This window comes from Streptomyces sp. TSRI0281 (assembly GCF_001905125.1).
GTDB lineage: Bacteria > Actinomycetota > Actinomycetes > Streptomycetales > Streptomycetaceae > Streptomyces.
Genome location: NZ_LWLE01000014.1, coordinates 57,672 through 115,104, shown reverse-complemented (window position 1 = coordinate 115,104; position 57,433 = coordinate 57,672). Strand labels below are relative to the sequence as shown.

General features: G+C 69.6%; 50 protein-coding genes, 8 tRNA genes and 1 other RNA gene (1 of these 59 running past the window's edge). 31 read left to right on the top strand and 28 right to left on the bottom strand.

The features are described from left to right. Positions 1–36 precede the first annotated feature (36 nt). From fxlM to A6A29_RS21795, 3 genes are all read right to left on the bottom strand, one after another. Positions 37–1,272, bottom strand: coding sequence for a methyltransferase, FxLD system (gene fxlM, locus A6A29_RS21805; protein WP_073722133.1), 1,236 nt, complete (start codon positions 1,270–1,272; stop codon positions 37–39). Between the two features lie 217 nt (positions 1,273–1,489). Further along, positions 1,490–1,909: a DUF6415 family natural product biosynthesis protein gene (locus A6A29_RS21800; protein WP_073722132.1), complete on the bottom strand. Its 420-nt coding sequence runs from the start codon at positions 1,907–1,909 to the stop codon at positions 1,490–1,492. Continuing rightward, entirely contained in the window at positions 1,906–2,331 is a 426-nt protein-coding gene (locus tag A6A29_RS21795) for an ATP-binding protein (RefSeq protein WP_073722157.1), read from the bottom strand. The genes A6A29_RS21800 and A6A29_RS21795 overlap by 4 nt, the downstream gene beginning before the upstream one ends. 619 nt (positions 2,332–2,950) lie before the next feature. On the opposite strand from A6A29_RS21795, the gene A6A29_RS21790 reads away from it, so the two are divergent. The 5 genes from A6A29_RS21790 (at position 2,951) to A6A29_RS21775 (ending at position 7,791) form a co-directional block, all read left to right on the top strand. Then, on the top strand, positions 2,951–3,823 hold the full coding sequence (locus A6A29_RS21790; protein ID WP_241838594.1) for an XRE family transcriptional regulator: 873 nt from the start codon (positions 2,951–2,953) through the stop codon (positions 3,821–3,823). Beyond that, positions 3,820–4,347 carry a GNAT family N-acetyltransferase gene (locus A6A29_RS21785; protein WP_079182932.1) on the top strand — a complete coding sequence of 176 codons (528 nt, stop codon included), beginning with the start codon at positions 3,820–3,822 and terminating at the stop codon, positions 4,345–4,347. The genes A6A29_RS21790 and A6A29_RS21785 overlap by 4 nt, the downstream gene beginning before the upstream one ends. Before the next feature lie 588 nt (positions 4,348–4,935). Continuing rightward, the gene (locus tag A6A29_RS44860) at positions 4,936–6,420 is read left to right on the top strand and encodes a hypothetical protein (protein WP_143197025.1); all 1,485 of its coding nucleotides are present in this window, start codon (positions 4,936–4,938) and stop codon (positions 6,418–6,420) included. Further along, positions 6,417–6,632, top strand: a complete 216-nt coding sequence (locus A6A29_RS44855) for a hypothetical protein (RefSeq protein ID WP_143197024.1) — start codon at positions 6,417–6,419, stop codon at positions 6,630–6,632. Before A6A29_RS44860 ends, A6A29_RS44855 begins: the two co-directional genes overlap by 4 nt. Before the next feature lie 409 nt (positions 6,633–7,041). Then, on the top strand, positions 7,042–7,791 hold the full coding sequence (locus A6A29_RS21775) for an IS5/IS1182 family transposase (protein ID WP_073722128.1): 750 nt from the start codon (positions 7,042–7,044) through the stop codon (positions 7,789–7,791). A 51-nt stretch (positions 7,792–7,842) separates the two neighbouring features. On the opposite strand, the gene A6A29_RS21770 is transcribed toward A6A29_RS21775, so the two are convergent. The 4 genes from A6A29_RS21770 to A6A29_RS21755 form a co-directional block, all read right to left on the bottom strand. Next, the gene (locus tag A6A29_RS21770; RefSeq protein WP_073722155.1) at positions 7,843–9,609 is read right to left on the bottom strand and encodes a relaxase/mobilization nuclease domain-containing protein; all 1,767 of its coding nucleotides are present in this window, start codon (positions 9,607–9,609) and stop codon (positions 7,843–7,845) included. Further along, on the bottom strand, positions 9,599–10,123 hold the full coding sequence (locus tag A6A29_RS21765) for a plasmid mobilization protein (RefSeq protein WP_143197023.1): 525 nt from the start codon (positions 10,121–10,123) through the stop codon (positions 9,599–9,601). Before A6A29_RS21765 ends, A6A29_RS21770 begins: the two co-directional genes overlap by 11 nt. A gap of 491 nt (positions 10,124–10,614) precedes the next feature. Further along, on the bottom strand, positions 10,615–11,577 hold the full coding sequence (locus tag A6A29_RS43235; RefSeq protein WP_079182931.1) for a DUF2637 domain-containing protein: 963 nt from the start codon (positions 11,575–11,577) through the stop codon (positions 10,615–10,617). A 425-nt stretch (positions 11,578–12,002) separates the two neighbouring features. Next, positions 12,003–13,280, bottom strand: a complete 1,278-nt coding sequence (locus A6A29_RS21755) for a DUF3631 domain-containing protein (RefSeq protein WP_079182930.1) — start codon at positions 13,278–13,280, stop codon at positions 12,003–12,005. Between the two features lie 301 nt (positions 13,281–13,581). Between A6A29_RS21755 and A6A29_RS21750 the strand changes: the two genes are divergently transcribed. From A6A29_RS21750 to A6A29_RS21740, 3 genes are all read left to right on the top strand, one after another. Next, positions 13,582–14,085 (top strand): helix-turn-helix domain-containing protein, encoded by a 504-nt coding sequence (locus A6A29_RS21750; protein ID WP_073722126.1) that lies wholly within the window; start codon positions 13,582–13,584, stop codon positions 14,083–14,085. 176 nt (positions 14,086–14,261) lie between these two features. After that, a complete protein-coding gene (locus A6A29_RS21745; RefSeq protein WP_073722125.1) occupies positions 14,262–14,567 on the top strand; it encodes a helix-turn-helix domain-containing protein in 306 nt (101 codons plus the stop codon). Positions 14,568–14,578: 11 nt separating this feature from the next. Continuing rightward, a complete protein-coding gene (locus A6A29_RS21740; RefSeq protein ID WP_073722124.1) occupies positions 14,579–15,814 on the top strand; it encodes a tyrosine-type recombinase/integrase in 1,236 nt (411 codons plus the stop codon). Between the two features lie 95 nt (positions 15,815–15,909). On the opposite strand, the gene A6A29_RS21735 is transcribed toward A6A29_RS21740, so the two are convergent. Both A6A29_RS21735 and A6A29_RS21730 read right to left on the bottom strand, forming a co-directional pair. Further along, positions 15,910–16,698: an HNH endonuclease gene (locus A6A29_RS21735; RefSeq protein WP_241838593.1), complete on the bottom strand. Its 789-nt coding sequence runs from the start codon at positions 16,696–16,698 to the stop codon at positions 15,910–15,912. A 178-nt stretch (positions 16,699–16,876) separates the two neighbouring features. Next, positions 16,877–16,964, bottom strand: a tRNA-Ser gene (locus A6A29_RS21730). Positions 16,965–17,096: 132 nt separating this feature from the next. Between A6A29_RS21730 and ffs the strand changes: the two genes are divergently transcribed. The 6 genes from ffs (at position 17,097) to A6A29_RS21700 (ending at position 25,867) form a co-directional block, all read left to right on the top strand. Further along, positions 17,097–17,195: signal recognition particle sRNA small type (gene ffs, locus A6A29_RS21725), an RNA gene on the top strand. A gap of 75 nt (positions 17,196–17,270) precedes the next feature. Further along, a complete protein-coding gene (locus A6A29_RS21720; protein ID WP_073722122.1) occupies positions 17,271–19,502 on the top strand; it encodes a DNA polymerase III subunit gamma and tau in 2,232 nt (743 codons plus the stop codon). Between the two features lie 118 nt (positions 19,503–19,620). Continuing rightward, complete coding sequence (purD, locus tag A6A29_RS21715; RefSeq protein WP_073722120.1) at positions 19,621–20,871, top strand: phosphoribosylamine--glycine ligase; 1,251 nt, start codon at positions 19,621–19,623, stop codon at positions 20,869–20,871. 297 nt (positions 20,872–21,168) lie between these two features. Next, the gene (locus A6A29_RS21710) at positions 21,169–22,902 is read left to right on the top strand and encodes a hypothetical protein (RefSeq protein WP_073722118.1); all 1,734 of its coding nucleotides are present in this window, start codon (positions 21,169–21,171) and stop codon (positions 22,900–22,902) included. A 484-nt stretch (positions 22,903–23,386) separates the two neighbouring features. Further along, a complete protein-coding gene (locus tag A6A29_RS21705) occupies positions 23,387–24,850 on the top strand; it encodes a N,N-dimethylformamidase beta subunit family domain-containing protein (RefSeq protein WP_073722116.1) in 1,464 nt (487 codons plus the stop codon). 105 nt (positions 24,851–24,955) lie between these two features. Next, positions 24,956–25,867 carry a phosphoribosylaminoimidazolesuccinocarboxamide synthase gene (locus tag A6A29_RS21700; protein ID WP_073722114.1) on the top strand — a complete coding sequence of 304 codons (912 nt, stop codon included), beginning with the start codon at positions 24,956–24,958 and terminating at the stop codon, positions 25,865–25,867. Between the two features lie 91 nt (positions 25,868–25,958). Here A6A29_RS21700 and A6A29_RS21695 read toward each other — a convergent pair. The 8 genes from A6A29_RS21695 to A6A29_RS21660 all read right to left on the bottom strand — a co-directional run bounded on the left by A6A29_RS21695 (position 25,959) and on the right by A6A29_RS21660 (position 30,878). Beyond that, positions 25,959–26,031, bottom strand: a tRNA-Gly gene (locus tag A6A29_RS21695). Positions 26,032–26,054: 23 nt separating this feature from the next. Beyond that, positions 26,055–26,675, bottom strand: coding sequence for a response regulator transcription factor (locus A6A29_RS21690; protein ID WP_073722112.1), 621 nt, complete (start codon positions 26,673–26,675; stop codon positions 26,055–26,057). After that, positions 26,672–28,078: a sensor histidine kinase gene (locus A6A29_RS21685; protein WP_073722110.1), complete on the bottom strand. Its 1,407-nt coding sequence runs from the start codon at positions 28,076–28,078 to the stop codon at positions 26,672–26,674. Before A6A29_RS21685 ends, A6A29_RS21690 begins: the two co-directional genes overlap by 4 nt. Positions 28,079–28,094: 16 nt before the next feature. After that, the gene (locus A6A29_RS21680) at positions 28,095–28,868 is read right to left on the bottom strand and encodes an ABC transporter permease (protein WP_073722108.1); all 774 of its coding nucleotides are present in this window, start codon (positions 28,866–28,868) and stop codon (positions 28,095–28,097) included. Then, positions 28,865–29,860 (bottom strand): ABC transporter ATP-binding protein, encoded by a 996-nt coding sequence (locus A6A29_RS21675; protein ID WP_073722106.1) that lies wholly within the window; start codon positions 29,858–29,860, stop codon positions 28,865–28,867. Before A6A29_RS21675 ends, A6A29_RS21680 begins: the two co-directional genes overlap by 4 nt. A 190-nt stretch (positions 29,861–30,050) precedes the next feature. Further along, positions 30,051–30,123: transfer RNA gene (locus A6A29_RS21670), tRNA-Gly, on the bottom strand. 80 nt (positions 30,124–30,203) lie between these two features. After that, a tRNA-Gly gene (locus tag A6A29_RS21665) sits at positions 30,204–30,275 on the bottom strand. A gap of 267 nt (positions 30,276–30,542) precedes the next feature. Further along, positions 30,543–30,878 (bottom strand): histone-like nucleoid-structuring protein Lsr2, encoded by a 336-nt coding sequence (locus A6A29_RS21660; protein WP_073722104.1) that lies wholly within the window; start codon positions 30,876–30,878, stop codon positions 30,543–30,545. A gap of 389 nt (positions 30,879–31,267) precedes the next feature. Between A6A29_RS21660 and purS the strand changes: the two genes are divergently transcribed. From purS to A6A29_RS21625, 7 genes are all read left to right on the top strand, one after another. Continuing rightward, entirely contained in the window at positions 31,268–31,519 is a 252-nt protein-coding gene (gene purS, locus A6A29_RS21655; RefSeq protein WP_073722102.1) for a phosphoribosylformylglycinamidine synthase subunit PurS, read from the top strand. Then, entirely contained in the window at positions 31,516–32,196 is a 681-nt protein-coding gene (purQ, locus tag A6A29_RS21650; protein WP_073722100.1) for a phosphoribosylformylglycinamidine synthase subunit PurQ, read from the top strand. The genes purS and purQ overlap by 4 nt, the downstream gene beginning before the upstream one ends. Continuing rightward, on the top strand, positions 32,193–34,442 hold the full coding sequence (gene purL, locus A6A29_RS21645; RefSeq protein WP_073722098.1) for a phosphoribosylformylglycinamidine synthase subunit PurL: 2,250 nt from the start codon (positions 32,193–32,195) through the stop codon (positions 34,440–34,442). Before purQ ends, purL begins: the two co-directional genes overlap by 4 nt. 100 nt (positions 34,443–34,542) lie before the next feature. Further along, the gene (locus A6A29_RS21640) at positions 34,543–35,049 is read left to right on the top strand and encodes an ArsR/SmtB family transcription factor (RefSeq protein ID WP_073722096.1); all 507 of its coding nucleotides are present in this window, start codon (positions 34,543–34,545) and stop codon (positions 35,047–35,049) included. Positions 35,050–35,181: 132 nt separating this feature from the next. Next, positions 35,182–36,024 (top strand): M23 family metallopeptidase, encoded by an 843-nt coding sequence (locus A6A29_RS21635; RefSeq protein WP_073722151.1) that lies wholly within the window; start codon positions 35,182–35,184, stop codon positions 36,022–36,024. 91 nt (positions 36,025–36,115) lie between these two features. After that, positions 36,116–36,916, top strand: coding sequence for a maleylpyruvate isomerase family mycothiol-dependent enzyme (locus tag A6A29_RS21630; protein ID WP_073722094.1), 801 nt, complete (start codon positions 36,116–36,118; stop codon positions 36,914–36,916). 82 nt (positions 36,917–36,998) lie between these two features. After that, positions 36,999–37,829 carry an META domain-containing protein gene (locus tag A6A29_RS21625; protein WP_073722092.1) on the top strand — a complete coding sequence of 277 codons (831 nt, stop codon included), beginning with the start codon at positions 36,999–37,001 and terminating at the stop codon, positions 37,827–37,829. A gap of 42 nt (positions 37,830–37,871) precedes the next feature. Here A6A29_RS21625 and A6A29_RS21620 read toward each other — a convergent pair whose 3' ends face one another. Beyond that, positions 37,872–39,329 (bottom strand): sulfatase family protein, encoded by a 1,458-nt coding sequence (locus tag A6A29_RS21620; protein ID WP_073722090.1) that lies wholly within the window; start codon positions 39,327–39,329, stop codon positions 37,872–37,874. Between the two features lie 247 nt (positions 39,330–39,576). After that, positions 39,577–39,669, bottom strand: coding sequence for a putative leader peptide (locus A6A29_RS48110; protein WP_365201432.1), 93 nt, complete (start codon positions 39,667–39,669; stop codon positions 39,577–39,579). Between the two features lie 620 nt (positions 39,670–40,289). Here A6A29_RS48110 and purF point away from each other — a divergent pair. Both purF and purM read left to right on the top strand, forming a co-directional pair. Further along, positions 40,290–41,816 (top strand): amidophosphoribosyltransferase, encoded by a 1,527-nt coding sequence (gene purF, locus A6A29_RS21615; protein WP_073722088.1) that lies wholly within the window; start codon positions 40,290–40,292, stop codon positions 41,814–41,816. Between the two features lie 60 nt (positions 41,817–41,876). Beyond that, positions 41,877–42,950 (top strand): phosphoribosylformylglycinamidine cyclo-ligase, encoded by a 1,074-nt coding sequence (gene purM / locus A6A29_RS21610; RefSeq protein ID WP_073722086.1) that lies wholly within the window; start codon positions 41,877–41,879, stop codon positions 42,948–42,950. Positions 42,951–43,088: 138 nt separating this feature from the next. On the opposite strand, the gene A6A29_RS21605 is transcribed toward purM, so the two are convergent. Together A6A29_RS21605 and A6A29_RS21600 are read right to left on the bottom strand one after the other, a co-directional pair. After that, positions 43,089–43,343 (bottom strand): DUF3073 domain-containing protein, encoded by a 255-nt coding sequence (locus tag A6A29_RS21605; RefSeq protein WP_073722084.1) that lies wholly within the window; start codon positions 43,341–43,343, stop codon positions 43,089–43,091. 334 nt (positions 43,344–43,677) lie between these two features. Continuing rightward, complete coding sequence (locus A6A29_RS21600) at positions 43,678–44,760, bottom strand: Leu/Phe/Val dehydrogenase (protein ID WP_107468279.1); 1,083 nt, start codon at positions 44,758–44,760, stop codon at positions 43,678–43,680. A 173-nt stretch (positions 44,761–44,933) separates the two neighbouring features. Here A6A29_RS21600 and A6A29_RS21595 point away from each other — a divergent pair, with 173 nt between their 5' ends. Next, positions 44,934–45,779, top strand: coding sequence for a hypothetical protein (locus tag A6A29_RS21595; RefSeq protein WP_073722150.1), 846 nt, complete (start codon positions 44,934–44,936; stop codon positions 45,777–45,779). Positions 45,780–46,477: 698 nt separating this feature from the next. Further along, the gene (gene bldC / locus A6A29_RS21590; protein ID WP_003949541.1) at positions 46,478–46,684 is read left to right on the top strand and encodes a developmental transcriptional regulator BldC; all 207 of its coding nucleotides are present in this window, start codon (positions 46,478–46,480) and stop codon (positions 46,682–46,684) included. Positions 46,685–47,208: 524 nt separating this feature from the next. On the opposite strand, the gene A6A29_RS21585 is transcribed toward bldC, so the two are convergent. The 3 genes from A6A29_RS21585 to hrpA form a co-directional block, all read right to left on the bottom strand. Beyond that, on the bottom strand, positions 47,209–47,496 hold the full coding sequence (locus A6A29_RS21585; protein ID WP_073722080.1) for a DUF6274 family protein: 288 nt from the start codon (positions 47,494–47,496) through the stop codon (positions 47,209–47,211). Positions 47,497–47,638: 142 nt separating this feature from the next. Continuing rightward, positions 47,639–47,713 (bottom strand) — tRNA-Asp (locus A6A29_RS21580). Positions 47,714–47,829: 116 nt separating this feature from the next. Continuing rightward, positions 47,830–51,762, bottom strand: a complete 3,933-nt coding sequence (hrpA, locus tag A6A29_RS21575; RefSeq protein WP_073722078.1) for an ATP-dependent RNA helicase HrpA — start codon at positions 51,760–51,762, stop codon at positions 47,830–47,832. Between the two features lie 162 nt (positions 51,763–51,924). Between hrpA and A6A29_RS21570 the strand changes: the two genes are divergently transcribed. The 3 genes from A6A29_RS21570 to A6A29_RS21560 all read left to right on the top strand — a co-directional run bounded on the left by A6A29_RS21570 (position 51,925) and on the right by A6A29_RS21560 (position 54,096). Next, a complete protein-coding gene (locus A6A29_RS21570) occupies positions 51,925–52,344 on the top strand; it encodes a hypothetical protein (protein WP_073722076.1) in 420 nt (139 codons plus the stop codon). A 61-nt stretch (positions 52,345–52,405) separates the two neighbouring features. Continuing rightward, on the top strand, positions 52,406–53,224 hold the full coding sequence (locus A6A29_RS21565) for a DsbA family protein (protein WP_073722074.1): 819 nt from the start codon (positions 52,406–52,408) through the stop codon (positions 53,222–53,224). Continuing rightward, positions 53,221–54,096 (top strand): cytochrome c biogenesis CcdA family protein, encoded by an 876-nt coding sequence (locus tag A6A29_RS21560; RefSeq protein WP_073722072.1) that lies wholly within the window; start codon positions 53,221–53,223, stop codon positions 54,094–54,096. The genes A6A29_RS21565 and A6A29_RS21560 overlap by 4 nt, the downstream gene beginning before the upstream one ends. A 38-nt stretch (positions 54,097–54,134) precedes the next feature. Here the strand turns inward: A6A29_RS21560 and A6A29_RS21555 are convergent. The 4 genes from A6A29_RS21555 to A6A29_RS21540 all read right to left on the bottom strand — a co-directional run bounded on the left by A6A29_RS21555 (position 54,135) and on the right by A6A29_RS21540 (position 56,108). Then, a tRNA-Phe gene (locus A6A29_RS21555) sits at positions 54,135–54,211 on the bottom strand. A gap of 22 nt (positions 54,212–54,233) precedes the next feature. Next, positions 54,234–54,308, bottom strand: a tRNA-Asp gene (locus A6A29_RS21550). A 38-nt stretch (positions 54,309–54,346) separates the two neighbouring features. Further along, positions 54,347–54,419, bottom strand: a tRNA-Glu gene (locus A6A29_RS21545). Positions 54,420–54,500: 81 nt separating this feature from the next. Next, positions 54,501–56,108, bottom strand: coding sequence for a metallophosphoesterase family protein (locus A6A29_RS21540; protein ID WP_073722070.1), 1,608 nt, complete (start codon positions 56,106–56,108; stop codon positions 54,501–54,503). A 112-nt stretch (positions 56,109–56,220) separates the two neighbouring features. Between A6A29_RS21540 and A6A29_RS21535 the strand changes: the two genes are divergently transcribed. From A6A29_RS21535 to crcB, 3 genes are all read left to right on the top strand, one after another. Further along, complete coding sequence (locus A6A29_RS21535) at positions 56,221–56,571, top strand: metallopeptidase family protein (RefSeq protein WP_198953131.1); 351 nt, start codon at positions 56,221–56,223, stop codon at positions 56,569–56,571. 122 nt (positions 56,572–56,693) lie between these two features. Then, on the top strand, positions 56,694–57,161 hold the full coding sequence (locus tag A6A29_RS21530; protein ID WP_073722148.1) for a FluC/FEX family fluoride channel: 468 nt from the start codon (positions 56,694–56,696) through the stop codon (positions 57,159–57,161). Further along, positions 57,158–57,433 carry the 5' portion of a fluoride efflux transporter CrcB gene (gene crcB / locus A6A29_RS21525; RefSeq protein WP_073722068.1) on the top strand. It continues 99 nt past the right edge of the window, so only the first 276 of its 375 coding nucleotides appear in the window; the start codon lies at positions 57,158–57,160; its stop codon lies off the right edge, out of view. Before A6A29_RS21530 ends, crcB begins: the two co-directional genes overlap by 4 nt.

Here is a 57,433-nt window from a genome sequence, read left to right as displayed (position 1 = left end):
GTGTCCGGATGGTGTGGAACAACCTGGCTTCCGGCGTTACGCCGAGGGCCAGGAGAGCGAGACCCGGCTGTGCACCTTGTCGATGACCCGGTCGGCCGGGATCTGGTCATCAGAGGTGTTGGCCGGATAGACCCGGATGACCGGGCTGGGGCCCCCGCGCCGGCTGGCCTCCCAGTCGCGGAGCACGTCGGCGACCTGGTCGGCGAACTGCTTCGCGTTCGGGCCGAGGGTGTGCACGCCGTATTCGATGTGCTTGTTGTCCTCGGTGCGGCGGGTGACGAGGTAGGCGAAGGTGTCGTCCTCGACGGCGGCGAGGGCGAACCGCTTGTTCACGGGGGCGACCAGGCCCGTGTCCAGGTCCTCGTCGACGGCCATCGTGCAGAAGCCGGGCAGGCTGATGGCCATGGCCATCTGGAGGGTGTCGATGAGTTCCGAGAGGCCGATGACGACGCCTGTCCACAGCTCGTGGCGCGGGAACGTGACCGCGTTGTCCAGTCGGTGTGGGTCGGCCGGTAGCCCGTCATCGAACTTCAGCCCGATCTCCGGTGTGCCGTTGACGAGAAGAAGTTCTTCCCGGTGGGCTGTCGAGCCCTGCATCGGGACGAAGCCGCAGATGAGCGCCGACACGCTCTCCAGGTACGGGCCGTGTTCGCCCGTGATCTGCGTGAAGGCGACCGACCGGGTCAGGCCACGCATCCGTAGCGGCACCACAAGTCGACCGCCCTGCTTGAGCTGCGCGGTCCACGCCGGGGCGATGTCCCAGGCCCCGGCTGTCACCATAACGACGTCGACCTCGCCGAGGTCCGGAATGGGCTCGGCGGCGTCGGCGGTGACGACGCGCACCCAGCCGTAGCCGTGCTCGTCCAAGAGCCGGTGCGCCCGCTCGGTGACGACGGGGTCGATGTCCACGGTGACGACCTCGCCGCGCTCACCCACGAGCTCGGCGAGGTAGGCGGCGTTCAGGCCGCCCGAACCGATCTCCAACACGCGCATACCGGGCCTCACTTGGGCCTGCTCCAGCATCATCGCCTGGATCTGCGGGGCGGAGACTGAGCTGAGCTGCACACCGTGTTCGTCCGTCTTGGTGATCACCGCCGCGTACGTGTCGTACGCCTTGTCCAGCGGGGTGTCGGGAATGAATGCGTGCCGAGGCACCTTGCGCATCACGGCTTCGATCTCCGAGGAGGAGATGTCGCCGCCTGCGCGCAGCTCGTCCACCACCTTGTTCCGGAGACGGGTCGCTTCGTCGGGCTCGACGGTCGTGTTCGTCATGGACTTCCTTCAGTCGTACGTATGGGGGACGCAGGCCGGCGTCGCGTGCCGGATGGGCCGGGGAAACCGGGTGCGAACGCGCTCGGTTCTCGTCGGCTGACCGACGGGGCCGCGCTGGACGGCGAGCTGGGAGGACCACGCCCGCGGAGGGCTGCCCGGCGGGCCGGTTCGTGTCGACCAGCCCGCTGGGTGGCTGGCGGGTGGCAAGGGGCGTGTGTCACTCGATCTCCTTGATGTAGCGGGCCTCGATCAGCTCTTCGATCAGGTCAGCGGTCACGAAGGCGAGACGGCGGGCGAGTCCGACAGCCTGCCGATAGCCGGCCGGAGTGGGCTCCTCCAGCAGAGGGACTCCTCGCTCGACAAGTCGGGTCATCTCGGCACTGGGCGGGAAGCTGTCGTCAGCCACCGTGATGTCGCTGAGCTGCTTCAGGTGTCTGCGGAGGCGGCCGAGCAGGGCGACAGCCGTTGCAACAGGCGGTGTCTGACTGCCGATCGCCGCGTCGAGGTCGTCGAAGACCTCCTCGACGTCGAGGGGTTCCCACGCCCGGAACCGCTCCAGCACGAGCCGTAAACCGTCCGCGTCGAGCGGTGACGTCCATTCCTGGGCTGGAGGTTTTGGAGCCACTGCTGTGCTCACCGCTCTCTCCCCACGGGAGTCTCGACCACAGCCCAGGTGACCTTGCCCCACGGGTGCGTGTCGTAGCCCCACTGCGAACTCATCGCCGCGACCAGACTCAGACCCCGGCCGCTCTCAGCCGTCAGGTCGGCCGTCTTCAGGTGGGGAGCGTCGTGCGAGCGGTCGGAGACTCCGATGCGGACGGCACCGTTGCTCGGACGCTCGATGTGGATTCGCGACACCGGGGTCTCGGTGTGCTCGACGGCGTTGGCCAGCAGTTCAGTGACGATGATCTTTCCCCAGCCGGTCACGTCGTCGTCCATGCCCCAGACCGCCAGCACCTGGGAGACGAAAGCGCGGGCGAGGCTCACGGACTCACGTACGCAAGGCACCTCTGCGGCGTAGCCCGGGAAGCCGATCGCATTCGGTTGAGCGACGGTCATGGTCACGAGGTCTTTCCCTCCGGCTGGGGTTCCCGGTCCGGGCAAGCAAGGCAGGACCGGGCTTTCCTCCGTGCCGCCGCACCGAACCCGGCTTGGCGACCGATGACCAGTCAACGAGCGATGAGTGCAGCGCAACAGGAAGAGTCCCGGATTCGTGCACGTCCACCAACCGGAAGACTTTACGTTTCTATTACCCGAGCTCTAGGTGCCAGCGTGACGGCGGTACTACGTTCGGTGCATGGGAGGAAATCTCGTTCTTCAGGGCCGACTTAATCAACTCAGTCTGACGCAGGAGGAGTTGGCGGCACGCCTGAACGCCGCGCTTCAGGAGATCACCGGTCGGCCTGGCGACATCTCCTCCCGGACGGTGCGCAACCTGCTCAACGGATCAAGCCGACGCCCAATCGGACGCACTTGCGCCGCACTTGAGCGTGTGTTCGGCTGCCCCGTGGCGGACTTAGGGTTCAGCGCACCCAGCTCCATGCAACATCCCCCGGAGGGCCCTGTGCGGCGTCGCGACTTCATCGCTTCCACCACCGGGACGGCAACCGCAGTCGTTCCCGTGGTCAAGCAACGTCGGTCGGTGGGCATGACGGACGTGGCCCGAGCATCGGCCAGCATGAACCAGCTCGTGGAGGCCGACGACCGCCAAGGCGGGCACGCCTCCCTGGCGACCGCAGCCCTCGAAGCTCGCGCAAAGGTGCTGGAGCTTCAGCACCGGAACGCCAGCGAACGTGTACGCCGTGCCCTGTACGCGCTCGCGGCCGAGTTCACCACCGTCGCCGCCTGGTCGTGCATCGACCTACGCGACCTGGACAAGGCCCGGACGTACCTGCACGAGTCGTCCACGTTCGCCGGCCTCTCCCAGGACCCGCCCACGGCCATGCGCGTGTGGGTCAACATGGCCATGCTCGCCTACCAGCGGAAGAACTGGCCGGAACAACTTGCCGCAGCTCAGGCGGCCAACGCCTCTCTAGCTGCCCGCAGAGACCCGTTCTTCGGCTCCATGGGCCGCGTCCGTCTCGCGCTCGCACACTCGTCGCTGGGAGACCTGCGGGCCGCTCGCCGGTCCTTGGGCGCAGCGCAGGAGAACTACCGCAAGGCGGCCGAGGACGAGCGCCCCCGATGGACCGCGTTCTACGGGCCGGCGGAACTCAACCACCTCGCGGCGATCATCCTCAACCACAACGGGGAGCCCGCCGAAGCCGAGGCGATGGCTCACCGATCCCTGGCCAGGATCCCGGCGGAGTTCCAGCGCAACCGCGCGCTGGCCACCTGCCAGCTCGCCCTGGCGCAACTCCGCCAGGGCGAGCCCGAGCAGGCCACGGCGACCGCGGGCACCGTCTTCACGATCATGGAGGGCGCTCCACTACCGGGCCGCATGCGCACCCTGATCGGAGACTTCCACCGAGACCTGTTCCGGCTGGCGCCGTCGACGACGTACGCCCGCGACTGGGCAGACCGCATGCGAGATGAATGGAGCCGAACGTGACCAGGGTGATCGACCTGCGGCACTACGGACAGGGAAGCCTCCCCGAGGGCTTCAAGCAGATGCTGATCGACGTGCACGCCGACGCCTACGCCGACGCGATGGGCAACGAGTTCAACCAGCGGTTCCCGTGGTTCGTCGATCACTGGTCAGGAATGGACGGCTTCACCTGCGTCGTCGCCTTCGACGGTGACGAGCCGACCGGCTTCGCGTACGGCGCCCCGCTCCAGCCGGGCCGTGAGTGGTGGCGTTCCACGGCGTTCGCGCCGAACAACGGCTACATCGCGACCTACGCAGTCTCCGAGGTCATGGTGCGCCCGCAGTGGCGGAGGCAAGGGATCTCGGAGCGGCTCCACGAAGCCCTGCTGAAGAAACGCGGCGAAGACCTTGCGGTGCTCTTGGTCGACGTGACGCACCCGAAGGTTCAGGACCTGTACGAGACGTGGGGCTACGAGAAGGCGGGTGAGCAGCAGCCCTTCGCTGACTCCCCGGTGTACGCGGTCATGGTGAAGAGGTTGCACCCGTGAGCCGCCCTGATCCGAGTCACCCACTTCCGGCCTTGCGTGCAGGCCCGGCTCGTGATCATGTCGGCCGCGGGCCGTGCCTGCACCCTCCTTATGCAGCGGCGGTCACCATCACGGGCGACGATCAGCACGGTTAGCCACTCGACCAGGGTATGAGGCAGGCCGAGTGAGGCAGGATAGGAAACCGACGAGGCTTCTAAGCTATTGGGGTGGTCGTCGAAGACTTCTCTCAGTGGCACGGGAGCCTCATGCCTTTCGGTACCCTGACCGGTCCCCCGAGCAGTGGCCGCTCTGAAAGAGAACGAAGGCCCTGCCCCGGCCCCCTACTGTTGTTCGCCGTGCAAATACGGGAAAAATAGCTAGCGACGCGTGCGCATCTACGTCACTCTGCCACTAGCAGGCATCGAGCCTTTTGGAGTCTACGTGGGCAAGGCAAGCAAGCGCAGGGCTGAATTGCGTCAGCCGCCGGTGTCAGAGCAGGAACAAGCGCGCAGGGAGAGACGTCGCGCAAATAGGGCCGAACGACGTGGAGGTCGCCGGGGTTCCTCACTCTCCGAGTACGAGCGAATTGCGCAACAGGAGACTAGGCATGTGACCGAGTCCCTGATTGCTCGCCATAACAAGCGCATGATGAATCTTCCCGAGATCCCATCCAGCGCCATCCAACCTGTGATGTCAGCGTTGCTGTCTTTTGGTCTAATCGACATGATGCTGCGAAAATTTGGGGCGACTCGAGATCGGCATCCAGCCGATTACGGAGCATCATGGGTGGATCATTTGGCCTGGGGTGCTGATAGTGCATTTGTTGCCGCACGGCTCATTTTCAGTGGGCAGTTCGTGGGAGCGTCTGCTGTCTTGCGCTCACAGATGGAGAGATGGACCGAAAACGTAGCGTACAACTACGGCGTTAAACACATCTCTGGCGAGAGTGCTGCAGAATTCGCCGCCCGTGCCTGGTCGCGTGGCCACGAAAAGTATCCGTCTGCTATAAAGCAAGAGTCTGACACGAATGTTGGATCCGAGATTTCCGAACTCGATTTCTGGGAGGATGAGCGGAGGTCTCTGGGGTTTCAGGGGCCCTCGGTGATCGTCGGTAAGGACTATCGCGTATATCCCGGCACCCTAATGGAGCTGCTCTCAGAGCTCTTGCATGGTAGAGGCGACTTTATCAAGGTGTTGCGGTGGGACGCATGCGATCTTCTCGCCGATGAGCCGACGGAACTTGTTGAAGCTTCGCAATGGCTATCCGACGTCCTCATGTTGTATCTGCGGCAGATTCGGGTGTGCCTAGCGACCCTGGCAATGGAACAGGGGAAACCTGAGCTCGCTCCGGCTCTTTTCGCGCTTCCGGAACGTATTTACGCGGGAGGGGATGCCCCCATCCCGTCAAGCCTGTTTCCGCTGCTTCCGCAAACTGGACTCTCCCCGGACATTCTTGAGCGGATGCGGAGTGCGTCGTACGCCTACGAGGAAGTAATGAGGGGAAGGCGCCCGGCTGGACGGCTCTTCCGCGACGGCGAAATGGTTCACCTGCACTTCTATGAGCGTCGTGCGCGTGCGGGACGCTGGGCGTTGAAGGCGCTGGAAGAAGAAAAGGAGAAGCTGGGCGACGGCTTCAATATTGATGGTTTGGGTGGTCGCGACTCGACGAATGTGATGGCCACCGAGATGGCTGGTGTCTTGTCCTTGTGGCTTGGGGATTCACCCGAAGGGAATGCTGCGGCGATGTGTGCGTCGGCGCTTCGGACCGCCCACTGGCTGTGGCTTGAGGACGATGATCGATCGATGGCTGCCTTGCGGGTGGTTCTGGAGCAATGCGCTAGGCTTCGGGTGTGGGCCACTAAGCCGGAAAGGCAGCTAAACTCGAAGAATCTCTTTCATCCACACCCAAGGATTGGGTCAATGCGGCAGGGTGGCGCCGACTCGCTCCCCTCAATAGGGCGTTGGGTGAGTTTGCGCACTTTCATGCGCGTATTCGCAGACAAGGTGCCTGGGAAATCCTTGTGGGCGTACAATCGAATGGGGGATCGCCGGATTCGATTTACACGGCCCGGGGTCACATTCTCGAAACTATGACTGCCATGGTGATGGTGGAGTCAACCAGAAGCGTTGCCCGAATTTCGCCGGTGATGGAGAATGCCTTTCGTGAAATTACCGCAGACACCTTCACGGATCCCGATGAACTGCAAGCAAGGCTAGAGGAATTTCTTGATCGGGCAATGAGCCTGAAGGATGTTCCACGGGGTCCGTATGCCTTCCATGGCCCGGCGCAGGAGTCTGCCGAATAGATGGAATAGAGTTATCCGTACTTCTGGTGCTTCTGCAGGGCCTCTAATAAGTGAGTTCTTCCATAGTGGCCACTGATTGCGGGACTGGCCGACGTACCGCAACGCACGAGGCTTCTGTGCCGTTGAGAGATATAGTCGACGATTCAACTCAGCCGCGTAGAAGCCTCGCGCAGAGCTCGTTGCATTCCCAACCGCATGTCCGTTATTGCCGCCGCTGTCCCTGCCCTGGAGAGGAAACGCTGAAATAGCTCAGCGGAAGCGGGTTGAAAGTGCCGCTGTCGCGCCTCCTTACTGAGCTTTTTCAGAGTGGCCACTGATGGGGTGACGGCCAGACTGGCCGCAACGCACGAGGCACCCGTGCCGTTGAGGGAGGTGTTCGACGTCTCAACTCATGAGCGCAGGTGCCTCGTTGGTTCCTGATCCTGCCGCACTCGACCTGCCTCATGCGTTGGTCGAGTGGGTCACGATGCTCATCGTCACCCGCGAGGGTGACCGCCGCTGCAAGCTCCCGCCGCACCAACGCGCGCTCGTCGCTCTGGTGTACCTGCGCAAGCACGACACCCTGGCTCAGATCTCCGCCGGCTTCGGCATCTCGGTCGGCACCGCCCATGCCTACACCACGGCCGTGATCAACCTTCTCGCTGGTCAGGCCCCTGGCCTGCTCAAGATCCTGCGCGAGCGGGAACCCGAGTACGTCCTGCTCGACGGAACGCTCGCCGAGTGCGACCGCGTGGGCGACGGCCGGGCCGACTACTCGCACAAGCACCGCCGCCACGGCGTGAACGTGCAGGTCGTGACCGATCAGACCGGGCACGTGCTGTGGATCTCGCCGGCCTTGCCGGGCCGGTGCCACGACCTGACCGCGGCCCGCACCCACCGGATCATCCGGATCTGCGAACGCCAGGGCGTCCCTGTCCTGGCAGACCGCGCCTACACGGGCGCCGGCCTCTGGGTCACCACCGGTCGCAGACGCCCGCCCGGCGGGCAGCTGACCCCGACAGAACGGACGGTCAACCGTGCACTGGCCACGTCCCGAGCGCCCGTCGAACGTGGGATAGCGCGACTCAAGTCCTGGCGGATCTTCCGAAGATCACGATGCAGCCCGAATCGAATGACGTCAATCGCCAAGGCCGTCCTCACCCTGGAGAGGCAGGGCTGAAAATGCTCACTGAAGCGCGGCAGCAAGTTCCCAGTCTGAGGAAGGGCGATATCAGCGGCTTGGACGCTGGCGACTCGCGACCGCTGGCTGCGGCTGTACGGCTGGAACGGTGGGTGCGTCCTTGTTCGTCGTCAGGTGGGTGCTGCGAGCACTGCGGCTTGCCGCGCTCCGAGCCCGCTGGCTTACTCGCTCGGCGGTGACGGTCCGCAAGCGCCAGATCAGGACTTCGGCTGGCCGGTCCGCGGAGTCGAGTTCCCGTTGCCCGGACAGGTCGGCCAAGGTCTGGCGGGGCGGGGTGCCGGCGGACTCGGCTTGGGCGAGGGCGGTGGACAGCGCGGGCCAAGCCGGGTCGGCGAGGATGCGATGCGCGTGCTCGGGGATCGTGGCTCGGACGGCTGCGGCGAGCCGATCCTGTGCCTGGGGACTCGGGGCACGTGCGGCGAGCTGGGCGAGGGCCGGCCGGGCGGCGTGCTGTTGGGCGGCTCGAAGGTGGACGAGGGACTGCTGGGCCGCTGCCGCCTGCTGCGCGTGACCGCGCTGGGCGTGCCACTCGCTGAGGGCGATGAGCAGGAATACGGCAGAGGTGAGCGCTGCGGCGACGAAGTCGCCGTCCCCGCCGGTGGGCGAGGACAGCAGCGTCCTTCCGGCCTGACGTAGGGCGTCGGCGGCCCGATGGTCGGCTCGGATGGCGGAGCGGTTGGCGCGGTTGAAGGTGATGGCTGCCGCTTGTATTTCTGCCCGGAGCTGGCGCGGCGCAGAGACTGCGGTGTTGTGCAACAGCTCGGCAAATGCCGCAGCCTGAGCCTGCACTTCGGCGTCGGCCTTTTTTCCTGCCGTTCCACTGGTCCTGGTGACGAGCGTGTAGGCGGCGCGCAGCTCCCCATCGGCTTGCCGCCAGGAGGCGCCTGCGTCCGCACGGCTCGTGTGCAACGCCGTGGCCTGCCCGGCAGCCTTGCCATCGGCCAGGCCGAAGCGCTCACGAAGCCGGTTCAGGGACAGGTCCGGAGCGAGTGCGGAGCCGCTGTAGAAGATGAGCTCGCCCTTGATATCGGTGTCGTCAGCGGTGGCGAGGCTGTAGCCGGTTATCTCCCCGGTGACGGGACCGAGACGGGGGCGGACCTTGATCCCGAGAGACGTCAGTACGGCGAAGAACTCGTCCTCGTCACGCGCTGCCGCCGCGGCGGCGTAGGCGTGCTCGCGAAGCCAGACCCGGGCTGTGTTCTTGCGGCCCTGTCGTTCGGCCTTGGCGACTTCCGGCCCGGACGGCGTCTTCGGCGCGGTCGCGTCTCCGGGCTTCAACCGACGTAGACCGAGCTCGGTCTCGATCCTGCGGCATTCGGCCTGGGCCCGTCGGCCGTCTCCCTTGTTGCGGGGGCGACGGCCGTCTTCGCGGACGCTGGTCGCCATGATGTGAATGTGGTCCTCGGCGTGCCGTACAGCGATCCACCTGCACGCGGCGTCGTCGCCGTGTTCGGCGATCCCCGTGGAGTGGACGATGCGGCGGGCGACCTCTGCCCACTCTTCGTCGGTGAGGTAACGGTCGCCAGGCGCGGTACGGACGGGGCAGTGCCATACGTGCTGTGGCACCTCCTTTCCCAGCCGCTGTTCGCGCAGCTTCACGGGTTGGTCGAGGTAGTCGGCCAGCTCGCTGAGGGCTCCGTGGTGCTGGTCGAGGGGAACACGGCCGGGATCGTTGATGCCGGGCATCGCGAACGCGGCGACGATGTGCGGGTCGGTGTGCTCGTTACGGCGGCCGGGGCCGAAGAGGTAGGACAGGAGGCCACGGCTGCGGTCACCCGTGGAGACGTCAGGCACCACGGCGACCACCCCTGGCGAGGGCTTGGTCCAGCAGCAGGCGAGCGCGTTGGGCGACCTGGTGCAACTCGCTGAGGGTGTCTTCGGCTCGGTCGGGTAGCTCGCCCTGGTGGACGGTGCGGACGAGCTGATTGAGGTTGTTTCCCACGCGTCCGAATTCCCTGACCAGCTTGCCGAACAGAACCATCAGGTCCTGGGTGGCCTGCGGAGACGGGAGCGGAGCGACGCCTTCAGGACGGCGATCGGACAGGTAGGCATGGGCGAAGGTGAGGGCGCAGTCCATGAGGTAGGCCGAACGGGAACGCTTCGCCTTACGGGCGGCGAGGTCGATGAACGTACGCTCCGCCGGTTCGGCCGAGCAGGTCAGTTGCAGAGTGCGCTTGGTCCCGGAGCGGGGCCGGTAGAGCATCTCACTCAGGTGCCGGCGGCGCTCGGCGCCGGGCGCGATGTCGGCATGAACAGGGTCAGGGACATCGTTGGCGGCGATACCGTGCTGCATGAACACGTCGGCGTTCACGGTCGGCGCTTGACGTACGGCAGGGTCGGCGGTTGGCTCGCTCGGCTCGGCGAGCGGCTGCTTGTCCTGGTGGAGGCCGCGCTCGGCCTCCTTGCCATCCTCGGTCCCGGCCCCTCGGGCCGGGACCGGATCCGCCCCCGCTGGGGCGGATCCGAGCGCGAAGTCTGCATCGCCCCCAGGCGATGTGGACTTCGCCCCAGCTCGCTCCGCTGTCCGGTGGAGGGCGTCTCCGTCAAAGCCTTGGTCGGACGTGGGCGGGTGCGCTGAGTGGAGACTACGGGGCGGCGAGGATTGGGAGGACGTGACCTTGCGGGAGAACGGATTGCGGCGCACGGGAGTCTGGAGGGTCCTCTCTGAGTGTGGTCTGGGGTGGCTCGGGCGAGTGTCCGGGGACTCGACGGCTTGGCCCGGCCGGACACCTCGTGTAGTGGACCGGGAAGCAGGCGCTGTCCGGAATCGGTTCGGACCCGGGCAGCGCCCTGCGATGCCGGTCAGCTGTCCGGGTGCGGACGGGCGTCGGCACTGTCCCGTACCAGCGCCATCGCTTCGGCGAGCCGACCGGTGCCGGCGCCGAGTCCGGCTTCGGTGATTGCCTTACGGGCGCTGTCGCGGGTCAGTCCGGAACTCCCTGGATGAGCGGCGCTGATGACGCGTGCCAGTTCGGTGATGGAAGCCATCGCGGGACGTCCGCCAAGGCTCGTCGCCGGAGGGTGACCGGAATCCCCCCGGGAGCTCTGGCCTGTGGCTTCTCGTCCCCGTCCGAGTTCGTCGTCGGCTTCGTCCCGATCGTCATCCTCGTCGTATCCGGTTTCGGACGAGCTTTCGTCGGCCGCGGACAAGGGGGCGGTCTCCGTGGCCATGCGAGTGGACTGCTGCTGCCTGGGCCGAGCTGCCGTGGGAAGGTCTGCGCGGGCGGTGTACGGAACCCCGGCCGGTCGCTCCGGTGCCGGTTGCGTACCGTCCTGATACTCAAGGGTGTTTGCGTCCACCGACGTTCGGACCGTGGAGGTACCGCCGTAGCGGGTGATCAGGATGTGCAGGTGGGTCGCTCCGGCAAGGGCGAGCGGTGCGATGGCAGATAGCACCGTGACGGTGCCGTCGCCCAGGCGGAGGGTGACTGCGCCGGGCCTGTTCAGGGCGAGGGCGTGCAGACCGTTGGCCCAGATGCTGGCGGCGGTCGCCGTGCTGAACAGTGTCCACGCATACAGCCGTGCGGGCATCGGCGCTTCGCGCAGGACCAGCAGGGCGCGGACGCCGTAAGCGATGAAGCCGTCGATTACTACAGGGAAGAGGTAGGCCAGTTGGTCGCGGATGTGCACGGCCGTGGCCATCTGTCGCAGCGCGTCGTAGGAGAGAGCGCATCCGGCGATGCCGAGCAGGATGATGGCGAGCCGGTCCCACCACGTGGCGCGGTGACGGCTGGCCGGTGCGGTGGGTATGGCGGAGTCGGGCATGGGCGTGGGGTTCCCCTCGGGGCATGGTGTGAAAGGTGGTGCGTGGTGATCCGTCTTGGCCGTCTTGCCGTTGAAGCAGCAGGTCGGAGGCAGTACGGCAGCCGGTGGCATGAGGTCTCAGCGCCGTGCGCGACGTGTCCCTCCGAGTGGTCACGATCGGCAGGCGGACACGTCGGTGGGCGGGCGCACCGGTAGTGCCGTGTTGTCGCTTCGAGTCCCAAGACGGATGGCCATCCGTCTTGGGACGCTGTGCCGTCTTGGCGAGACCGCCTTTGACCTGCGTTTACCTGGCTTGGACGGCAAGGACGCCACGAAGACGGATATGGGCGGGGCCGCCCGCAGGACGCGCGATGGCAGGCCGGCGCTTCACGGCGGTCGGCCCGGTGCGGGTGCCGTCGACGAGCTGTCGACGGCACCCGTGAAGGTCACTTGGTCGGTGTGTCTCTGTTGCCGTCCGAGCCGATCTCGGGGTGGACGGTGGGGCAGTAGCGCTTCCAGGCGTCGGTGAACTTCGTCCGCGTATAGCCCTTGAGTTGGTTGCCGTCGGGCATGCGGACGTTGCCGGAGCGGATGCCGTACTCCCGCAGCAGCCCGGCCAGGGCGCGCGGGCTCAGGCCACCGCGTCCGGCTTCGGCCCACGGAGCTTCGGGTTCGGAGTTGAGGCGGTAGAGCAGGGCGTCGGTGGACACGCTCTCGGGGTCACCTGCGGCGGCGAAGGCGCGGCGGATATCGGCGAGGATCCGGGCGTTGGAGGGGTTGTCCTCCTCGGCCTGGGCCTCGGCGGTGACCATCTGTTCGCACGCGGTGCGGGCGCGCTCGGGCCAGGTGCCGCCCGCGAGGTCCGCGACGATCACCAAAGGCTCCCATGTGTCGGCTGCCCGGTCCTCGACCGGCATTTTTGGCTCCAGGTGGAGGGCCTGTTCGGCCACTGAGGCGGTCCAGCGCGCCAGGTGAGCCCGCAGGGAGCGCAGGGCGGGGCTGTCGCGGCGTGTGCGGTACGGGCTCACCTGCTCGCCCTCCGCGCGGCGCCTCATCCGGATCACGACGGACCGGTCCATGATCGTGTCGGGCAGGTCGCCGATGCCGGCGAGCGCTGCCATGGCGAAGGTCGCGAAGGAGTGGGGCGTGTGCTCCTTGCCGACGACCCGCAGTACCGGTCGGCCGCGCTGGTGCCCGGCATTGAGCAGGCCGCGCATCTCCTCGTTCTTCTCGGCGACCTTGGGGCTGCCGAAGATGGTGTCGGCTTCGTCCACGAGGAGGGTCGGCGGCTCGTCCGAGATCGAGCGGAAGATGGCCGCTGCCGTGGAATTCACGGTGATCACGGGCTTGTGGACCGTCTCGGTGAGCAGATCGAGCAGGCGGGACTTGCCGCACCGCTTCGCCGGGCCGACCACAGCGAGACGCGGGGCGTGCTGCCACACCTGCTGGAGGTGGGTGGCCGCGATCCACAGCACGGTTGCGTCCAGTGCCTGCTCGCTCGGGAGGACCACGAATCGGGCCAAGGCGGTGCGCAGCTCGTCCAGTGGCGCGGCGGCGTCCGGCTGGCCACGGTGCGGTGATGGGGTGCCGCTCGGACGGGGTGCCGCAGGGGCGGCGGGGGCGGTACTCTCGTTCACGGAGATCCTCACTCGGCGGCTCCGGGGGGCAACCCGGTCCGCCGCGGTCGACTGTCCTGGGATGGGCGGTGGCGAGGTTTCCTGCAGCCCCCGGTGTTCGTAGCGCCGGGGGTTTTCGCGTTCCTCGGGGCACCTACGCGGTTAAACCTCCTGGCGGTTCGTTGGCGGATGCCCCTATGGCATAAGTGTGCACGAGTGTCCGCCTCAAGTCAAGCGTTCAGGGCATTGGAAAGCTAATCCCTTCCGGCATGATTGCTGTTCAGGCGCATGGTGACGTGTGTCACATTTACATGTATTCCCTTGCGGGTTGGGGTATCCATGCTGGTAGGGTTTAAGGGTGGAGGCGTGGCGACCTCCGTTTGTCGAGAAGAGGAGGGAGGTGAAAGAAGTGGACGATGCCAAGCCGCAGCGCTGGGCTCCGCCGGAGGGCGAAGCCCTGGTGGCGCACAACCTGAAGGTCCTGCGGATGACGGCCCGCCTGTCCCAGGAGGACATGGCAGAGCGCATGCGTCGCCTAGGCTTCAAGATGCACCAGACCCAGATCGCCAAGATCGAGAATGGTGCCCGGAGCATCAGTTTCAACGAGGCCCTCGGCTTCGCCAAGGCTCTCGGCGTCCCTGCTGGCAACTTCCTGCTCGAAGCCGTCGCGAGCCGCGACGATCCTCACTGGGAGTTGCAGGAGGCGGCCTTCGACATTCAGAAGGCCGAACAGGAGCACCAAGTCGCCCAAGACCTCGCCGACGCCGCGAAGGCCAGACTTGAGGCGGCCGAGGCCCGATACGACGAGATCGCCGAGCGCCTCGGCATCGAGCCCGACCCGGGGAGCCTCTCCTTCTACCCGGCTCCGAACTCACCCGAGGATCCGCTCCGCAGCGGTTCCGCCGACGAGTAACCGTTCGGCGGAGATCTTTCCCGGCGCCTGAACACGGCTTTCGAAGCCCATCCACCGCAGGCCCTCGGTGCTACGAACACCGAGGGTCACCAACGCGGACACCGATCTAAGCCCACCGCCCATCCCGGACAGTCCAGCAGTCACGTTGCCCCGTGACCGCCGAAAGGCGATCCCTCATGCCCACCGCTCCGCCCCCGCTCACCCTTATCGCCGACGCGCTCGGGGTCCCCGAGCAGCGGCTCCGCACACTCGTGCTGGAACACACGGCACTCACCTCTGACGCGCCCCTCGTCGCGCTTACCGTCGAGGAGGCCGCCCGCCGCCTCGGCGTCGGCCGCACCACCATGTACGCACTCATTGCCTCCGGCGAGGTCGGCTCCGTCCTCATAGGCCGCCTGCGCCGAGTGCCGGTCGAGGCCCTGGCCACTTATCTGGCTGACCGCTCCCAGGCAGCCGCCCCGGCCGCCGCCCACGCGGCCTGAAGGGGGCGGACATGGCCAAAACGCGCCAGCCCAACGGTGCCTCCTCGATCTTCCTCGGCAAGGACGGCAAGTGGCACGGCTACGTGACCGTCGGCGTCAAGGACGACGGCAAGCCCGACCGGCGCCACGTCAAGCGCAAGACCCGCGCCGACGCCACCAAGGCGGTCCGCGAACTGGAACGCAAACGCGACTCCGGCACCGTCGGCAAGGCCGGGCAGACCTGGACCGTCACGACCTGGCTGACCCATTGGGTCGAGAACATCGCCGCACCACACGTGGGCGAGAACACCATCGACGGCTACCGCGTCGCCGTCTACCACCACCTCATCCCCGGCCTCGGCGCGCACCGCCTGCCCAAGCTGGAGCCCGAGCACTTGGAGCGCTTCTACGCCAAGATGCAGAAGGCTGGCAGCGCCGCCGGCACCGCGCACCAGGTCCACCGGACCGTGCGCATGGCTCTGAACGAAGCAGTGCGCCGAGGCCGCCTCACCGTCAACCCCGCCTCCGTCGCCAAGGCGCCGCGACTGGAAGAGGAAGAGGTCGAGCCCTACACGGTCGAGGAAGTGCACAAGCTTCTGGACCTGGCCAACAAGACTCGGCACCTGGCGCGCTGGGTCGTATCTCTTGCCATGGGGCTGCGTCAGGGTGAGGTCCTCGGTCTCAAGTGGACGGACATTGACTTCGAACTGCGGGTCATGACGGTCCACCGCAACCGGCTACGGCCCCGGTACGAGCACGGCTGCGGCAACCGCTGCGGGCGCAAGCCCGGTTACTGCCCTCAGAAGGTCAACATCCGCCGTGAGACGAAGGACACCAAGTCTCGCGCCGGACGTCGGCCCATCGGTATTCCCGAGCCCTTGGTGCAGCTTCTGCTTCGACACCGACGTACGCAGGAGCGAGACCGCCGACTGGCCGGCGACCTCTGGACGGAGAAGGGGTACGTCTTCGCCTCCACGACCGGCGAGCCCCTCAACCCGAACACCGACCACCACGAGTGGAAGGACCTCCTCAAGGCGGCCGGTCTGCGCGCGGGCCGCCTCCACGACGCCCGCCACACGGCCGCGACCGTCCTGCTGATCCTTGGCGTTCCCGACACGGTCGTTGACGCGATCATGGGCTGGGAGCCCGGCAAGTCCGCCCGGATGCGCCGCCGCTACCAGCACCTCACCAACCGGGTGCTCACGGACACCGCCGACAAGATCGGCGGGCTCCTTTGGCCGCTGCCTGAGGAGCCGCCTGTCGCTTGACCGGCCCTGGTCTCAGCCGGGCTAGGGGTCGGCCCGAACGCATCTGAGTTCGGGCCGGCCCCTTCGAGCTGGCTGTAGACACCCCCCCCGGAGTCCTACCTTTCGGCGGGCTGCTCTTCGCCTTGCTCGGTGGTGTAGGGCCGACCGGCCTGATCCGTGACGACGGCGACTGACGTGGGCAGAACCTCGACCCGGAGCATGGGCCATGCCAGGGGATCGCCACGACCATCAACGTAGATCAGGTGACGTACGTAGGCGCCCACGAGGAAATCCTGTTCGGCAAGCTCGCGGACGTAACCCTCAAGTGTCTTCTCCGCGTCTCGGTTGTCGCGCACACTGTGAAGCTCCGGGGCGATGTCGAGGTAGTCCCGGAGCAGGTCCAGGAACTCCACGATCAACGACTCTTCGTCGTCAGGAAGATCGTCCGGCAGGGCGTACTCGAACGCCAGACTCGCCTTGATCATGTTCCATAGAGGGTTGCCCCGCGTGATCAGCGCCAACGCCCTGGGCTGAGGGAAAGCCGGGTCGGGAACGAGCCTCACGCCGCCTGAGGCGGTGTCGTCCAGTGAGCGCCGGACCCAAGCGGCATGCCGCTCCTTGATCTCCCGGAGTCGCTCAACCGTGAAATGGGTGGGTTGGTCATCTATCTGCTTGTGGTGCCTACTGCACAGCAGCAGCAGATTGGTATGGCTGTCCCTGGAGGCGTCGTCCAGGTCCTCCGCCCTCGGGCCGCCTTTGGAACGAGCCACGATGTGTGCCTCCTCGCCGAAGACCGACGGATCATCACAGTCCGTCCCTGGGGTGATCACCTCCCCACGGCAGATTGCACACCTCCCGCCGGCTTCAGCCCACACGATCTTGCGCGTCTTCTCGGAGACCCCCATGGGTGGCACCTTGTCAGAAGAGCTCAGGTGGTCGCAGAAGAACCAGACCGGGCTCTTGCGCGTGCAGGGAGCCGTCGCGGCCTGGTCGAAGCAACTGCAACCCAAACTGCAACCCTCAACGTCGAAGGGCCCCACCGCAAGCGGTGGGGCCCTTCGACGTATTGCCCGGTGAGAGCAATGGCGGAGGATACGAGATTCGAACTCGTGAGGGGTTGCCCCCAACACGCTTTCCAAGCGTGCGCCCTAGGCCACTAGGCGAATCCTCCGCGGCAAACAATACAAGACGTTGAGGAGTGCTCGCGAACCTGTTCCCGCAGAGATCGTCCGGGGCGGTCCCGGAGCCGGGTGGTGGGGCCAGGTGGGTGGACCGGAGGGGGTGGGGATCCGCTAAGGTGGGCGTCAGCCCCTCACGTGGCGCTATCTGACTGAACTCCCCCAGGGCCGGAAGGCAGCAAGGGTAGGTTGGCTCTGGCGGGTGCGTGGGGGGCGCTTGCGTGTCCGGGGGGCTTTGTGCGGGCCGGGCAGAAGCGGTGCGGGGCCGGTTGTCGGTCCGTCCCGATAACCTCGTAGGTGTGTCGTCCCTTGCGCTGTACCGCCGCTATCGCCCCGAGTCGTTCGCCGAGGTCATCGGTCAGGAGCATGTCACTGACCCGCTGCAGCAGGCCCTGCGTAACAACCGGGTCAATCACGCGTACCTGTTCAGCGGGCCGCGCGGCTGCGGAAAGACGACCAGCGCACGCATCCTCGCCCGCTGCCTGAACTGCGAACAGGGGCCGACGCCGACTCCGTGCGGAGAGTGCCAGTCCTGCCAGGACCTCGCGCGCAACGGTCCGGGTTCCATCGATGTGATCGAGATCGACGCCGCTTCGCACGGTGGCGTGGACGACGCCCGTGATCTGCGCGAGAAGGCGTTCTTCGGGCCCGCCTCCAGTCGTTACAAGATCTACATCATCGACGAGGCGCACATGGTCACCCCGGCGGGGTTCAACGCCCTGCTGAAGGTGGTCGAGGAGCCGCCGGAGCATCTGAAGTTCATCTTCGCGACCACCGAGCCCGAGAAGGTCATCGGCACGATCCGGTCGCGTACGCACCACTACCCGTTCCGGCTGGTCCCGCCGGGCACGCTGCGCGGATATCTCGCCGAGGTGTGCGCCAAGGAGAACAGCGCCGTCGAGGACGGGGTGCTGCCGCTGGTCGTGCGCGCCGGCGCGGGGTCCGTGCGTGACTCGATGTCCGTCATGGACCAGTTGCTGGCCGGCGCGGGCGACGACGGTGTGACATACGCCATGGCGACCTCGCTGCTCGGATACACGGACGGTTCCCTGCTCGACTCCGTCGTGGACGCCTTCGCGGCGGGCGACGGGGCCGCCGCCTTCGAGGTCGTGGACCGGGTGATCGAGGGAGGCAACGACCCGCGGCGCTTCGTCGCCGACCTGCTGGAGCGGCTGCGCGACCTGGTGATCCTGGCCGCCGTCCCCGACGCCGGGGACAAGGGACTCATCGACGCCCCCGCCGATGTGGTCGAGCGCATGCAGGCCCAGGCGTCGGTCTTCGGCGCCGCCGAGCTGAGCCGTGCCGCCGACCTGGTCAACGAGGGGCTCACCGAGATGCGCGGGGCGACCTCCCCGCGCCTGCAGGTGGAGCTGATCTGCGCCCGGGTCCTGCTGCCCGCCGCCTTCGACGACGAGCGTTCGCTCCAGGCCCGGCTGGACCGGCTGGAGCGCGGTGCGGCGTCCTTCGCGGCTCCCGCCGCAGGTCCCGCCCTGGGATACGTACCGGGACCGGAGGCGCAGGCCCACGCCGCACCGCCCGCCCCGGCCGGACAGCCCGGTGGCGGGCCTGCCACCGCCCGTGCGGCGGTACGGGGCGACGCGCCCATGGCCCCCGCCCCCGCAGCCCCGGCCCCCGCGCCGTTCGCACCGCCCGTCGCGGCCGAGCCCCCGGCCCCCGCCGCACCGCCCGCCCAGCAGCCCCCGGCCCAGGCACCCGCGCCCGCCCAGCGCCCCGGCTCGTGGCCCGCTGCCGCCGGTACGGAACAGGCGCGACGCCCCGGGGGCTGGCCGACCGCCTCCGCGCCCGGCAGCACGCCGCCCCCGCAGGCCGCCCCGGCTCCCGCCCAGGCCGCCGCGCCCGCCGCCCAGGCTCCCTCGGCGCCCGCGCCGAGCCAGGGCATGGTGCAGGGCGCCGCCCAGGTCCGGAACATGTGGCCGGACATCCTGGAGGCGGTGAAGAACCGCCGCCGGTTCACCTGGATCCTGCTCAGCCAGAACGCCCAGGTCACCGGCTTCGACGGGACCACCCTGCAGATCGGTTTCCTCAACGCGGGCGCCCGTGACAACTTCGCGAGCAGCGGCAGCGAGGAAGTGCTGAAGCAGGCGCTCTCCGAGCACTTCAACGCCCAGTGGCGGGTCGAGGCCATCGTCGATTCCTCCGGTGGCGCGGGTCTGCCCCCGGACACCGGCGGCGGACGGCCCGCGGCCTCTTCGTACCAGCCCGCGCCCGCCGCCCCGCAGGCGTACGAGTCCCGGCCGGCCCCTGCCCAGCAGCAGCCCACGCAGCCCCAGCAGTCCCCGAAGTCGTCGTCCGCTCCCGCCCCGCAGTCGCCCCAGCGCTCCCAGGGGCCCGGCGCGGAGCATGCGTCGTCCGGTTCCTACGGGTCGGAGCCCCCGCGTTCGGTGGCGCCGGAGGACGACACCCCGGAGGCCGACGATCCGGATCTCGTCGACTCGGCGCTCTCCGGACACGACCTGATCGTCCGCGAACTGGGCGCCACGGTCGTGGAGGAGTTCACCAACGAACAGTGAGCCCGGTGCGTACGGAGACGTCGTGCGGACGAGGTGAGGCCGTGCGCACGGAGGCGTCGTGCGTCCACGGATCGGCGGCCGTCAAGCCCCCCGGCCCCCGGCGGTTAGGCTGCACCCCGTGAAGGTCCTCGTCATCGGCGGCGGCGCCCGCGAACACGCCCTGTGCCGCTCTCTCTCCCTCGACCCCGATGTCACCGCTCTGTACTGCGCTCCCGGCAACGCCGGCATCGCAGAGGTGGCCGAACTGCACCCGGTCGACGCGCTCGACGGCGACGCCGTCGCGCGCCTCGCCACCGAACTGGGCGCCGAGCTGGTGGTCGTCGGCCCGGAGGCACCCCTTGTCGCCGGGGTCGCCGACGCCGTGCGCGCGGCCGGTATCCCCTGCTTCGGCCCCTCCGCCGAGGCGGCCAGGCTCGAAGGCTCCAAGGCGTTCGCCAAGGACGTCATGGCCGGGGCGGGCGTTCCGACCGCCCGCAGCTACGTCTGCACCACCCCGGCCGAGATCGATGTGGCCCTCGACGCCTTCGGCGCCCCGTACGTCGTCAAGGACGACGGTCTCGCGGCGGGCAAGGGCGTCGTCGTCACCGACGACGTCGAGGCGGCCCGCGCCCACGCGCTGGCCTGCGACCGCGTGGTCATCGAGGAGTTCCTCGACGGCCCCGAGGTGAGCCTCTTCGCGATCACCGACGGCACCACCGTGCTGCCGCTCCAGCCCGCCCAGGACTTCAAGCGCGCCCTGGACGGCGACGAGGGCCCGAACACCGGTGGCATGGGCGCCTACTCCCCGCTCCCGTGGGCCGACCCCAAGCTGGTCGACGAGGTCATGGAGACCGTTCTCCAGCCGACCGTCGATGAGCTCCGCCGCCGCGGCACGCCCTTCTCCGGGCTGCTGTACGCGGGCCTCGCGATCACCTCGCGCGGCGTACGGGTCATCGAGTTCAACGCCCGCTTCGGCGACCCCGAGACCCAGGTGGTCCTGGCCCGTCTGAAGACCCCGCTGGCCGGCGTCCTGCTCGGCTCGGCCAACGGCACGCTCGACCTCGTCCCGCCGCTGAACTGGCGCGACGAGGCCGCGGTCACCGTGGTCATCGCCTCGCACAACTACCCGGACACCCCGCGCACCGGCGACCCGATCGACGGGCTCGCGGATGTCGCGGCGCAGGATGCCCCGCATGCGTACGTCCTGCACGCCGGGACCAGGACCGAGGGCGGCGCGATCGTGAGCGCGGGCGGCCGGGTGCTCTCCGTGACCGCGACCGGCAAGGACCTCGCCGCGGCCCGTGAGCGTGCCTACACCGCGCTGGGCAGAATCCGCCTGGACGGCTCCCAGCACCGCACGGACATCGCGCGGAAGGCCGCCGAGGACTGACCCCGCCCGGTACCTCCATGAGCTGCGCGCCCTGTGTGCGCCGGTGCGTGCGGCGCACACAAGCCGCGCGCACCGGGGGACGCCTGCCTCATAAGCGCCGATACGTCAGCAGCTTTGCCCAAAGCCATTCCATCGAGTGACGACTGAGCCATCCGGATGACGCCTGCCGAGGCCCCAACTAGGGTGCGGCGCAAGCGTTCCGGCACTTGGCCCACCGGCATTGCGATGTCGGTGACGGGTGCCACAGTGGGGGAGTGAGCAACACCGTCGCGGGGGCAGAGGGGGTGACTTCCGGCCGTGTCCGGTACCGATGTGGGTGAGGAGCTGGGGGCGCGGGCCGCGCGGGCCCGTGCACTCGCCCTGCTGCGCATCCGCAGCAGGGCACTCGCCGTGGCGATCCTGCCGGCGGCCGTGGCCGTCGTGCTGTTCGCCGCGGGCGCGCAGGGCCATGCCGGCGGCGCGGGCTGGGACGCGGCGCGCTGGGCCGTGACCGGTGTGGCGGTCCTGGTGCTGGTGCTCGCCGCCGCGGTCGCGGTGGCCGTCGCACGGGCGAGGCCCGCGGTCAGCCCGACCGTCGCCGTGACGGAGGAAGCCGCCCCCGACCTCTATCGGCTGGTCCGGGATCTGGCCGACCGGCTCGATGTTCCGGCACCCTCCGCCATAGCGCTCACCCCGGACTGCGACAGCTGGCTGGAGGACCGCACACACCCCTCCGCCCAGCCCAAGCAGCCACCTAAGCAGCGGTCGAAGCAGGGGGCGAAGCCGAAGCGGTCGGCCCGGGACTTCGCGGCCGAACGGCGCCGTCGTCGGGTGCCGGCCGCCCCCGTCCTGGTCATCGGCTCGCCCTTCCTGTGGTGGATGCGGGTCGCCGAACTGCGCGCCGTGCTCGCCCCGGTCGTCGCGGGCACGGCCCCGTCCGCGCACCCCGACATAGCCGCCGCCCGCCGGTTCGTACGGGGCCTGGACGCCGCGGTCGCCGACGCGGCCGCGAACGGCGCGGGTCCCGTGCGCAGGATTCCGCGCGCCTTCGTCGGCTGGATCGCCCGCCTGCTGCTGCGCGGTTGCCGCGGCCACGCGGCCGAGATGGAGCGCTGTGTCGCCGCCGCCGCCTCGATGCGTGCGCAGACCGTGGATTACGGGCTGCGCATCGTCGCCCAGGAGCAGGTCGGCCTCGCCTATGCGGGCTGGGACCGGCTGCTGACCCGGGTGGCGCTCCCCGCCTGGCGGATGGGGCGCTGGCCCTCCCGGCTGGACGCGGGCGTCGTCTCCGCGCTCACCGAGCTCTCCCGGCGCGACCGGCTGGCCGAGGGGTTCACCTCCCGGCTCGGTGAGCGGCCCGCCTGCGACCTCCTCGAAGAGCCCGGTACGGCCGACGAGGCGGCCTCGCTGCTGGCCGCCCGGCTCTTCCACGGCGGTCCTGCGGAGAGCAGCCCCGACTGGTCGCCGGTCGACTGGCAGCAGTATCCGGAGGAGGTCGTCGACCGGAAGTGGCGCACGGAGGCCGCCCGGCTGCACCGCGTTCTCGACTCCATGGGTGTGCCCCCGGCGTCCTCGGCCGATCCCGGGGTGCCCACCCTGGCCCGGGTCATGCAGCATCTCGCCGGGCCGGACGGCGCCGGTGAGGAGCTCGCGGCCGGGATCAGTGCCGAGGTGGCCCGCGAGGAGGCCGGAGCCCCGAAGCCCGCGACCGGCGCCTCCGCACAGCGCACGTCGGGCGGCGGTGGCCCGGACCCCCTCGACCTCTGGGGCCCCGACCCGCTTCCGGTCTTCCCGCTCCAGCCGCCCCGTACGGGCACGGAGCTGCTCGCCGACCATGTCGCGGCGATGGTCTGCTGCGCGGCCGTGGACACGGCCGGGGCGGCGCCGGGTCTCGACTGGCTGGACGGCCCCGCCCTGCTGGTCGACGGTGAACGCCGGGCCGACCTGGTCACCCCCGTCCTCACCCTCGTGGAGGACGGCGACGCGGAGCCCCTGCGGTCCTGGCTCACGGATCTGGGCGTGCGCTGCGACAAGCCGGTACGCCTGGTCTGAGCGCCACCGCCGGCCCAGCGCCACCGCGGCCCAGCGCCACCGCCGGCCCGGCCCACCGCCGACCCGGCTCCGGCGTGCGCGGGCCCCTCGTGCGGCCGGTAACCGGCCCCTCGCACGCGGCCGGTAACCGGCCCCTCGCACGAGGTCCGCCGGGTTGTGCGCGGGCGGCCGTACGCCGGGGTCGCGCGCCCCAATAGCCCGTACGCCCCCACGCCCGTACGAAGGTCCCGTCCCGGCCGTCCGCAGGCCCACCCGGTGCTCCCCCGTCGCCCGCCGAAACCCGCCCTTCCGGCCCCACTCCGGCCGCCCCGTCCACGCATCACCGCGGCCCCAATATCCGGAAGATTAGGTTCCGTTCACGTCAATTCGCGACGAACGGTGACGGACCGCATGCGTTATGTGATGTGCTGGGGATCGACGCTGACATCAAGCCACTAAATTGGCGCGCCAAAGATGTCCGTGGGCCTTCAGGGAGGGGAGCGGTATGGGGGCGGAGCAGATTCGCCGATGGGAATCGGGTGCCCTCGCGCACGCCGTGAGCGACCCCTTCGGGCAGGGCCCGCTGCCCTGGCTGCGCGGCAGCGAGAACTATTTCGACGACACCGGTCAGGTCGTCCCCTGGTACGCCGACCCGGACCTCGGCCGCGGCGGCGCGGGCGGCGGGACCCGGCCGTCCGACGATGTGCGCCGGCAGATCAAGGGCTTCGTCTCGCCCAGTGCCGCCGCCCCCGGTGAGGCCATCGACTTCCACATCACCGTGGACCCGCCCCAGCAGTTCTCCGTCGACGTCTACCGGATCGGCCACTACGCGGGCGACGGCGCCGCCAAGATCACGACGAGCCCCCGGCTCTCCGGCATCGTCCAGCCCGCCCCGCTGGCCGCCGACCGCACGGTCTCCTGCCACCACTGGTGGATGTCCTGGCGGCTGCAGATCCCCAGCTACTGGTCGGTCGGCGCGTACGTCGCCGTTCTGACCACCGTCGACGGGTACCGCTCCCACATCCCGTTCACGATCCGCGACGACCGCCCCGCCGACCTGCTGCTCCTGCTACCGGACATCACCTGGCAGGCGTACAACCTCTACCCCGAGGACGGCCGTACCGGCGCCAGTCTCTACCACGCCTGGGACGAACAGGGGCGGCTGCTCGGCGAGGAGGACGCCGCCGCCACGATCTCGTTCGACCGGCCGTTCGCGGGCGCGGGGCTGCCCCTCCATGTCGGGCACGCCTACGACTTCATCCGCTGGGCCGAGCGGTACGGCTACGACCTCGCCTACGCGGACGCCCGCGATCTGCACGCGGGCCGCGTCGACCCCAGCCGCTACCGGGGCCTGATCTTCCCCGGCCACGACGAGTACTGGTCGCTGCCCATGCGGCGCACCACCGAGCTCGCCCGGGACACCGGCACCTCGCTCGTCTTCCTGTCGGCCAACACCATGTACTGGCAGGTCGGCCTCGCCCCGTCCGCGTCCGGGGTCCCCGACCGCCTCCTCACCTGCCGCAAGCGCCGAGGCCCCGGGAAACCGGCGCTGTGGCGCGAGATCGACCGGCCCGAGCAGCAGCTCCTCGGCATCCAGTACGCGGGCCGGGTCCCCGAAGCCCGCCCCCTGATCGTGCGGAACGCGGAGCACTGGCTCTGGGACTCCACCGGCGCCAACGAGGGGGACGAGCTCGACGGCATGGTCGCGGGCGAGGCCGACCGCTACTTCCCGCGCACCAGCCTCCCCGAGCACGACAACCGCATCCTGCTCGCCCACTCCCCGTACCAGGACTCCGAGGGCACCACCCGCCACCAGGAGACCTCCCTGTACCGGTCCCCGTCCGGCGCGCTCGTCTTCGCCTCCGGCACCTTCGCCTGGTCCCCGGCGCTGGACCGCCCCGGCCATGTGGACGCCCGGATCCAGCGCGCCACGGCCAACCTGCTCGACCGGATCTGCAAGCGCGACTGACCTTTCCGGGGTGGACCTCGCGCATCGGGCGGCCCCGCGGCCGTCTCCGACTCCGGTATACGGGACAATCGGAACCGCTCCTGGATCAACCTACGCGGAGGCAGCGTGTCCGGTTTCGTAGAAAAGCCCGAGCCCGTGCAGGTCCCGGGCCTCACCCACCTGCATACCGGCAAGGTGCGTGACCTGTACCGGAACGAGGCGGGTGATCTCGTCATGGTCGCCAGCGACCGTATCTCCGCGTACGACTGGGTCCTTCCTACCGAGATCCCCGACAAGGGCCGCGTCCTCACCCGGCTCTCGCTCTGGTGGTTCGACCAGCTCGCCGACCTCGTGCCCAACCATGTGCTGTCCACCGAGCTGCCCGCGGGCGCTCCGGCGGACTGGGCGGGCCGCACCCTGGTCTGCAAGTCGCTGCGGATGGTCCAGGTCGAGTGCGTGGCCCGCGGCTATCTGACCGGTTCGGGACTCGTCGAGTACAACGAGGGCCGGACGGTCTGCGGCATCGGCCTCCCCGAGGGTCTGGTCGACGGGTCCGAGCTGCCGGGACCGATCTTCACCCCCGCCACCAAGGCGGCCGTCGGCGACCACGACGAGAACGTGAGCTACGAGGCGGTCGCCCGCGAGGTCGGTGTCGAGACGGCCGCGCTGCTGCGCCGGACGACCCTGGACGTCTACCGCAGGGCCCGGGACATCGCGCACGAGCGTGGGATCATCCTCGCCGACACGAAGTTCGAGTTCGGTTTCGAGTCCACGGCGGACGGCGGCGAGAAGCTGATCATCGCGGACGAGGTGCTGACCCCGGACTCCTCGCGCTTCTGGCCCGCCGCCACCTGGGAGCCCGGCCATGCCCAGCCCTCGTACGACAAGCAGTTCGTCCGGGACTGGCTGACCTCGCCGGCCTCCGGCTGGGACCGCAAGAGCGAGCAGCCGCCCCCGGCACTGCCCCAGGAGATCGTCGACGCGACGCGCGCCAAGTACACCGAGGCGTACGAGCTGCTGACCGGCTCCAACTGGTAGCACCGCACGGCGGGAAGCGGCACCGCACGGCGGTAAGGCGGGCGGGATGCGAGAAGGCCCCGGTCCTGAGGACCGGGGCCTTCTTCTACGGAGCGAACGACGAGGTTCGAACTCGCGACCTCAACCTTGGCAAGGTTGCGCTCTACCAGCTGAGCTACGTTCGCATGGCGCCGAAGCGCGATGCCTACTATACCCATCCCCGCTCGCGTGCGAGCCGCACTGCCGTATGACGGTTTTCCGCCCCGATCTTCGTGACGGCGGATGACAGGTAGTTCCGTACGGTTCCCTGCGACAGCGAAGCCCGTTCCGCGATCTCCGCGACCGGCGCTCCGTCCGCCGCGAGCTCCAGCACCTCGGCCTCCCGGGCGGTCAGCGGAGAGTCCCCGGCGGCAATGGCGTCGGCGGCCAACTCCGGGTCCACGTAACGGTTTCCGTGGTGCACGCTGCGGATGATCTCGGCCAGCTTGCGGGCGCTCACGGTCTTCGGCACGAAGCCCCGCACGCCCGCCGCCAGTGCCCGCTTCAGGTGTCCCGGACGCCCATGGCTCGTCACGATCATGGTCCGGCAGCCGGGCAGCGCGGACCGCAGCGATGTGGCGACGTTCACACCGTCCGCACCCGGCATCTCCAGATCGAGGACCGCGACATCGGGCCGGTGGGCCAGCGCCATGGCGAGCGCCTCGGGGCCGGTCGCCGCCTCCGCGACCACGACCAGATCGTCCTCCAGGGCCAGCAGCGCGGCCAGCGCACCCCGGATCAGATGCTCGTCGTCGGCGAGAAGGACCCGTACGGGTGGTGCGGATGTCATCGTTCCTCCGTGAGGGCGGGGTCGTGACCATCGGGGTCCTCGCCGCGCCGCCCCGGCGACGAAGAAGGCCGCGCCGAAGAGGGCGGCGCCGAAGAGGGCTGCGACGAAGAAGGCCGCGCCGAAGGAGACTGCGCCGAAGAGGGCGGCGACGAAGAGAGCGGCGAGGGGGAGTGCGGCGGCGAGGGCGTCCCCGGCACCGACGCGGTCAGCCGGAACAGGCCGCCGCCCACCGGTCCCGCCTCCAGCGAACCGCCCAGCGCGGCGAGCCGTTCCCGCAGCCCGGCGAGACCGGAGCCGCCGCTCGGGGGACCTGCCCCGTCCGGCACGCCGTCGTTCTCCACGACCAGCACACCGGTGCCCCCGGCGTTCGTGAGCCGGATCGTGCAGCGTCGTGGATCACCGTGCCGCAGCACATTGGTCGCGGCCTCCCGGACGACCCAGCCGAGCGCCGCCTGCACGGGCGGGGCGAGCCGGCCGCCGCTCCTGTCCTCGATGTCGCACGCGATCCCGGCGGCCCGCAACACCCCCTGCGCACCGGCCAGTTCCGTACGGAGGTCTGCCTCGCGGTAGCCGCGTACGACGTCGCGCACCTCCTGCTGCGAGGTACGGGCGATGCGCTGGACCTCGACCATCTGGTCCATGGCCGCGGGATTGCCGCGCTGGGCCAGTTCCACCGCCAGCTCGCTCTTCAGCGCGATCACCGCCAGATTCCGGCCCAGCACATCGTGCATGTCGCGGCCGAACCGCAGCCGCTCCTCGGCGACCGCGAGCCGTGTCTCCATGTCCTGGGCGTCGCGGAGTTTCGCCATCACTCCCAGCGTCCACGCGGACAGGCGCACGGTGACGGCGATCAGCCCGTTGCTGAAGGCCGACCCGATCAGGGTGCCCAGGACGAACGAGGCATCCCCGCCCGCCAGCGCGGCGCCGCCGCTCAGCGCCGCCGACAACGTCGCCACGAAGGGGGCGATCGCCCACAGCGGCACGAGGAGGACGAAGGAGGTGAGGAAGGGCACCACCGACGCACAGAGGGCCAGCACCAGCTCGGGGAAGCGGTCCACCCCGGTGTAGGAGCCGAGGACCAGCACGCTGGCCGCGTTCGCGAGCATCAGGACGAATCCGAGACCGATGAACCGCCGGTCGACGGTGCGCCGGCCGAGGTAGCCCTCGATCGCGCGGGCAGCCAGTGAGGTGCCGCAGATCCCCTGGGCGATCGCGGTCAGTACCATCCCGATGATCAGTACGGCGGGCGCGTCGGATCCCCGCACCGGGTGCCTCACTGTCAGCAGGGACTGGGACAGGACCGTTATCCACACCAGGGAGTACAGCGTGCCGCGGGTGTAGAGATCGATCTTGTCGAAGCCGCTGCGGCTGTGCCAGCCCCGCACTTTCGTCCTCAGCCACATGGCACAGCCCTCCTTCTCACCGTCGTGGGTCCCAACGGAACCACCGCTGCACAGCAAACACCGCGAACCCGGTCCAGGCCAGCGCGGTCACCGTCGCCATGAGCAGGTCGCCGCCCCCGGCGCCGCCGAGCCAGCCGTGCCGTACGAGCGTCATCACCCCGGTCACCGGCAGCAGCTCGCACACCGAGGCGATCCGGTCCGGGAAGACCTCCAGCGGGATGAAGAGCCCCGACCCCAGCATCGAGACGAAGAACAGCGGCAACGTGGTGAGCTGCGAGCTCTGCACCGTACGGGTCATGGTCGCGGTGGCCGCCGCCAGCGCGGCCATCAGGAGGAAGCCCAGCAGCAGCCCGGCGACGAGCAGCGCGGGCCGCTGGGGCGCTCCCAGGTCGAAGGCGAGGGTGCCGACCACGACCATCAGTACGCACTGGGCGACCGCCAGCAGCACGGAGGGCAGGGCGGTCCCGGTCAGGATCTCCCGGTCGGAGACCTCGCCCGTGCGCAGCCGCTTCAGGACGAGTTCCTCGCGCCGGGCCACGTACGCGGAGACGAGGTTCATGTAGACGACCTGGATCAGCACCATCCCGATGCCGCCGGTCAGGGCCGCCCCGGTAACGGTCAGCCCGGTGCCGCCGAGGTCGATCCGGTCCAGCGAGGACTTCATCGCGAAGATCATCAGCAGCGGCATCAGCAGCGCGATGAAGACGGCCGTGCGGTTGCGCAGGAGGAGGGTCAGTTCGGCCCGCCCGAGCGCGTTCAGCCGCCTCGCGGCGGTCGAGGTCGTCGTCATGCCGCCACCTGCTCCTTCTCCGGGTGCGCGGCCCGGGTGTGCTGGGCCTTCGCGATGTCGAGGAACGCCTCTTCGAGGGAGGCGGAACGGGCATCCAGCCCGAGCAGCTGAACACCGGACTCCCGTGCCCAGCGCAGGAGTTCGTCAAGGGATTCCTGGAGTGCGGGGGTGCGGATCTCGATCCGCTGTCCGTCCGCGGCCGCCCGCAGCGGGAGCGGCAGGCGCGCGGCGGGTACGCCGGCGGGCAGCTCGAACCGGATCCGGGCCGGCTGCCGGGCCGTGACCTCGGCGGTCGTCCCCGTGGTCACGATCCGCCCCTGGTGCATGATCGCCAGCCGGTCGGCGAGCGATTCGGCCTCTTCCAGGTAGTGCGTGGTCAGCAGCACGGTGGTGCCGCTGTCGCGCAGCGCCCGGACGAGATCCCAGGTGTCGCGCCGCCCCTCGGCGTCGAGTCCGGTCGTCGGCTCGTCCAGGAAGAGCACCTCGGGCCGCGAGGTCAGGGCCAGCGCCAGGTCGAGACGGCGCTTCTCGCCGCCGGAGAGCTGCTTGACGCGCACCCGGGTCCGCGCCGACAGGCCCACGAGGTCCAGGACCTCACCGGCGGGCCGGGCGCCACTGGTGCAGGCCGACCACATCCGTACGGTCTCGGCGACCGTCAGATCGGACGGGAAGCCGCCCTCCTGGAGCATCACCCCGGTCCGGGGGCGCACGGCGGCGCGTTCGCGGTACGGGTCGTGGCCGAGCACGCGCACGGTTCCGCTGTCGGGGGCGGCCAGGCCCTCCAGGAGCTCGACGGTGGAGGTCTTGCCGGCGCCGTTCGTCCCGAGCAGGGCGAACAGTTCGCCGCGCGCCACGGAGAAGGAGATACCGGAGACCGCCTCGAAACCGCCCGCGTAGCTGCGCCGGACGTCGGACGCCTCGATCACGGCGCCCTGCCCGGAGTCACGGCTGTGGCCCCGTCCGCTGTCGTTGAGAATGTCGTCTCTGGTCATGACACCAGACTTCCGCCGGATCGGGGCCGGGAGCAGTGCGCACTGTCATCACTGCTCATGACAAACGTCATCAGGGGGTGCGGCCGACGTGGGGAGATTCGCAGAAGACCCGGGACCCATGGAGGTCGGCGAAGACCGACGGGGATACGACAAAGGCCCCGACCGATATCGGTCAGGGCCTTTGATCAAGAGCGGACGACCAGGTTCGAACTGGCGACCTCAACCTTGGCAAGGTTGCGCTCTACCAACTGAGCTACGTCCGCATTGCTACCACTCGGCTTTCACCGGTGGAGCGCTCACCACTCTACCCGATCCAGCGGACTGGTCGAGCAAGGTGATGCAGAGCGGGTGACAGGAATTGCACACTGCGCCTTCCCCCTGGAAGGGGGATGTTCTACTACTGAACTACACCCGCACGCTGCGTGGGATTCGGCTTTGCGGCCTCGCCCCTCGGCGTGCTCCAGACTCTAGCCGACCTGCAGGGGTGTCGCGCAAGTCGGCTCTCTGCGGGTGTCGCGCGAAGGGTCCGGAGCGGGCGCCGAGGAGGGGGTTGCGTGCGGGCGCCCCGCGCCTGACGGTGCGACGGCCGAAGCGCCGACCGTGACCGGCGGCCCGGCCGCGGGGCTGGGCCGCCGGTCACGGGAAGTCGTCCGGCGGTCGGGCCCCGGAGCGGCCCGCCGGGTCAACTCGCCGCGTGGAACGCCTCGTAGACCTTCTTGGGGATCCGGCCGCGGGCCGGCACCTCCATCCGGTGCGAGCGGGCCCAGGCGCGGACGGCCGCCGGGTCGGGGGCGAGGGCGGTGTGGCTGTACGAGGTCGGCTTCCGGCCGTGCTTGCCCGCGTTCGTCTGCTTGCGGCCGGCTGCCACGTACGGAGCCAGGGTCTTGCGCAGTTTCTTTGCATTGACGGGATTGAGGTCGATCTCGTACGTCTTCCCGTCCAGGGCGAAGGTGACCGTTTCCGCCGCTGTTCCCCCGTCGATGTCGTCGGAGAGCGTAACCACTACGCGCTGAGCCACGGATATCGGTCCTTTCCTCGGCATCCTCGCGTCGGACTTGCGCTGATGCCGGCCTTCCGGCTGTTAGGCGGATGCGGAGGTGGATCGACTGATGTCGACTGTTCCGGCGTTCCGGTGTTCCAGGGCGATGTTGCTTTCCCCGGTAATCATTTGTACAGCGGTTGGCACCGCATTGTGAAGCCCCGCCAATTACATCCGCGTGTCCGCATGCAATCCGGACATGTTTTTCCAGGACTTTCCCCGTGCGATGTCCCGTCCGATATCTCCGCGTGATCTGCTTCACCCGATATCTACCCGCGTAGAATTTTCGGCCAGGTAGGCTGAGTGGACCCGCGGGGGTCTGGGGAACCCCCCGTAGACACAGCCGCACCACACCACCGGGAGTGCCAGTGGCACGCGTCGTAGTCGACGTCATGCTCAAGCCGGAGATCCTCGACCCGCAGGGACAGGCGGTGCAGCGTGCACTGCCGCGTCTCGGCTTCGAGGGAATCGCGGACGTTCGTCAGGGAAAGCGTTTCGAGCTGGAGGTCGAGGGGCCGGTCGACGACGCCGCCCTGGCCCGTATTCACGAGATGGCCGAGACCTTCCTCGCCAACACCGTCATCGAGGACTTCGTCGTGAAGGTCGAGGAGCCGAAGTGACCGCTCGTATCGGAGTCGTCACCTTTCCCGGCACCCTCGACGACCAGGACAGCCTGCGGGCCGTCCGGATCGCGGGCGCCGAACCCGTAGCGCTCTGGCACCGTGACAAGGACCTGCACCAGGTCGACGCGGTCATCCTGGCCGGGGGCTTCTCCTACGGCGACTACCTGCGGGCCGGGGCCATCTCCCGCTTCTCGCCGGTGATGGAGACGATCATCGAGAACGCGCGGGGCGGGATGCCGGTCCTGGGCATCTGCAACGGTTTCCAGATCCTGACCGAGGCGCACCTGCTGCCCGGCGCGATGCTGCGCAACAACCACCTCCACTTCATCTGCCGCGATCAGACGCTGCGGGTGGAGAACGCGGAGACCGCCTGGACCTCGGACTACACCGCCGGCCAGGAGATCTCCGTACCGCTGAAGAACATGGACGGCCGGTACACCGCCGACGAGCACACGCTCGACGCGCTGGAGGCCGAGGGCCGTGTCGCGTTCCGCTACGTGGGCGCGAACCCCAACGGCTCACTGCGCGACATCGCGGGCATCACCAACGCCGCGGGCAATGTCGTCGGCCTGATGCCGCACCCGGAGCACGCCGTCGAGCCGCTGATCGGAACCGGTCGCACCGACGGCCTCGGGTTCTTCACCTCGATCATCAAGAAGCTGGTCAACGCATGAGCCTGGATACGGTCAAGCACGCGGCCGAGACCCCGGACACCGAGCAGCCCTGGAAGGACCTCGGCCTCAAGGAGGACGAGTACGCCCGGATCCGCGAGATCCTGGGCCGCCGTCCCACCGGCGCCGAGCTCGCCATGTACTCCGTGATGTGGTCCGAGCACTGCTCGTACAAGAGCAGCAAGGTCCACCTCAAGCAGTTCGGCGAGAAGGTCCCCGCGAACGACGCGATGCTCGTCGGCATCGGCGAGAACGCCGGTGTGGTCGACGTCGGCCAGGGTTACGCGGTCACCTTCAAGGTCGAGTCGCACAACCACCCCTCGTACATCGAGCCCTACCAGGGCGCGGCCACCGGCGTCGGCGGCATCGTCCGCGACATCCTCGCCATGGGGGCCCGCCCGGTCGCGGTCGTCGACCCGCTGCGCTTCGGCGCGGCCGACCACCCCGACACCAAGCGCGTCCTGCCGGGCGTCGTCGCGGGCATCGGCGGCTACGGCAACTGCCTGGGTCTGCCGAACATCGGCGGCGAGGTCGTCTTCGACTCCTGCTACCAGGGCAACCCGCTCGTCAACGCCGGCTGCATCGGTGTGATGAAGCACGAGGACATCCACCTCGCGCAGGCTTCGGGTCCCGGCAACAAGGTGATCCTGTACGGCGCCCGCACCGGCGGCGACGGCATCGGCGGCGTCTCGGTGCTGGCCTCGGAGACCTTCGATTCGACCGGTCCGGCCAAGCGTCCGGCGGTCCAGGTCGGCGACCCCTTCCAGGAGAAGCTCCTCATCGAGTGCACCCTGGAGATCTTCAAGGAGAAGCTCGTCGCGGGCATCCAGGACCTCGGCGGCGCGGGCCTGTCCTGCGCCACGAGCGAGCTGGCCAGCGCCGGTTCCGGCGGGATGCGCGTCGAGCTGGACACCGTGCCGCTGCGCGACTCCTCCCTCTCGCCCGAGGAAATCCTCATGAGCGAGTCGCAGGAGCGCATGTGCGCGATCGTCGAGCCGCAGCACGTCGAGCGGTTCATGGAGATCTGCGAGAAGTGGGACGTCATCGCCACCGTCATCGGTGAGGTGACCGAGGGTTCGCAGCTGGAGATCTTCTGGCACGGCGAGCAGATCGTGGACGTGCCGCCGCGGTCCGTCGCCCATGAGGGCCCGACGTACCACCGCCCGTTCGCCCGCCCGTCCTGGCAGGACGCGCTCCAGGCCGACGACGCGGGCCGGCTCGCCCGTCCGGCCGACGGTGCCGAGCTGCGCGAGCAGGTCCTCAAGCTGGTCGCTTCCCCCAACCAGGCGTCCAAGGCGTGGATCACCGACCAGTACGACCGTTTCGTGCAGGGCAACACCGTGCTCGCGATGCCCGAGGACGCCGGCATGGTCCGGATCGACGCGGAGTCGAACCTGGGCGTGGCCATGGCGACCGACGGCAACGGCCGTTACGCGAAGCTCGACCCGTACACGGGTGCGCAGCTGGCGCTGGCGGAGTCGTACCGCAATGTCGCCGCCTCCGGCGCCAAGCCGCTCGCGATCTCGGACTGCCTGAACTTCGGTTCGCCCGAGGACCCGGACGTCATGTGGCAGTTTGCCGAAGCCACCCGTGGTCTCGCGGACGGCTGCCTGGAGCTGGGCACCCCGGTCACCGGCGGCAATGTGTCGCTGTACAACCAGACCGGTGAGACGGCGATCCACCCGACGCCGGTCGTGGCCGTGCTCGGTGTGATCGACGACGTGACCCGGCGTACGCCGGTCGCCTTCGCGGAAGAGGGCCAGCTTCTTTACCTGCTGGGTGACACGCACGAGGAGTTCGGCGGCTCGGCCTGGTCCGAGGTCGTCCACCAGCACCTCGGCGGTATGCCGCCCAAGGTGGACCTGGGCCGCGAGAAGCTGCTCGCCGAGATCCTCATCTCGGCCTCCCGCGACGGCATGATCGACGCGGCGCACGACCTGTCGGACGGCGGTCTGATCCAGGCGGTCACCGAGTCCTGCCTCCGCGGTGGGAAGGGTGCGCGGCTGGTCGTGCCGGACGGTCTCGACGCGTTCACCTTCCTCTTCTCCGAGTCGGCGGGCCGGGCGATCGTCTCGATCCCGCGCAGCGAGGAGCTCCGCTTCAACGACATGTGCGGGGCGCGCGGTCTGCCCGTGGCCCGGATCGGTGTCGTGGACGGCGAGGAGATCGAGGTCCAGGGCGAGTTCAGCATCCCGCTGAGCGAGCTGCGTACGGCGCACGAGGAGATCATCCCCGCGCTGTTCGCCTGAGCCGTTTCCGCCTCTTCGAAGCCCCTGTCCGGTCCGTCCGGGCAGGGGCTTCGGCGTATCCACTGTTGAACGAGATTACGTAATTACGTAAGGTTGAGTCATGGGGCTTGAAGAACGCGTCGCCGAGCTGGAACGGCGGCTCACCGCGCTGGAGGCGCCGGACCGGGAGGCGCCGCACCTCGGCGAGGGCGACTTCTGGGCGCTGGAGGGGCTGAAGGCGCAGCTCGCCGAGGTGGGGAGCGCGGCCGACAGCGGCGGAGTGCTCTACACGGGCGCGGTCCGGATGCCCACCGGCGAGGGCTACGAATGGCAGTACGGCGTCCTCACCGAGAGCCTCATGGAAGCGGACTGGGGGGACACTGCCGAGTCCCTCGCCGCGCTCGGCCACCCGGTACGGCTGCGGCTGCTCCGCGAGATCCTCGGCGGCCGTCGCACGGCTGCCGAGCTGGCCGCGCTCGACGAGGTCGGCACGACCGGCCAGATCTACCACCATCTGCGCCAACTGACCGGCGCGGGCTGGCTGCACACGACGGGGCGCGGGCGCTACGAGGTGCCGGGCGGGCGGGTGGTGCCGCTGCTGGTGGTGCTGACGGCTGCCCGGCCGTGACGGGCCGCCCGGCAGAAACGCCCGGCAACGGGCCGCCCAGCAACGGAGTGTCCGGCAACGGGCCGTCCGGCAACGGAGCGCCCGACTGCGGAACGCCCGACAACGGAGCGCATGACCGACCAGGGGGAAGACATGTCTGTCCGCAAGGTACTGATGGTGCTGCACCGCGTGTGCTGGATCGTCTTTGTCGTCATGGCCGTCGTGGGGGTGTTCGCCGAACGGCTCTATCCGTTCTGGGCGACCTTCGTGCCCGCGGCAGCCGCGATAGCCATCGCTCTCCACCTGAGCCGCACCGGTGTCGCGTCCCGCGCGCGGGAGCCCCGCCGACGCCCCGCCGTGGAGGTCGGCCCCCCGGTGGTGGGCCGCTGGACCGCGCTGAACAGCCCGGCGGACAAGGTGCCCAGCCACGGCACGCATGTGTACGGGCAGGCGTACGCGATCGACATCGTCGCCGAACCCGAGGGGGAGGACGCACCGGTCCGGCCGCCGTTCCGCTGGGTGTGGCCGGTCGTCCGCCGCAACCGGGACTTCCCGGCGTTCGGTGCTCCGCTGTTCGCGGTGGCCGATGCGACCGTCGTCCACGCGAGCCACGGGCAGCGCGATCACCTGAGCCGGAACTCGGGTCTCGCCCTCGGCTATCTGATGCTGTTCGAGGCTTCCGCGCGGGACATGTTCGGCGCGAGCGGAATTGTCGGAAATCATGTCGTTCTGGACCTGGGCGACGGCGTATTCGCCCTGTACGCCCACCTCCAGCGCGGTTCGGTCCAGGTGAAGGCCGGGGACACCGTCCGGGCGGGGCAGCAACTCGCCCGTTGCGGGAATTCCGGAAACTCCACCGAACCGCATGTGCATTTCCAGCTGATGGACGATCCGGATCTGGATGTGGCCCGCGGAATTCCGTTCACCTGGCGGGGCATCGGCGTCCCGGCCAATGGTGAGGTGTTCAGCGCGGGGGAGCCGGTCGGTCCCGCCTGATCCCAGCGCCGGGGGACTGCCGGGGAGCCGGTCGGCCCCTCCTGATCCGGGTGCACGGGCGGTGTCGGGGGCGCCGGTTAGTCTCGGCCGTATGCCACCGGCCAAGAAGCGTCCGCGCACCTACGACCACGCCAGGACCCGGACCGCGGTCCTCGACCAGTTCGCCCTTGTCCGGGAAGCCGTAAGGGTCCTGACGCCCGAGCAGCTCGCCCTGCCGACCCGGCTCGGGGACTGGACGGTGCGGGACCTGGCCGTGCACCTCACGATGGCGCTCTCCCACGTCAGCCGGAATCTGGAGCTGCCGGAGCCGTCGGGCCCGAAGCCCGAGGTCGGGCTGCTCCAGTGGCCGTCCTCCACCGCCGCGCGGGCCGGACGGATCACCGACGACACCCTGGCCCTCGCCCTGGACCGCCCCGACCTCGACGCGCTGTACGCGGAGACCGCCGAGCGGTTCGCGGCGGCGGTGCCGGAGGGAGCGGGGGACCGGCTGCTGCCGACCCGGGTCGGGACGATGCGGCTCGTCGATTTCCTGGTCACCCGCACCGTGGAACTCGTCGTGCACACCGACGATCTGAACGAGGCGGCCGGGCTCGGTATCCCGTACGACCGGCAGGCGCTCGCCGCCTGTACGCGGCTGCTCGCCGATGTCCTCGCGGACCGGGCGCCCGGCGGCTCGGTCGAGGTGCGCGTCCCGCCGTTCGCCGTCGTCCAGTGCATCGGCGGCCCCAAGCACACGCGCGGTACGCCGCCCAATGTGGTGGAGACCGCACCGCTCACCTGGATCCGGCTCGCCACCGGACGTACGGGGTGGGCGCGGGAGCTCGACGACGCCCGGGTCAGTGCCAGTGGTGAGCGGGCCGATCTGGCCGACCTGCTGCCGCTGATGGGCTGAGGGGCTGATGGGCTGAGGGGCTGAGGGGCTGATGGGTTGAGGGGAGGGGAACCGGATCGGCCGCTCGTTCCGTCAGAGGGCCATGCGCACACAACGTATGGCTGTCAGCGTCCTGGCCCTCTTCACCCTTGCCGCCTGCGGGACACAGCCGGGCTCCGGAGCGGGCTCCGGATCCGGCGACGGCAGCGGCACCGTACGGACGGACGTGCCCGTCACCGGGGTCCGGTGGAGCGTCGACTCCCTGACCGTGGGCGGCGAGAAGACCGAGGCCCCGGCCGGCGCGCACGTCGAGATCGGTCCGAAGGGCCGGGCCACCGGCAACCTGGGCTGCAACCGTTTCACCGCCGACGTCCGTGTCGAAGGCGACGCGGTGACCGTCGGGCCGGGCACCACCACCGAGATGGGGTGCGAGAAGGATCTTCAGCGGTTCGAGAAGTCCCTGTCCCGGACGTTCAGCGGCAAGCTCACCGCGGCCGTGGACGGCAGGGACCTCACTCTCACCACGCCCGAGGGGGACTCCATCAGCCTCACTTCGCAGCCCGCCGTCCCGCTCACCGGCACCAAGTGGAGGGTGACCACGCTGGTCAGCGGCAGTACCACCACCGCGCTGCCCGCCGACACCCCGCCGGACCGGGCGCCGCACCTCACCTTCGGCAAGGACGGCACCGTGGAGGGCAACCTCGGCTGCAACAGCTTCCATGGAAAGGCGACCGTGGCGGGCGCCACGATCACCTTCGGGCCGCTCGCCTCCACCCGCCGGATGTGCCCGGAGACCGAGATGGAGGTGGAGCGGTCCGTCCTCGCCGTCCTGAAGGGGGAGACGACGTACGTGGTCAAGGGCCGGGCCCTGTCCCTCACCGCTGTCGGCGGCAAGGGGATCGGCGCCTCGGCACCCGCGCCGGACAAGGGCTGAGTGGTGACGGGGGGAAGGAAACGGTGAGCGCCGGCCGCCGCCTCAGGAATTCGCCGGGTACGGCAGCAGGCCCGCGTCCGTCCTCTCCCACGACGCCCGCAGCTCGGCCAGCAGCTCCGGCTCGGCGGCCGCGCGGTCGGCCTGTTCCCGCTGGTCGTGCGCCAGCCGGAACAGCTGATCGCCGCCGCCCCTGCCCCGGTAGTACTTCCACTCGCCGCGCCGCAGCGCCCGCTCCCCGCGCACCCGCCAGAACAGGTCCCGCTCCCCGGGCTCCTCGTCCCGCAGCAGATACCCGGCGAGGCTGGTCCCGTCGAGCGGGTACGCGGGGTCGGGCCGCGCGCCGCCCAGTTCCAGCAGCGTCGCCGTCCAGTCGGGCGAGAACACCGGCAGATCGCTGACCTGGTGCGCGTCGATCCGGGCGGGCCAGCGCAGCACGGCGGGAACCCGGATGCCGCCCTCCTTGAGCGAGCCCTTGTTGCCGGACAGCGGCCAGTTGTACGAGAAGCGCTCACCGCCGTTGTCGCTGGCGAAGAAGACCAGGGTGTCCTCCTCCTGGCCGGACCGCTTCAGCGCCTTGAGGACCTCGCCGACCGAACGGTCCAGGTCCTCGACCATCTCCTTGTACTTCTCCAGCGAGCCGCCGTCGGAGTGCCGGAGCGCGCTGCGGTCCCCGGCCTTGATCCGGCGGACGATCTCGGCGCTCTCCTCCCGGTCCCCGTCCGCGATCCACGGCCAGTGGGGGGTGGTGAAGTTCAGGTTGAGGAGCCACGGCCTGTCGTGGTCGCGCCGGACGTACTCGCTCGCCCGCTCGGTGAGGATGCGCGTGTAGTAGCGCAGGTCCTTGTACTCGGCGTCGCCCTCGTACAGGTCGTACTCACCGTTGCCGCCGAGCTTGGAGTAGTACTCCAGGGCGCCGCCGAAGTTCCCGAAGAACTCCTCCCAGCCCGACCTGGTCGGGCTGTAGTCCGGCAGGTAGCCGCAGTGCCACTTGCCGATCAGGGCGGTGGCGTATCCGCTGCCGCGCAGCAGCGAGGCGAGCGTCGGGTGCGTGGGTTCGAGGCCCACCGACCTGTCCGCGATGGGCTCGGCGAGCCCGCCCTTCGTCCGCCCCGGATAGCGCCCGGTGTAGAGGCTGAAGCGGGTGGGGGAGCAGGTGGCGGAGCCGGAGTACGCGTCGGTGAACCGCACTCCCTGACGGCCGAGCCGGTCCAGGTGGGGCGTCCGGATGTCCGGGGAGCCGTACGAGGAGAGGTCGGCCCAGCCGAGGTCGTCGCCGAGGATGAACAGGATGTTGGGGCGCCGTGCGTGCCTGCCGCGGGCCGCGCGGAAGGGCCGCTCCCGTACGGCTTCGGCGGGCGTGGCCTCCGCCGCCGGTGCGGCGGACAGACCGACGGCAGCGGCGGCCGCCGTAGCGACGACGGCCGTACCGAAGGCTCGCCGGGTCAGCGGGGATATCGCACTTTCGTTCGAATCAGCCGCATCGTGGGCATGTGAAGGCATGAAGGGTCTCCGGGCAGGACGACGAGAAAGGGAAAGGATGAGGGGAAAGGGGCGAGGCCGGCGCGTACCCGCTGTACGCGTCAGCGCGCGCTCACCGGTGCCCGGGAACCGGGCGGAGCCGTGAGGACCAGCCGTGACGGCCGACTGCGAGAACCGGCCGGGAGATCAGCCGGCGAACGGCCCGGGGAACAGCCGGGCGATCAGCCGGGAACGACCCGGGGAACAACCGGGAGAACGGCCGGGAGAACTAGGAGCAGCGACAGATGGCGCTCGACACACGTCCCAGATCGACGTGGCGGCGCTCCACGAGCGTGACCGAACGGTCGCCGAGGGGCTGCATGGCCCAGGAGCCTGCCAAGCGGACATGCTCGTGTCAACGCTGATCTCGCACTCCGGACGCCCACGCCCGAACGCCGACCAGTGGCCCCGCACGCCGTCCGACCCCGTACGCCGGACGCCCGACCCCGTACGCCGGACGCCCGGCCCCGCACTTCGGGCACCCACGCACCCGACGCGCTCCGGACGCCCACGCACCTAACGCGCACCCGATCCCCGTCCGGCGCCCGCCCGATGACCCTTGGCGCACGAGCCCCACCGGGCCCCGCAGCCGCGCCCCCGGTGTGAGGCTCACCACGAAACGAGCGTTCGGCCAGCGGGCGGGCCGTCGTCGGCGCCGGTTCACCCAGTGCCACGGCCGGGCTTCCTCCGCTCACCCGTGAACGGCATCGGCAATCGGCCGGAAATCGGCTCCGTATCGGGGCGACGCCCGCGCCCCGCGCTTCCGGTACGCCTTCGGAACGCCTCCCGGAAGCCGCCCGATGATCACTCCCCGTGATCGCGCGAAGCCCCCCGAAACGCCCGCCGAGGCCCGCTTCCCGGTGCGTTCCCGGTGCTCCGGCGGTCCTTTGCCGAGCGGTCCCGAATTCGGACCAGTGGTCGATCTCGCCTACACTCGGTGCTGTGCCCCGTGGTGATGGACGACTCAACCACGACCTGCTCCCCGGAGAGAAAGGCCCCCAGGACGCTTGTGGCGTCTTCGGTGTCTGGGCTCCGGGTGAAGAGGTCGCCAAGCTCACCTATTTCGGACTGTATGCCCTGCAGCACCGTGGACAGGAGTCCGCGGGCATCGCAGTGAGCAACGGGTCCCAGATCCTCGTCTTCAAGGACATGGGACTGGTCTCGCAGGTCTTCGACGAAACGTCTCTGGGATCTCTCCAGGGCCATATCGCGGTCGGTCATGCCCGCTACTCCACCACCGGTGCCTCGGTGTGGGAGAACGCGCAGCCGACATTCCGTGCCACCGCGCACGGCTCGATCGCCCTGGGCCACAACGGCAACCTGGTCAATACGGCGCAGCTCGCCGAGATGGTCGCCGACCTTCCGCGCAAGGACGGCCGGGCCACCCAGGTCGCCGCCACCAACGACACCGATCTGGTCACCGCGCTGCTCGCCGGCCAGACCGATGACGACGACAAGCCGCTCACCATCGAGGAAGCCGCCACAAAGGTGCTCCCCGAGGTCAAGGGCGCCTTCTCGCTCGTCTTCATGGATGAGCACACGCTGTACGCGGCCCGCGACCCGCAGGGCATCCGCCCGCTGGTCCTCGGCCGTCTGGAGCGTGGCTGGGTGGTGGCCTCCGAGTCCGCCGCCCTCGACATCTGCGGCGCCAGCTTCGTACGCGAGATCGAGCCGGGCGAACTCGTCGCCATCGACGAGAACGGCCTGCGCACCTCGCGATTCGCGGAAGCGAAGCCCAAGGGCTGCGTCTTCGAGTACGTGTACCTGGCTCGGCCCGACACCGACATCGCCGGGCGGAACGTGTACCTCTCCCGCGTGGAGATGGGCCGGAAGCTGGCCGCCGAAGCTCCGGCGGACGCGGATCTGGTCATAGCGACGCCGGAATCCGGTACGCCCGCGGCCATCGGCTACGCGGAAGCCAGCGGAATCCCGTTCGGCGCCGGACTCGTCAAGAACGCCTATGTCGGCCGGACCTTCATCCAGCCGTCACAGACCATCCGCCAGCTGGGCATCCGCCTCAAGCTGAACCCCCTCAAGGAAGTCATCAAGGGCAAGCGCCTGGTGGTCGTCGACGACTCGATCGTCCGCGGCAACACCCAGCGCGCTCTCGTCCGGATGCTCCGCGAGGCCGGTGCCGCCGAGATCCACATCCGGATCTCCTCCCCGCCGGTGAAGTGGCCCTGCTTCTTCGGCATCGACTTCGCGACCCGCGCCGAGCTGATCGCGAACGGCATGTCGGTCGACGAGATCGCCACCTCGATGGGCGCCGACTCCCTCTCGTACATCTCGCTCGACGCGATGGTCGAGGCGACCACGATCGCCAAGCCGAACCTGTGCCGCGCCTGCTTCGACGGTGAGTACCCGATGGAGCTGCCCGACCCGGAGCTGCTCGGCAAGCAGCTGCTGGAGACCGAGCTGGCGGCCGGCCCCGCAGCGACCGCCGCGGCCGACGCGCTGCGCCGTCCGTGACCCGGACCGGCCGGCGGCCTTCCCACCAGCCCCGTATCTCCACACGAAAGATCCCAGGCAATGTCTGAGACAACAGGTGCTTCCTACGCGGCAGCGGGCGTCGACATCGAAGCCGGTGACCGTGCCGTCGAGCTGATGAAGGAGTGGGTGAAGAAGACGCGTCGCCCGGAGGTCGAGGGCCTCGGCGGCCTCGGCGGTTTCGCCGGCCTCTTCGACGCCTCGGCGCTCAAGCGTTACGAGCGTCCCCTCCTCGCCTCCGCGACCGACGGTGTCGGTACGAAGGTCGACCTGGCGCGTCAGATGGGCGTGTACGACACCATCGGCCACGACCTCGTCGGCATGGTCGTCGACGACCTGGTCGTCTGCGGTGCCGAGCCGCTCTTCATGACCGACTACATCTGTGTCGGCAAGGTGCATCCCGAGCGTGTCGCGGCCATCGTGAAGGGCATCGCCGAAGGCTGTGTCCTGGCGGGCTGCGCGCTCGTCGGCGGCGAGACGGCCGAGCACCCGGGCCTGCTGGGCCCCGACGACTTCGATGTCGCCGGTGCCGGTACGGGCGTGGTCGAGGCCGAGAACCTGCTCGGGCCGGACCGTATCCGTAAGGGTGACGCGGTCATCGCGATGGCGTCCTCCGGCCTTCACTCCAACGGGTACTCGCTGGTCCGCCACGTCGTCTTCGACCGGGCCGGCTGGTCGCTGGACCGTCAGGTCGAGGAATTCGGCCGCACCCTCGGCGAGGAGCTCCTGGAGCCGACCAGGATCTACTCGCTGGACTGCCTGGCCCTCACCCGTACGACCGAGGTGCACGGCTTCAGCCATGTCACCGGCGGCGGCCTGGCCAACAACCTGGCCCGGGTCGTCCCGGACGGTCTGCACGCCACGGTGGACCGTTCCACCTGGACGCCCGGCGCGGTCTTCGACCTGGTCGGCAAGGCGGGCCGGGTCGAGCGGCTGGAGCTGGAGAAGACGCTCAACATGGGCGTCGGCATGATCGCGATCGTCCCGGCCGACTCGGTGGACGCCGCCCTGACGACCCTGGCCGACCGCGGGGTCGAGTCCTGGGTCGCCGGGGAGATCACCGACCGCGGCGCGCACACCACGGGCGCCGAGCTGACCGGCGACTACGCACGCTGAGCAGCGCTCACGGGCGCCGGACGGGTGGGATCACGCCCTCCGTCCGGCGGCCGGGCGCGGCTGCGCCGCTCCTGGACCCGGGCAACACAGAACCCGGTCCGGGACAGGCCCGGACCGGGTTGTTGTGTCAGCGCGAGGTCAAGCGCCGCGGCGCTGTGACGACGGACCGGACTGGTCGTCCTCGTCCTCGTCCTCGTCGTTGTACAGATCCGCGTACTGTGCGTACGGGTCATCTTCCTCGTCGTCGTCCTCGAACGGCTCAGCGTTCGGTGGTTGACTCGAAGGCGATGCGCCCAGCTCATTGGCCAGACGCGACAGGTCAGTCCCGCCGCTGCTGTACTTCAGCTGGCGGGCGACCTTGGTCTGCTTGGCCTTTGCCCGGCCGCGCCCCATGGCTCGACCCCCTCGGTGACGGGGCTCGACGGCCCCAGAGTCTTGACACGCGTTCATGTTTCAGGACGGACTCCCGTGAGAGAGACCGCGCCCGTAGAGCTTTAACGGTACCTGCTTCCGTGGCCATACGGTACGCCGCCCGCATCACGCACCCCGCCGCAGGGCCAGTGAGGAGCCCCGTCCTCCCTGGTCAACTGCGATTTTAACCTCTTCCTGGCGAACGACCCGCCGACCGGGGTGAGTCTTGTCTCGCCGGTCGGCGGGTCGTCCGGGCCCGGTCCGTGCGACGGACCGGCATACCTGGGTGACGGGCCGCCGAACGACCCGTGACCGATCAGTGACGGCGGGCTTCGGCCATGCGCTGCTCGGCGATGCGGTCGGCGGCCGCGGCCGGCGGAATCCCGTCGGCCTTCGCACGTGCGAATATGGCCAGCGTGGTGTCGAAGATCTTCGATGCCTTCGCCTTGCACCGGTCGAAGTCGAAACCGTGCAGCTCGTCGGCGACCTGGATCACGCCGCCGGCGTTGACCACGTAGTCGGGGGCGTAAAGAACCGACCGGTCGGCAAGGTCCTTCTCGACCCCGGGGTGGGCGAGCTGGTTGTTGGCCGCGCCGCACACCACCTTCGCGGTGAGCACCGGCACGGTGTCGTCGTCGAGGGCGCCGCCGAGCGCGCACGGGGCGTAGATGTCGAGGCCCTCGGTACGGATCAGCGCGGCGGTGTCCGCGACGACGGCGACCTCGGGGTGCAGGTCGGTGATCCGGCGTACGGACTCCTCGCGGACATCCGTGATCAGGACCTCGGCGCCGTCCCTGAGCAGGTGCTCGACGAGGTGGTGGCCCACCTTGCCGACACCCGCGACGCCGACCTTGCGGCCGCGCAGCGTCGGGTCGCCCCACAGGTGCTGCGCGGAGGCGCGCATGCCCTGGAAGACGCCGAAGGCGGTCAGGACGGAGGAGTCGCCCGCGCCGCCGTTCTCGGGGGAGCGGCCGGTGGTCCAGCGGCACTCCCGGGCGACGACGTCCATGTCGGCGACATAGGTGCCGACATCGCAGGCGGTGACGTAGCGCCCGCCGAGCGAGGCCACGAACCGCCCGTAGGCCAGCAGGAGTTCGTCCGTCTTGATCTGTTCCGGGTCGCCGATGATGACGGCCTTGCCGCCACCGTGGTCGAGTCCGGCCATGGCGTTCTTGTAGGACATGCCGCGCGAGAGGTTCAGCGCGTCCGCGACGGCCTCCTCCTCGGAGGCGTACGGATAGAAGCGGGTGCCGCCGAGGGCCGGGCCCAGGGCGGTGGAGTGGATGGCGATGACGGCCTTGAGGCCGCTGGCACGGTCCTGGCAGATCACGACTTGCTCGTGGCCCCCCTGATCCGAGTGGAACAGGGTGTGCAGGACGCCGTCGGTCACATCGGTCACTGTGGTGACTCCCAAGTACGAAGCGGCGGAAGCCCTCCTGAAGGTGGGGAGGGCCCTGTACCGGCCGGGGCACGGCCGGTACGGGCAAGAGCGTAAGTCCTACGGACCCGTAGATCCGTGCCGGTGTGGAGGATCACCCCCTGGCGGAGTACGGGCGTGACACGATTTACCGCATGTCGGTGGTGTCTTCAGTGCTCGTCCCTTACACGTCCTATCTCCGGGTGTACGAGCCCCTCGCCGCTTTCCCGGAGCCCGAACGAAGTCATTGGACCCGGTACGCGCAGCGCTCCGCCCTGCCCACGTACCAGGACGAACTGCGTCGCTCGCTGGCGGACTTGGTGCCGACCCCGCCGGTCGGGGTGCCCGTGCACGAGAGCGGGGACGCGTTCGTGGCGGAGCTGGACGGGGTGGTGTGCGTCTGTCCGTGGCGTACCCGGCTGCGCGGATGGCTGGCTCTGGAGGAGCTCGGGGGGTTGTTTCCGGCCACTGTGCTCGACGCGGTGCTGCCGCCTGTCGTCCGGGGGCAGGCGCTCGCGGACCATGAGCGCTGGCAGAAGCGGAATCCGGACGCGCGGCCATGGATCCGCTCCACGGTGTGGCACATCCCGGTGCGCTGGTTCGTGCTCTTCTCCGACGAGGAGCGGGAGTACGGGGCGGCGGCCGACGACGGCGGGCCGTCCGTGCTGCGCTACCGGACGCCGATGGTGCAGGCGCGGCGCCGGCTGGCGCGGGCGCTCAAGACGCTGCGCGAGAGCGTCGACGACGGGCCGCTGTCCGAGGGACTGGTGGATGTGGGGCGCTGGCTGGAGGAATTCCATCCTCGGGCGCTGGTCGAGCTCGACTACGGCGGTCTGGTGCACGCGCTGCCGGCGGAGCACCTCGCGGCGGACCGGTCGGCCGCGGACGTGGCCGAAGGGCTCGCGGCGCTCCGGGACGGCGACAGCGACGGTGCGGGGGTGGCGTACGCCCGGCTCGCGGAGCGCTGGCGGGCGGTAAAGGACCGCCAGTTCACCAATTGACGTGAAAAGGCACACAGCGGCATCAATCTGAGTGAACCGGGGCATCCTCAGTTCGGGACGAACCGAACCGTGGGAGGAGGTGCCGGGAAGAGGTGCCGGGAGGTGCCGGGAAGAGCCGGGAGGACGGCCGGTCATCGCGGGAACGCATGGAACTCGCGGGAACCGGCAGGGTCTGATGGGAACTGACGGGGTGTGAACCTGCGTCCCGTGTGACACGTGGGATGGGCGAGGCGGAAGAGTACTCCCACGGGCCTAGGACCTACGTCCCGAACCGGGCCTTTGCCTCAAGCGTGACGGATAGCACTAACGGGGCCCTTGCGCCCATCCCTACTCCTCGTGCCAAAATAGGACAAGGAGTCCGGGGAGGGCTCCGTCCGCCCAACTATGGGTGGAATGCTCAGCATTGCACGCTATGGGGGGTCTGGTGACTCCTGATCGCTCTGTGACTGATCGTCACGGTGGTGTGACTGTCCGCTATGGCATGGTCCATCGGCTTCCGTCGCTGATGAACACCTGGGAGGGCAATTCCATCGGTTTGGCCGAAGCGGCTGGACGGATGGTGTAGTTGTAGTGCCGAGGACAAGCCGTTCGTCCTATAACCGACTCGGCCCGCGTCCGCCATTTCGGGCAACGTGGGTCAAGGTGCAGAATTTAGAGGAAAGAACCGAGAATGTTCGGTTCTCCCGAGGAGGCCGCTCATGACCGCTCGCACCCCTGATGCCGAGCCGCTGCTGACCCCGGCTGAGGTTGCCACGATGTTCCGCGTGGACCCGAAGACGGTCACCCGTTGGGCCAAGGCTGGCAAGCTCACGTCCATCCGCACGCTCGGTGGGCATCGCCGGTACCGCGAGGCAGAGGTCCGCGCACTGCTTGCGGGTATTCCGCAGCAGCGTAGCGAGGCCTGACACACCCCTGTCGCGCCGCACCACAACCGGGCAGCTGCCAGGTCCCCCATACCTCAGCCGCCCACCCATAGCTCCACACGACGGACGCCCGCCCCAACGGGCGTCATTCCTTCGTAAGACGGGTACGTCGTTTTGATCGCGCTGGACTCCGCCGGGTCCAGCGCGATCTTTTTTTGTGCCCCGACGGCGTCGGGGCGGGTGTCCCGGCCGGGGGTCCGGCGCGGCGTCCGGCCGGGGTGTCCGCGCGGGGCATCGGAACCGCGCGGTCGGTTCGGTTCGGTGGTCTGTGGGTGGGTCTGTGGGGGACTGTGGGTGAGCGTCCGGGACGCGGTGGGGCAGCTCCGGACGGAACGGTCCGGTAGCGCTGTCGAGGTAGTGCAATTGCACATATTAAATTCGCCAGTTGTAGGAAGGGTGTAAGGTCCCCCCTTCCGAAAACTGTTCCCGTGACTCCCGTCACATCGCCCGAAGCTTGCCAACTACGAGCCTGCCACTGCGGGGAGGCGGAACGGTCCCGCCGTTGGTCATGCCGGGGCGGGACTTTCGTCCTCGGTCCCCTCCCGCGCTCCGGCGGGCCGCTCCCCCCTCTCGGGCGCCTCGTGCGCCTCGGGGGCGTCCGAGGCCTCCTGGGGAGCCTCCGGGGTCTCCGGAGGCGCGTACGGGGCCTCAGGGGCCGTCAGGGGCTCCATGGCGAGACGCAGGAGGCGATGGCAGACCGGACAGTGCCGGGTGAGATGCCGGAAGTCGGAGGCGGCCGCCAGATGGGCCCGCAGCAGTGCGCGGGTCTCATGCCGTGCCGTGGACGCGGACATACGAGCCACCTCCCGGTGGACCCGGCCGCCTCTCGCCGAAGGAAACAGGGGCGGCCTCTGTCTCTACGGGTTACCCGTGGCGGATGCCGCCGTCAAGACGCACGAAAGCCCGGATCCAGAGGATCCGGGCTTTCGTCTACTGCGGTCCTGACGGGATTTGAACCCGCGGCCTCCACCTTGACAGGGTGGCGAGCACTCCAAACTGCTCCACAGGACCAGGTTTTCGCTGCCTGCCTCGCGGCTGGCTGCGAAACCAGACTGTACAGGAGGTGGGAGGTCCAGGTCGACTTCACTCCTGGTGGTGACTCCGTCACTCCTCCGGAGCGGCCCCGGTCACGGGGCCGCGGCGTCGATCGCCTTCACGATCCGCTTGTCCGAGACCGGGAACGCCGTGCCCAGCGCGTGCGCGAAGTAGCTCACGCGCAGCTCCTCGATCATCCAGCGGATGTCCAGCACCTCCTGCGGAACGGGCCTGCCCTGCGGCAGCTGTTCGAGCAGCCACGCGTACTCGTCCGCCATCTCGTGCACCTTCTCCATGCGCGTGGTGTCGCGCTGGACGGCCGTCGGCATCTGCTGGAGCCGACGGTCCACGGCGACCAGGTAGCGCATGAGGTCGGGCAGCCTGCGCAGCCCGGTGGCGGTGACGAAACCGGGCGGCACGAGCCGGGCCAGCTGGTCGCGCACATCCGTGACGTTGTTGACCAGCGTCAGGCTGTTGGTGGACTTCAGCCGGCGCTCGCACGCCTGCCAGGCCGCCAGGATCTGCTGCACCTGGTCGATCGTGCGGACGGTCAGGTCCACCAGATCGGCGCGCACCTTGTCGAACAGCTTCCGGAACGCCTGCTCGTCCCAGGCCGGACCGCCGTGGGCGGCGATCAGCCGGTCCGCGGCGGCGGTCGCGCAGTCCTCGAAGAGCGCCTGGACGGAGCCGTGCGGATTGCGGGACAGGGCCAGCTTCTGCTGGTTGGTGAGCCGGTCCGAGGCGAACTTGGCGGGGTTCACCGGGATGTTCAGCAGGATCAGCTTCCGGGTGCCGCGCCACATCGCCTGCTGCTGCTCGGCCTCGGTGTCGAAGAGCCGTACGGCGATGCTCTCGCCCTGGTCGACCAGGGCCGGGTACGCCTTGACCGGCTGCCCGGCCCGCCGGGTCTCGAAGACACGGTTCAGCGCGCCGATCGTCCAGTCGGTGAGGCCGGAGCGCTCGATGGACTCGCCCGAGGGGCCGGCGGTCTCCGCCGCGGCCTTGGAGAGGGCCTGGCGGGCCTTGGGGCGCAGCTGGAGCTTCAGCGCCTCCAGGTCCTTGTCCTCGGCGACCTTGCGGCGCCGCTCGTCGACGATCCGGAACGTGATCTTCAGGTGATCCGGGACGCGGGTCAGGTCGAAGTCACCGGCCGTGACCGGGACGCCGACCATCCGCTGGAGCTCACGGGCCAGCGTGAACGGCAGCGGCTCCTGGAGGGGCACGGCCCGGTCCAGGAACTTGTCCGCGTAGTTCGGCGCGGGGACGTAGTGCCGGCGGATCGGCTTGGGCAGCGAGCGGATCAGCTCGGTGACCACCTCCTCGCGCAGCCCCGGGATCTGCCAGTCGAAGCCCTCGGAGGTGACCTGGTTGAGGACCTGGAGCGGGACGTGGACGGTCACACCGTCGGCGTCGGCCCCGGGCTCGAACTGGTACGTCACCCGGAACTTGAGCTTCCCCTGCCGCCAGGAGTCCGGGTAGTCGTCCTTGGTGACGGCCCCGGCCTTCTCGTTGATGAGCATCGAGCGCTCGAAGTCCAGCGCGTCCGGCTCGTCATGGCGCTTGTGCTTCCACCACGAGTCGAAGTGGGCTCCGGAGACGACGTGCTCCGGAATCCGCTGGTCGTAGAAGTCGAAGAGCGTCTCGTCGTCCACGAGGATGTCGCGGCGCCGGGCACGGTGCTCCAACTCCTCGACCTCGCCGAGGAGTTTGCGATTGTCATGGAAGAACTGGTGGTGCGTGCGCCAGTCGCCCTCGACCAGGGCGTTGCGGATGAACAGGTCCCGCGAGGTCTCCTGATCGATTCGGCCGAAATTGATCTTGCGCTGGGCGATGATCGGTACCCCGTAGAGGGTCACCCGCTCGAACGCCATCACCGCCGCCTGGTCCTTCTCCCAGTGCGGCTCGCTGTAGGTGCGCTTCAGCAGATGCTGGGCCAGCGGCTCGATCCACTCCGGCTCGACCCGGGCATTGACCCGCGCCCACAGCCGGGACGTCTCGACCAGCTCCGCCGACATCACGAACCGGGGCTGCTTCTTGAACAGGGCGGATCCGGGGAAGATCGCGAACTTGGCGCTCCGGGCGCCCAGGTACTCGTTCTTCTCCGTGTCCTTGAGCCCGATGTGCGACAGCAGCCCGGCCAGCAGCGAGGTGTGCACCGCCTGCTCGGGCGGGGCCGTGTCCGCCGCAGGCTCCTCCACCTGCATGCCCATCTGCTTCGCGACCGTGCGCAGCTGGGCGTAGATGTCCTGCCACTCACGGATGCGCAGGAAGTTCAGATACTCCTGCTTGCACATCCGGCGGAAGCTGGAGGAGCCGCGCTCCTTCTGCTGCTCGCGGATGTAGCGCCACAGATTCAGGAACGCCAGGAAGTCGGAGGTCTCGTCCCGGAACCGGGCGTGCTGCTGATCGGCCTGCGTCTGCTTCTCCGAGGGCCGCTCGCGCGGGTCCTGGATGGAGAGCGCGGCGGCGATCACCATGACCTCGCGGACACAGCCGTTGCGCTCGGCCTCGATGACCATGCGGGCCAGCCGCGGGTCGACGGGCAGCTGGGAGAGCTTGCGCCCCAGCTCCGTCAGCCTCTTCCTGGGGTCCTTCTCGTCGGGATCCAGCGCTCCCAGTTCCTGGAGCAGCTGCACGCCGTCACGGATGTTGCGGTGGTCCGGCGGGTCGATGAAGGGGAACTTCTCGATCTCGCCGAGGCCGGCCGCGGTCATCTGGAGGATGACGGAGGCCAGATTCGTCCGGAGGATCTCCGGGTCCGTGAACTCCGGGCGGGTCACGAAGTCGTCCTCGGAGTACAGCCGGATGCAGATGCCGTCCGACGTACGGCCGCAGCGGCCCTTGCGCTGATTGGCGCTGGCCTGGGAGATCCGCTCGATCGGCAGCCGCTGGACCTTGGTGCGGTGGCTGTAGCGGGAGATGCGGGCGTTGCCCGGGTCGATCACGTACTTGATGCCGGGGACGGTCAGCGAGGTCTCGGCGACGTTCGTCGCGAGGACGATCCGGCGGCCCGTATGACGCTGGAACACCCGGTGCTGCTCGGCGTGCGAGAGGCGCGCGTACAGGGGGAGCACCTCGGTGTGCCGGAGGTTGCGTTTGTTCAGCGCGTCCGCGGTGTCGCGGATCTCCCGCTCGCCGGAGAGGAAGACCAGGACATCGCCCGGCCCCTCCGCGTGGAGCTCGTCGACGGCGTCGCAGATCGCGGTGATCTGGTCCCGGTCGGAGTCCTCGCTCTCCTCTTCGAGGAGCGGCCGGTAGCGCACCTCGACCGGATACGTACGCCCGCTGACCTCGACGATCGGCGCCTCGCCGAAGTGCTTGGCGAAGCGCTCGGGGTCGATGGTCGCGGAGGTGATGACGACCTTGAGATCCGGGCGCCTGGGCAGCAGCCGGGCCAGATAGCCGAGCAGGAAGTCGATGTTCAGCGACCGCTCGTGGGCCTCGTCGATGATGATCGTGTCGTACGCGAGCAGCTCGCGGTCCGTCTGGATCTCCGCCAGCAGGATGCCGTCCGTCATCAGCTTCACGAAGGTCGACTCCGGGTTCACCTGGTCGGTGAAGCGGACCTTCCAGCCGACGGTCTCGCCGAGCGGGGTGTTCAGCTCCTCGGCGACCCGCTCCGCGACCGTGCGCGCGGCGATCCGGCGCGGCTGGGTGTGCCCGATCATGCCCCGGACGCCGCGCCCCAGCTCCATACAGATCTTGGGGATCTGCGTGGTTTTGCCGGACCCGGTCTCACCGGCGACGATCACGACCTGGTGGTCGCGTATCGCCTCAAGGATCTCGTCCTTCTTCTGGCTGACCGGCAGCTGTTCCGGGTACGACAGGGCGGGCATCCGCGCGGCGCGCCCGGCGAGCCGCTCAGCTGCCTTCCCCGATTCGGCCGCGATCTCGTCCAGCACGGACTGTCGGGCCTCGGGCTTGCGGATGCGGCGCGCGCCTTCGAGGCGACGGCCGAGCCGGTGCGCGTCACGGAGGGAGAGCCGTCCGAGCTGGGACTGGAGATCGGCAAAGGAAGTAGACATACGGGTCCCAGGATCTCACCCGCGCCCAAGGAGTGGCGAACGTATTTCGCGCGGGCTGCGTCACCTTCCCGGTGACCGCGGGAGCGGACGCGGTCACGGCACGTACCATTTCGGGCAACTGAACGCGTGTGCCCCGCAGGATTCCCCAGGAAGGCCGTCCCCGTGTCCCGTACGCAGTGGTGCTGCCTGGCGGCGGTGCTCGCGGTCGTCATGGGGCTGTTCTGCGGACCGGCGGCGACGGCGGCGACGGTGACTGGGGCGCACGGGGCCCCGGCGCACGGGGCGGCGGCCGTGAGCACCCCAACCGTTCCGCCCGCCGTTTCGACCGCCGTCTCCTCCGTCGATGAGGACCGGCGCGGCAGCCGCATCCCGGGCTGCGGCAAGAAGCGCGGCCACGACGGCACCGAACCCGCCGTCCCGGCCCGGACCCGCACGGCGCACGACCAGGCGCCCGGACTCGCCCACTGGGGCCTTCCCGCGGCCGTGGGCCAGGAACCGCCCCGGTCGCTCGTACGGATACGCCCGCGCGCCCCCGCACCGGCCACGCCCACCCCGGTCGAACTCTCCGTGCTGAGGGTGTAGCAGCCCCGCTGCCCCGCCCCACCCTGCCCTGTTCCTCCGCACCACCAGCACGGAGTGCCGCATGCCCACGCCCACATCCCCGTCGAAGAAATCTGCCTCCTCCTCTTCCTCCGCCGCCAGGAAGCCCCTGCTGTACGGAGCCGTCGTCGTCCTCGCCGCCGGGCTCCTCGGTTTCGTCTCCTACCGGGCGACCGCCCCCGACTCCGGCTCCGGCCCGGTGGAAACCTCCGGCGCCTCCGCACCGGCCGCCGAGGTGTCCACCGACCCGGAGGAGGGCGTCTACCCCGAACTGGCCGGGCTTGCCCGCCGCGACGCCGGCGACAAGCTGGCCCAGGGCCGCGCGGACGCCCCCGTCGTGCTCATCGAGTACGCCGACTTCAAGTGCGGCTACTGCGGGAAGTTCGCCCGCGACACCGAGCCCGAGCTGATCGAGAAGTACGTCGAGAACGGCACCCTGCGCATCGAGTGGCGCAACTTCCCGATCTTCGGCGAGGAGTCCGAGGCCGCCGCCCGCGCCGCCTGGGCCGCCGGGCAGCAGAACCGCTTCTGGCAGTTCCACGAGGCCGCGTACGCCGAGGGCGCCAAGGAGAAGGGCTTCGGCAAGGACCGGCTCAAGGCGCTCGCCCAGCAGGCCGGGGTGAAGGACGTCGACCGGTTCATGACCGACCTGGACGGCTCCGCGGCCCGCGCCGCGGTCAGCAAGGACCAGGAGCAGGGGTACGGCATCGGCGCCACCTCCACCCCCTCGTTCCTGATCAACGGCCGCCCGATCGCCGGAGCCCAGCCGATGGAGACCTTCACGCAGGCCATCGAGACGGCGGCCGAGAAGGCGAAGAGCACGGGCTCCGGCACCGGCAACGCGGGGAACTCCGCGAAGTGACGGCGGACATCGGCTACTTCGCGGCCTTCCTCGGCGGACTGCTGGCCCTGGTCAGCCCGTGCAGCGCCCTGCTGCTCCCGGCCTTCTTCGCGTACTCCATCGACTCCACCTCACGCCTGCTGGCCCGTACCGGCATCTTCTACGCCGGTCTGGCCACCACCCTCGTCCCGCTCGGCGCCGCCGGTTCGTACGCGGGCCGGCTCTTCTACAGCCACCGCGACGCCCTGGTGACGGGCGCGGGCTGGCTGATCATCGGGCTCGGCGTCGCGCAGATCGTCGGCCTGGGCTTCGCCTCGCGGCGGATCGCGGCCCTCAGCGGCCGCATCCGCCCCACGACCGCGTTCTCGGTCTACGCCCTGGGCGCGGTGTACGGCCTGGCCGGATTCTGCGCGGGTCCGATCCTGGGCAGTGTCCTCACCGTGGCGGCCGTCAGCGGCAGCCCGGTCTACGGCGGGCTGCTGCTCGCCGTCTACGCGCTGGGCATGGCCGTACCGCTGTTCGTGCTGGCGCTGCTGTGGGAACGCTTCGACCTCGGCCGCCGCGCCTGGCTGCGCGGCCGTACCTTCCGGCTCGGCCGCTTCGAGCTGCACACCACGTCGCTGCTCTCGGGGCTGTTCTTCATCGGCCTCGGTGCGCTGTTCCTCATCTACGACGGGACGACCGCGCTGCCCGGACTGCTGGACGTGGACGACTCGTTCGCGGTCGAGCAGTGGGCGCAGCGCCTCGGGGAACGCGTTCCGGACGTGGCGCTGCTGGGGTCCGTGGTGGCTCTGGTGGTGCTGGTTCTGGGGGTACGGGCCTGGCGGCGGCGGGACACCGCGGCACCGGAGCAGGCAGAGGCACCGGAGCAGAGGGAAAAGGAAGACGCCTGACACGACGAAGGCCCCGTCCACCGGACGGGGCCTTCGGGTGGTGGCTGGGGCCGGGATCGAACCGGCGACCTATCGCTTTTCAGGCGATCGCTCGTACCAACTGAGCTACCCAGCCACGCAGCGCACAAGGGCTGCAGCGGTCCTGACGGGATTTGAACCCGCGGCCTCCACCTTGACAGGGTGGCGAGCACTCCAAACTGCTCCACAGGACCAAGCAATGTGCGAGACGAGTCTCGCACACAGTAAAGCGTGCCCCCAACGGGATTCGAACCCGTGCTACCGCCTTGAAAGGGCGGCGTCCTGGGCCACTAGACGATGAGGGCTAATTGGCCCACCTGTTCGCTTTGCAGCGCGTCGGGGACGTGAGAAGCATATGGGATGCGGGGAGCTATCGCCAAAACGGTTTACGGGGAGGTCGCGGCGGGCGTCGGCGGGGGCGAGGCGTTCTTCAGATTCTCCTCCGGCAGATGGCGGCTGACCTCGGCCGTCGTCAGGCCCAGACCGCCCAGCGTGATCTCGTCCCAGGCCTGTAGACGGCGGGTGGCCCGGTCCAGATAGAGCACCGAGGCACGCACCTTCTCGGGCTTCTCGTTCTGCACGGCGCGCAGCCCCCCGCCGCCCGTGGAGCCCTCGACCTTCAGCCGCGTACCGCGCTTCAGGAGTTCGTTCACCCGGTGGTGCACATGCCCGGCGAGGACGAGCGGGACCGTGCCGTCGGTCTCCCGGGCGGCGTTCGGGTCGTGGGCGACCGCGATGTCCACCGGGGTGCCGGCCCGTTTCTGGCCGCGGATCGCCGAGGCGAGCCGTGCGCCCGCCGCCTGTTCGGCCGCCCGGCCCTCGGCGGGGATCGCGCGGTCCGGGGTGAACTGGGGGTCGCCGGTGCCCGCGATCCGCAGTCCGGCCACGCTCACCGCGCTGCCCTCGTCCAGGACGTGCACGTTCTCGAAGCCCTTCAGATACTGCTGGGTGATCGGGGAGTCGTGGTTGCCGCGGACCCAGACGTAGGGCGCGCCGAGATCGCGGATCGGGTCCAGGAAGCCGTTCTCGGCGGCACTGCCGTGGTCCATGGTGTCGCCGGAGTCGATGATCACGCCGATCTCGTACTGCTCGACGAGCGAGCCGATGATGTGCCAGGCCGCGGGGTTGAGGTGGACGTCGGAGACGTGCAGGACGCGGATGGTGCCGGGGTCCGGGCGGTAGACGGGGAGCGTGGACGTGGCGTCGTACAGCTTGGTGACATTGGTGACGAGCCGGGCCAGTTCCTGCTGGTAGACGTCGAACTCGGTGACGATCGAGCGGGCGTCGCCGACGACGGACGGGGCGCTGGACAGCAGTCCGGAGAACCGGGGCTCCAGGACGGACTTCGGGTTCCAGGTGGCGTACGCGCTGACGCCGGACGCGGCCAGGAGCGTCAGCGCGAGCCCTCCGGCGGCCATGGCGCGGCGCGGGCGGCGGTAGACGGCGAGGCCGAGCGCGGTGGCGCCGGAGACGACGGCCACGCAGGACCGCACGGCCAGGTCACGGGTGCCGGTGGCGACGTCCCGGGTGACCTGGTCCTGGAGGCCGGAGAACTGTTCGGGGTGGTCGACCAGGGTCTGCGAGCGCGCCGGGTCGAGGCGGTCGACATCGACGTCGAGACGCAGCGGCGCGACGTGCGAGTTCAGCTCCAGGGCGCCGAGCGGGGACACGTTGATCCTGCTGCCGCCGGTGAGGGAGGGGCGCAGGGTCATGTTCGTGTCCATGGGGCCGACCGGCGTACGGACGCTGCCCACGACCAGCAGTCCCAGCCAGGCCCCCAGCACGACGACGGCGAGCAGGCCCAGCGCGCGGAGGTACGGGTTCGGGGCGGCGGCGAGGGGGCCGGCGGGGAGGCCGGGTCGCTCGGGCGGGCCGAGGCGTGTGCGGAGGGGGTTGCGGAAGGAGCGGCGGAGGGAGTTGCGGAGGTGCGGGCGCTTGGTTCGGGAGCGGTGCCGGGTGCGGTCGACTGCGGCACGGAACGGGTCGCGGGCCATTGGACCCGTATGCCCCGATACGGCCCCCGACATGCGGGGGCGCTGTGCCGGGACCCCGGACCGGACCGCCGGAGCCCGCCCGTCCCGGCCGGTCGTACGTGACAATGGCGGGGTGCTGGAGATGACGCGGGAGCAGTTCGAAGAGCTGGTGAGCCAGGCTCTTGACCGGATTCCGCCGGAGCTGACGCGGCTGATGGACAACGTCGCGGTGTTCGTCGAGGACGAACCGGCCCCCGGCGACCCCGAGCTGCTCGGGCTGTACGAGGGCACGCCGCTCACCGACCGCGGTGAGTGGTACGCGGGTGTGCTGCCGGACCGGATCACCATCTACCGGGGTCCGACGCTGCGGATGTGCGAGTCGCACGAGGACGTCGTCGCCGAGACGGAGATCACCGTGGTCCACGAGATCGCCCACCACTTCGGCATCGACGACGAGCGGCTGCACGCGCTGGGGTACGGGTGAGCTCTCCCCGGCCCGAGCGGGAGCCCGACGGCGACAGCGACGGCCACGGTGACGGGTTCGGCCACGGTGACGGGTTCGGCAACGGTGCCGGGGGCCGCGGCGGCCGGGCCCGGGGCCCGGCCATCGACCCCGATGTCGATCTCTCCGTTCCCGCGCAACGGGCGGAGACGGCCGGTCGCGAGAAGTGGAAGGTGCTCGGGGCCATCGCGGCGGGCGGCGCGCTGGGTGCCTCCGCGCGGTACGCCGCCCTGCTGCTTTGGCCGACCGCCGAAGGAGCGTTCCCCTGGGCGGTCCTCGGCGTCAATGTGACCGGCTGCGCCCTGATCGGCGTAGTGATGGTGCTGATCTCCGAGCGGGGCGTGGTGACCCGTCCGCTGGTGCGGCCGTTCCTCGGGGTCGGGGTACTCGGCGGGTTCACGACGTTCTCGACGTACGCGGCCGATGTGTCGAAGCTGTTGGTGCGCCAGGAGGCGCTGACCGCCATGGCGTACGCGGTGGTGACCGTCGTGGGGGCGCTCGGCGCGGTGTGGGGCGCGGCTGCGGCGACGCGGGCGCTGCTGGGCGCACGCGGTGGTGGGCGGGCCGCGTGAACTGGCTGCTGGTGGTGATCGGCGGGGCCGTCGGGGCGCCCCTGCGCTATCTGACGGACCGCGCGGTGCAGGCGCACCACGGAAGGGGACTTCCGTATGTGTTCCCGTGGGGGACGTTCACCGTCAACGCGGCGGGCAGCCTGCTGCTCGGGGTGCTGACCGGGGCCGCGGTCTCCGCACATACGTACGCCCTGCTGGGTACGGGGCTGTGCGGGGCGCTGACGACGTACTCGACGTTCTCGTACGAGACGCTGCGGCTGGCCGAGACCGGC

Coding starts and splice junctions, on each gene's coding strand:
- fxlM (WP_073722133.1), bottom strand. CDS start 1,272: ATGACGAACACGACCGTCGAGCCCGACGAAGCGACCCGTCTCCGGAAC.
- A6A29_RS21795 (WP_073722157.1), bottom strand. CDS start 2,331: ATGACCGTCGCTCAACCGAATGCGATCGGCTTCCCGGGCTACGCCGCA.
- A6A29_RS21790 (WP_241838594.1), top strand. CDS start 2,951: ATGAACCAGCTCGTGGAGGCCGACGACCGCCAAGGCGGGCACGCCTCC.
- A6A29_RS44855 (WP_143197024.1), top strand. CDS start 6,417: ATGACTGCCATGGTGATGGTGGAGTCAACCAGAAGCGTTGCCCGAATT.
- A6A29_RS43235 (WP_079182931.1), bottom strand. CDS start 11,577: ATGCCCGACTCCGCCATACCCACCGCACCGGCCAGCCGTCACCGCGCC.
- A6A29_RS21745 (WP_073722125.1), top strand. CDS start 14,262: ATGCCCACCGCTCCGCCCCCGCTCACCCTTATCGCCGACGCGCTCGGG.
- A6A29_RS21740 (WP_073722124.1), top strand. CDS start 14,579: ATGGCCAAAACGCGCCAGCCCAACGGTGCCTCCTCGATCTTCCTCGGC.
- A6A29_RS21735 (WP_241838593.1), bottom strand. CDS start 16,698: ATGGGGGTCTCCGAGAAGACGCGCAAGATCGTGTGGGCTGAAGCCGGC.
- A6A29_RS21705 (WP_073722116.1), top strand. CDS start 23,387: ATGGGGGCGGAGCAGATTCGCCGATGGGAATCGGGTGCCCTCGCGCAC.
- A6A29_RS21690 (WP_073722112.1), bottom strand. CDS start 26,675: ATGACATCCGCACCACCCGTACGGGTCCTTCTCGCCGACGACGAGCAT.
- A6A29_RS21685 (WP_073722110.1), bottom strand. CDS start 28,078: ATGTGGCTGAGGACGAAAGTGCGGGGCTGGCACAGCCGCAGCGGCTTC.
- A6A29_RS21680 (WP_073722108.1), bottom strand. CDS start 28,868: ATGACGACGACCTCGACCGCCGCGAGGCGGCTGAACGCGCTCGGGCGG.
- A6A29_RS21675 (WP_073722106.1), bottom strand. CDS start 29,860: ATGACCAGAGACGACATTCTCAACGACAGCGGACGGGGCCACAGCCGT.
- purL (WP_073722098.1), top strand. CDS start 32,193: ATGAGCCTGGATACGGTCAAGCACGCGGCCGAGACCCCGGACACCGAG.
- A6A29_RS21640 (WP_073722096.1), top strand. CDS start 34,543: ATGGGGCTTGAAGAACGCGTCGCCGAGCTGGAACGGCGGCTCACCGCG.
- A6A29_RS21635 (WP_073722151.1), top strand. CDS start 35,182: ATGTCTGTCCGCAAGGTACTGATGGTGCTGCACCGCGTGTGCTGGATC.
- A6A29_RS21630 (WP_073722094.1), top strand. CDS start 36,116: ATGCCACCGGCCAAGAAGCGTCCGCGCACCTACGACCACGCCAGGACC.
- A6A29_RS21625 (WP_073722092.1), top strand. CDS start 36,999: ATGCGCACACAACGTATGGCTGTCAGCGTCCTGGCCCTCTTCACCCTT.
- A6A29_RS21620 (WP_073722090.1), bottom strand. CDS start 39,329: ATGCCTTCACATGCCCACGATGCGGCTGATTCGAACGAAAGTGCGATA.
- A6A29_RS48110 (WP_365201432.1), bottom strand. CDS start 39,669: ATGCAGCCCCTCGGCGACCGTTCGGTCACGCTCGTGGAGCGCCGCCAC.
- purM (WP_073722086.1), top strand. CDS start 41,877: ATGTCTGAGACAACAGGTGCTTCCTACGCGGCAGCGGGCGTCGACATC.
- A6A29_RS21605 (WP_073722084.1), bottom strand. CDS start 43,343: ATGGGGCGCGGCCGGGCAAAGGCCAAGCAGACCAAGGTCGCCCGCCAG.
- A6A29_RS21595 (WP_073722150.1), top strand. CDS start 44,934: ATGTCGGTGGTGTCTTCAGTGCTCGTCCCTTACACGTCCTATCTCCGG.
- bldC (WP_003949541.1), top strand. CDS start 46,478: ATGACCGCTCGCACCCCTGATGCCGAGCCGCTGCTGACCCCGGCTGAG.
- A6A29_RS21585 (WP_073722080.1), bottom strand. CDS start 47,496: ATGTCCGCGTCCACGGCACGGCATGAGACCCGCGCACTGCTGCGGGCC.
- hrpA (WP_073722078.1), bottom strand. CDS start 51,762: ATGTCTACTTCCTTTGCCGATCTCCAGTCCCAGCTCGGACGGCTCTCC.
- A6A29_RS21565 (WP_073722074.1), top strand. CDS start 52,406: ATGCCCACGCCCACATCCCCGTCGAAGAAATCTGCCTCCTCCTCTTCC.
- A6A29_RS21540 (WP_073722070.1), bottom strand. CDS start 56,108: ATGGCCCGCGACCCGTTCCGTGCCGCAGTCGACCGCACCCGGCACCGC.